The sequence below is a fragment of the Cohnella sp. LGH genome, assembly GCF_017671885.1.
In the GTDB taxonomy this organism is placed as follows: domain Bacteria; phylum Bacillota; class Bacilli; order Paenibacillales; family Paenibacillaceae; genus Cohnella; species Cohnella phaseoli.
The window spans coordinates 5,241,142-5,298,812 of sequence record NZ_CP072117.1; the positions used below are offsets into that span (position 1 = coordinate 5,241,142).

At 54.4% G+C, this 57,671-nt stretch carries 45 protein-coding genes (2 of these 45 only partly in view); 4 read left to right on the plus strand and 41 right to left on the minus strand.

Annotated features, from left to right (window positions below; translation table 11 throughout):
• The 25 genes from J4772_RS22580 to J4772_RS22700 all read right to left on the minus strand — a co-directional run.
• A protein-coding gene (locus J4772_RS22580; RefSeq protein ID WP_209071474.1) for a GNAT family N-acetyltransferase crosses the window boundary here: on the minus strand, positions 1 to 257 show its beginning. 820 nt of this gene lie to the left of the window's left edge; the window shows 257 of its 1,077 coding nt (coding positions 1–257); its start codon is at positions 255 to 257; its stop codon lies off the left edge, out of view.
• Between the two features lie 238 nt (positions 258 to 495).
• Positions 496 to 1,554 (minus strand): ankyrin repeat domain-containing protein, encoded by a 1,059-nt coding sequence (locus tag J4772_RS22585; RefSeq protein ID WP_209071475.1) that lies wholly within the window; start codon positions 1,552 to 1,554, stop codon positions 496 to 498.
• A gap of 68 nt (positions 1,555 to 1,622) precedes the next feature.
• A complete protein-coding gene (locus J4772_RS22590; protein ID WP_209071476.1) occupies positions 1,623 to 2,261 on the minus strand; it encodes a PAQR family membrane homeostasis protein TrhA in 639 nt (212 codons plus the stop codon).
• A 17-nt stretch (positions 2,262 to 2,278) separates the two neighbouring features.
• Positions 2,279 to 3,676, minus strand: coding sequence for a sialate O-acetylesterase (locus J4772_RS22595; protein WP_209071477.1), 1,398 nt, complete (start codon positions 3,674 to 3,676; stop codon positions 2,279 to 2,281).
• A gap of 190 nt (positions 3,677 to 3,866) precedes the next feature.
• On the minus strand, positions 3,867 to 4,853 hold the full coding sequence (locus J4772_RS22600; protein WP_209071478.1) for a Gfo/Idh/MocA family protein: 987 nt from the start codon (positions 4,851 to 4,853) through the stop codon (positions 3,867 to 3,869).
• A gap of 116 nt (positions 4,854 to 4,969) precedes the next feature.
• Positions 4,970 to 5,776, minus strand: a complete 807-nt coding sequence (locus tag J4772_RS22605; RefSeq protein ID WP_209071479.1) for a polysaccharide deacetylase family protein — start codon at positions 5,774 to 5,776, stop codon at positions 4,970 to 4,972.
• A 144-nt stretch (positions 5,777 to 5,920) separates the two neighbouring features.
• Entirely contained in the window at positions 5,921 to 6,784 is an 864-nt protein-coding gene (locus tag J4772_RS22610; RefSeq protein WP_209071480.1) for a DUF72 domain-containing protein, read from the minus strand.
• Positions 6,785 to 7,411: 627 nt separating this feature from the next.
• Positions 7,412 to 8,368, minus strand: a complete 957-nt coding sequence (locus tag J4772_RS22615) for a ribokinase (protein WP_209071481.1) — start codon at positions 8,366 to 8,368, stop codon at positions 7,412 to 7,414.
• Positions 8,356 to 9,348 carry a nucleoside hydrolase gene (locus J4772_RS22620; RefSeq protein ID WP_209071482.1) on the minus strand — a complete coding sequence of 331 codons (993 nt, stop codon included), beginning with the start codon at positions 9,346 to 9,348 and terminating at the stop codon, positions 8,356 to 8,358. The genes J4772_RS22615 and J4772_RS22620 overlap by 13 nt, the downstream gene beginning before the upstream one ends.
• The gene (locus J4772_RS22625; RefSeq protein ID WP_209071483.1) at positions 9,345 to 10,982 is read right to left on the minus strand and encodes a response regulator transcription factor; all 1,638 of its coding nucleotides are present in this window, start codon (positions 10,980 to 10,982) and stop codon (positions 9,345 to 9,347) included. Before J4772_RS22625 ends, J4772_RS22620 begins: the two co-directional genes overlap by 4 nt.
• A complete protein-coding gene (locus J4772_RS22630) occupies positions 10,957 to 12,738 on the minus strand; it encodes a sensor histidine kinase (RefSeq protein WP_209071484.1) in 1,782 nt (593 codons plus the stop codon). The genes J4772_RS22625 and J4772_RS22630 overlap by 26 nt, the downstream gene beginning before the upstream one ends.
• A gap of 72 nt (positions 12,739 to 12,810) precedes the next feature.
• Positions 12,811 to 14,937: a glycosyl hydrolase family 28-related protein gene (locus J4772_RS22635; protein ID WP_209071485.1), complete on the minus strand. Its 2,127-nt coding sequence runs from the start codon at positions 14,935 to 14,937 to the stop codon at positions 12,811 to 12,813.
• 53 nt (positions 14,938 to 14,990) lie between these two features.
• Positions 14,991 to 16,586: a hypothetical protein gene (locus J4772_RS22640; protein ID WP_209071486.1), complete on the minus strand. Its 1,596-nt coding sequence runs from the start codon at positions 16,584 to 16,586 to the stop codon at positions 14,991 to 14,993.
• 33 nt (positions 16,587 to 16,619) lie between these two features.
• On the minus strand, positions 16,620 to 17,498 hold the full coding sequence (locus J4772_RS22645) for a carbohydrate ABC transporter permease (RefSeq protein ID WP_209071487.1): 879 nt from the start codon (positions 17,496 to 17,498) through the stop codon (positions 16,620 to 16,622).
• Positions 17,499 to 17,530: 32 nt separating this feature from the next.
• Entirely contained in the window at positions 17,531 to 18,436 is a 906-nt protein-coding gene (locus J4772_RS22650; protein ID WP_209071488.1) for an ABC transporter permease, read from the minus strand.
• 40 nt (positions 18,437 to 18,476) lie between these two features.
• Complete coding sequence (locus J4772_RS22655) at positions 18,477 to 20,123, minus strand: extracellular solute-binding protein (protein ID WP_209071489.1); 1,647 nt, start codon at positions 20,121 to 20,123, stop codon at positions 18,477 to 18,479.
• A gap of 151 nt (positions 20,124 to 20,274) precedes the next feature.
• Entirely contained in the window at positions 20,275 to 22,056 is a 1,782-nt protein-coding gene (locus J4772_RS22660; RefSeq protein ID WP_209071490.1) for an S-layer homology domain-containing protein, read from the minus strand.
• 23 nt (positions 22,057 to 22,079) lie between these two features.
• Complete coding sequence (locus J4772_RS22665; RefSeq protein WP_209071491.1) at positions 22,080 to 26,072, minus strand: sugar-binding protein; 3,993 nt, start codon at positions 26,070 to 26,072, stop codon at positions 22,080 to 22,082.
• 22 nt (positions 26,073 to 26,094) lie between these two features.
• On the minus strand, positions 26,095 to 27,264 hold the full coding sequence (locus tag J4772_RS22670) for a leucine-rich repeat domain-containing protein (protein ID WP_209071492.1): 1,170 nt from the start codon (positions 27,262 to 27,264) through the stop codon (positions 26,095 to 26,097).
• A 45-nt stretch (positions 27,265 to 27,309) separates the two neighbouring features.
• Positions 27,310 to 28,191: a carbohydrate ABC transporter permease gene (locus J4772_RS22675; protein ID WP_209071493.1), complete on the minus strand. Its 882-nt coding sequence runs from the start codon at positions 28,189 to 28,191 to the stop codon at positions 27,310 to 27,312.
• 21 nt (positions 28,192 to 28,212) lie between these two features.
• Positions 28,213 to 29,115: an ABC transporter permease gene (locus tag J4772_RS22680; RefSeq protein ID WP_371822702.1), complete on the minus strand. Its 903-nt coding sequence runs from the start codon at positions 29,113 to 29,115 to the stop codon at positions 28,213 to 28,215.
• A 281-nt stretch (positions 29,116 to 29,396) separates the two neighbouring features.
• A complete protein-coding gene (locus tag J4772_RS22685) occupies positions 29,397 to 31,100 on the minus strand; it encodes an extracellular solute-binding protein (RefSeq protein WP_209071494.1) in 1,704 nt (567 codons plus the stop codon).
• A gap of 255 nt (positions 31,101 to 31,355) precedes the next feature.
• Positions 31,356 to 32,057, minus strand: a complete 702-nt coding sequence (locus tag J4772_RS22690; protein WP_209071495.1) for a PIG-L deacetylase family protein — start codon at positions 32,055 to 32,057, stop codon at positions 31,356 to 31,358.
• Positions 32,058 to 32,073: 16 nt separating this feature from the next.
• Complete coding sequence (locus tag J4772_RS22695) at positions 32,074 to 33,090, minus strand: zinc-dependent alcohol dehydrogenase (RefSeq protein ID WP_209071496.1); 1,017 nt, start codon at positions 33,088 to 33,090, stop codon at positions 32,074 to 32,076.
• Between the two features lie 36 nt (positions 33,091 to 33,126).
• On the minus strand, positions 33,127 to 34,266 hold the full coding sequence (locus tag J4772_RS22700) for a mandelate racemase/muconate lactonizing enzyme family protein (protein WP_209071497.1): 1,140 nt from the start codon (positions 34,264 to 34,266) through the stop codon (positions 33,127 to 33,129).
• A gap of 190 nt (positions 34,267 to 34,456) precedes the next feature.
• Here J4772_RS22700 and J4772_RS22705 point away from each other — a divergent pair, with 190 nt between their 5' ends.
• Positions 34,457 to 35,116: a GntR family transcriptional regulator gene (locus J4772_RS22705; protein ID WP_209071498.1), complete on the plus strand. Its 660-nt coding sequence runs from the start codon at positions 34,457 to 34,459 to the stop codon at positions 35,114 to 35,116.
• A gap of 404 nt (positions 35,117 to 35,520) precedes the next feature.
• Here the strand turns inward: J4772_RS22705 and J4772_RS22710 are convergent, their stop codons facing one another.
• From J4772_RS22710 to J4772_RS22720, 3 genes are read right to left on the minus strand one after another with little or no spacing between them, the layout of a single operon-like run.
• On the minus strand, positions 35,521 to 36,402 hold the full coding sequence (locus tag J4772_RS22710; protein ID WP_209071499.1) for a fumarylacetoacetate hydrolase family protein: 882 nt from the start codon (positions 36,400 to 36,402) through the stop codon (positions 35,521 to 35,523).
• Between the two features lie 22 nt (positions 36,403 to 36,424).
• Positions 36,425 to 37,201 carry an SDR family NAD(P)-dependent oxidoreductase gene (locus J4772_RS22715; RefSeq protein ID WP_209071500.1) on the minus strand — a complete coding sequence of 259 codons (777 nt, stop codon included), beginning with the start codon at positions 37,199 to 37,201 and terminating at the stop codon, positions 36,425 to 36,427.
• Positions 37,202 to 37,208: 7 nt separating this feature from the next.
• Complete coding sequence (locus J4772_RS22720) at positions 37,209 to 37,979, minus strand: IclR family transcriptional regulator (RefSeq protein ID WP_209071501.1); 771 nt, start codon at positions 37,977 to 37,979, stop codon at positions 37,209 to 37,211.
• A gap of 259 nt (positions 37,980 to 38,238) precedes the next feature.
• Here J4772_RS22720 and J4772_RS22725 point away from each other — a divergent pair, with 259 nt between their 5' ends.
• Positions 38,239 to 38,679 (plus strand): hypothetical protein, encoded by a 441-nt coding sequence (locus J4772_RS22725; RefSeq protein ID WP_247740822.1) that lies wholly within the window; start codon positions 38,239 to 38,241, stop codon positions 38,677 to 38,679.
• Positions 38,676 to 39,752 carry a phosphodiester glycosidase family protein gene (locus J4772_RS22730; protein ID WP_209071502.1) on the plus strand — a complete coding sequence of 359 codons (1,077 nt, stop codon included), beginning with the start codon at positions 38,676 to 38,678 and terminating at the stop codon, positions 39,750 to 39,752. The genes J4772_RS22725 and J4772_RS22730 overlap by 4 nt, the downstream gene beginning before the upstream one ends.
• Before the next feature lie 85 nt (positions 39,753 to 39,837).
• On the opposite strand, the gene J4772_RS22735 is transcribed toward J4772_RS22730, so the two are convergent.
• The 4 genes from J4772_RS22735 to J4772_RS22750 form a co-directional block, all read right to left on the minus strand.
• Entirely contained in the window at positions 39,838 to 40,782 is a 945-nt protein-coding gene (locus tag J4772_RS22735; RefSeq protein ID WP_209071503.1) for an ROK family protein, read from the minus strand.
• Positions 40,783 to 40,784: 2 nt separating this feature from the next.
• Positions 40,785 to 41,987, minus strand: coding sequence for an ROK family transcriptional regulator (locus J4772_RS22740; protein WP_209071504.1), 1,203 nt, complete (start codon positions 41,985 to 41,987; stop codon positions 40,785 to 40,787).
• 250 nt (positions 41,988 to 42,237) lie between these two features.
• Entirely contained in the window at positions 42,238 to 42,456 is a 219-nt protein-coding gene (locus tag J4772_RS22745; protein WP_209071505.1) for a hypothetical protein, read from the minus strand.
• The gene (locus J4772_RS22750) at positions 42,446 to 43,099 is read right to left on the minus strand and encodes a YqaA family protein (protein ID WP_209071506.1); all 654 of its coding nucleotides are present in this window, start codon (positions 43,097 to 43,099) and stop codon (positions 42,446 to 42,448) included. The genes J4772_RS22745 and J4772_RS22750 overlap by 11 nt, the downstream gene beginning before the upstream one ends.
• A 363-nt stretch (positions 43,100 to 43,462) precedes the next feature.
• Here J4772_RS22750 and katA point away from each other — a divergent pair, with 363 nt between their 5' ends.
• Complete coding sequence (gene katA, locus J4772_RS22755) at positions 43,463 to 44,920, plus strand: catalase KatA (RefSeq protein ID WP_116061548.1); 1,458 nt, start codon at positions 43,463 to 43,465, stop codon at positions 44,918 to 44,920.
• A gap of 225 nt (positions 44,921 to 45,145) precedes the next feature.
• Here katA and lspA read toward each other — a convergent pair whose 3' ends face one another.
• The 9 genes from lspA to J4772_RS22800 form a co-directional block, all read right to left on the minus strand.
• Positions 45,146 to 45,595: a signal peptidase II gene (gene lspA, locus J4772_RS22760; protein WP_209071507.1), complete on the minus strand. Its 450-nt coding sequence runs from the start codon at positions 45,593 to 45,595 to the stop codon at positions 45,146 to 45,148.
• A 120-nt stretch (positions 45,596 to 45,715) separates the two neighbouring features.
• Positions 45,716 to 46,318, minus strand: coding sequence for a DUF2087 domain-containing protein (locus J4772_RS22765; protein WP_209071508.1), 603 nt, complete (start codon positions 46,316 to 46,318; stop codon positions 45,716 to 45,718).
• A 204-nt stretch (positions 46,319 to 46,522) separates the two neighbouring features.
• A complete protein-coding gene (locus J4772_RS22770) occupies positions 46,523 to 48,874 on the minus strand; it encodes a carbohydrate-binding domain-containing protein (RefSeq protein ID WP_209071509.1) in 2,352 nt (783 codons plus the stop codon).
• A 367-nt stretch (positions 48,875 to 49,241) separates the two neighbouring features.
• On the minus strand, positions 49,242 to 49,826 hold the full coding sequence (locus J4772_RS22775; RefSeq protein ID WP_209071510.1) for an SLOG family protein: 585 nt from the start codon (positions 49,824 to 49,826) through the stop codon (positions 49,242 to 49,244).
• A gap of 61 nt (positions 49,827 to 49,887) precedes the next feature.
• On the minus strand, positions 49,888 to 52,572 hold the full coding sequence (locus J4772_RS22780; RefSeq protein ID WP_209071511.1) for a hypothetical protein: 2,685 nt from the start codon (positions 52,570 to 52,572) through the stop codon (positions 49,888 to 49,890).
• A 585-nt stretch (positions 52,573 to 53,157) separates the two neighbouring features.
• The gene (locus J4772_RS22785) at positions 53,158 to 54,690 is read right to left on the minus strand and encodes an extracellular solute-binding protein (protein WP_209071512.1); all 1,533 of its coding nucleotides are present in this window, start codon (positions 54,688 to 54,690) and stop codon (positions 53,158 to 53,160) included.
• A gap of 88 nt (positions 54,691 to 54,778) precedes the next feature.
• A complete protein-coding gene (locus J4772_RS22790) occupies positions 54,779 to 55,663 on the minus strand; it encodes a carbohydrate ABC transporter permease (RefSeq protein WP_209071513.1) in 885 nt (294 codons plus the stop codon).
• A gap of 27 nt (positions 55,664 to 55,690) precedes the next feature.
• Positions 55,691 to 56,620 (minus strand): ABC transporter permease, encoded by a 930-nt coding sequence (locus J4772_RS22795; protein ID WP_246016556.1) that lies wholly within the window; start codon positions 56,618 to 56,620, stop codon positions 55,691 to 55,693.
• 205 nt (positions 56,621 to 56,825) lie between these two features.
• On the minus strand, positions 56,826 to 57,671 hold the 3' end of the coding sequence (locus J4772_RS22800; RefSeq protein WP_209071514.1) for a helix-turn-helix domain-containing protein. It continues 1,443 nt past the right edge of the window; only the last 846 of its 2,289 coding nucleotides appear in the window; its start codon lies beyond the right edge, outside the window; its stop codon occupies positions 56,826 to 56,828.

Genomic DNA, 57,671 nt, shown 5'->3' on the forward strand with positions numbered 1-57,671 from the left:
GCATGCGTACACACTGCCCCAACGGAGTAGATGCGCAATCTCGCTTTCCCGATCTGTATAATCGCGGGAACAAAGCCCATAAAAGCGACCAGCCTGTCTTCTTCAAACGCACCGAACGACTGTCCCAGACTTAATGAAAAAACGTTGGGATAGGCTGTCCCCATTGAAATCTGCCGCTCATTGCGGAATACGCTGTCCGCCAGCCGTATTGCCGATTCCTTCTCAACTGCCGTTTGTAGCAATCGAATGTTTGCCATCTTGTTATCTCCCAATTGTGCAAATGTAACATCTGTAAGTTACTTGATTATAGCAATAGAAAGAACGTGAAAGCAATCGGTTTCTATCGATAGGATGACTGCAATCGGCTCGAAACCGGCGCCCTCGCCTCTTTATCATTAACCTGCGGAAATGGTAACGGACTTGTCCCTTGGCAGCGAATGTCCATTACGTTTGATCGTACCCGACTGGAAGGGAAGGGGCCCGGTTCACCCTTGCTCAATAATCGGTCTTGCCCAACGGGAGAGGGTCGGGATTTTGACTAACCCAGATCACAGCCCATTCGCATAAACGGTTCAACTCCTCATCGCCATCGCCATAGCCGCTTCTTCGAACCTTGTCGACCACCAGCCCCGCTTCATCCAGCAACTCGGAAGGCAGCGGATTCCCGGCAGCGAGCACTTCCTTGTATTTATCCAGCATTTTTTTAAAATAGGGCCCCCAGTTTCCGCCGCCGTTGCGGAATATTTCATCACGCACCTTGCCTGCGATCCGGACAACCTCGCCTTGCGCCGTTTGCGCAGAACCGCTTGATGGAACCAGCAAAGCCCACAAATCGCTGAAATTTTCCTTCCAGTTCTGCTTCTGCAACAGGATCGGCGCTTTGCCGTCGTGCATTTGCCGTCTGGCAACAGGTTCTACCGCAAACAGCTCGTACAAGCGATACAACCCTTCTTCCGTCTCCGCAAACCTATCTTTGTTGAAGTTGGCTCTATGGAACTCGAAATTTTCGCCTAAACGCGTCACCGCTGCCCGCATCGTTTCGGTTATCTCCACACCCTTGCTTAACAATAAGTCCGATATTTTCGCGAGGTTGGCAAGGTGGATGTTGCCACCGTTTATAAGGGCTTTATCCAGCGGAGTCATCCTGCCTTCATTCACAGCCCGAATATTGGCGCCATGATTAACTAGCTGTTGCACACAACGAAAGTTGGCAGAACCTGCGGCCATATGCAGCGGCGTATCGCCATATTTGTCCTTTAGTTCAACATCGGCGCCCAGCTTCAAAAACACTTCCACATCTCCGCTCATTCGCATGGAATGTGCATGCAGCGGGGTCCTGCCATAGGCATCGACGGCGTTAATATTGGCCCCTTGCTCTACCAGCCAGCGCACCCATTCATCAGGGATATTGAAGCAACTGAGCGCCGGCTCTTTCATATAGTTGCCGCTGTAAGCATCCAACTCGCATTTTCTGAACACGGCCTTTAAGGCTTCGATATCCTTTTTTTCAATCAAAGCGTCAAAATCCTTGGGTAAAGTTTTTCGTTTGGCCATGTGATCACCTTCAATCCCTTAATAATAGTCGACAGGCGGCAAGGATAGGATCCATGAGGAACAACGGGTTACAGCACGTACAGCAGGATCGCGAAGAAATGAAACACGGACCCCGCGACGACAAACAGATGCCAGACCGCGTGATGATAAGGAAAACCGCGCCACACGTAGAACACGGAGCCGATCGTGTAGAGCAGCCCCCCGATGATCAGCAGTCTGAGCCCTTCGGGAACGAGCAGCGCGTTCAGCGGTTTCCAGGCGAAGACGATCAACCAGCCCATCAGAACGTAGAACAGCGTAGACAGCACCAAGAACTTTTTTGTGAAGAACGCTTTGAACACGACGCCGGCTATCGCCAGCCCCCAGACCACCCCGAACAGCGACCAGCCAAGCGGGCTACGCAGAGTTACCAGCAGAAGCGGCGTATACGTGCCCGCGATGAACAAGTAGATGCAAGAATGGTCGAATGTCTCGAACAGATCCTTGACCTTGCCTTCCGGAAAAGCGTGCACAAGCGTCGAAGCCGTGTATAGCAACAGCATCGTTACGCCGTAGATCGTAAAGCTGACGACGTGCCAAGCCGTGCCTTCCAGACTTGCGAAGACGATCAACAGCACAAGTCCGGCAATGCTGAGCAGCGTTCCGATCCCGTGCGTGATCGCGTTGGCGATCTCTTCTTTTTTCGTATAGACGTGAGTATCCGCCATCGTCGGCACCGCCTTTCTCAGTTGTGAACAGGATAGCGATAAAACGACAACATCGGCATGTAAGTCAAGCTATCGACCGGAAAGAAGGCGGCAGGATTTCTCTCGAATCCGCCATGAAGAAAAGCCTGACCTTCGAGAGGACGCTTCAGTTTAATCCGGATTGCGTTCCTCCCGGAGATCGACCAGGCTTCAATCTCCGCCCGGCCAGCCTCGTCCTCGATCGTAAACACCGGCTGGTTTGGCCCAATCGTCAGCAGATGTCCTCCGACATGGTCGTAGGCAAGCTCGACGGCAGGCTTTCCGTCATCGGAGACGAAATAGCGTGCGTCGGCGATTTCCGGGGCCCGGAAATGGACATCTTTGCCGTAGACGGAAGCCAGCACCGCACGGGCCATGCGCTCGCCGATCAGCAGATTGCCGGCCGGGCTGTTGTGAATCTCGTCGGACAACGGACAATCGATCGCCGGAATAACCGTCACATGCGGAACGTCGCGAGCCGCTTGTCGTTGATGCTCCCGCACGAGCCCCCACGCTTGGTCGTCCTCCTCCTTCGTGTCGATTCGCGTATAACGGTTCAACTGAACGGTGGCGAACGGGAGCTCCGGTTCGCCCAGATCGGCCCGCCACCGCTCGACCATCTGCCGAAAACGCGCTCCGTAAGATTCGTATTCTCCCGGATAACAATCGTTGCACCCTTGATACCAGACGACCCCTTTTACCAAACCGCCCGCCTCACGCACGATGCTCAGCATGTTGCGGTAAAGCCTCCCGTCCTCTCCAGGGTTCCACGCCTTCAGCGGCGAGCCGCCAAGCGCCGTCTGCACGAGGCCGATCGGGTAGCCGGTCTCTTTCTTCAACAGCTTGGCAAAAGCGAGAAAAGGAGAATGGCCCGGGTTTGCCATCTCTCGATTGACGATATGAAGCGTATCGGTCGATTCGTTAAAAGGATGGGTAGCAAGGTCCCACCTGCCGTTGTTACGCAGCAAATGGATGCCAAGCTCCGGCGGATCGTTAACCGGTCCTTTGCCGTAGCCGGCCGCATTGCTCTGACCGGCGATAATCCACAGATCGCCGACGCCGACATGATGAATCATATCGCCGCGAAAGGCCCATTCCATTGCGGGATTGCCGTCGACTTGCAAGCATGTCTCGATCCGGTACAGGCCGCCTGCCGGAACGTTGTTCAAGACGACGCTCCAGCCGCCTTCCTCCGTCATCTCCGCCATCGTCCAATCGACGACCGTCTCCCCGCTCTCTTCGCGAATGACGCGGGCATAAGCCTGAGCCTTGCGAACCGGCTCGTCCATGCGCCACTTGCCGGACAAACCGATAGATGCCGCTCCGTTTCTCTGCTGCACGATCGCCCATTGCTGCGGCCCTTGCTCCACGATAACTCCGATTTGTTTATTTTCCACGATTATTCGCCTCGCTGCGCTAGATTTGCGGACGGTCGCTTGACCAGGTAGAGGCCAAACAGCAGCCCGAGAAACGCGAAACCGGCCATGCCGCGGTACAAAACGGCTCCGCCGAACTCTTCGATCACCCAGCCTCCGGTCTGCGAAGTACAGAATTGAATGCCCGAAGCCGATTAACGGTCGACACGCCTTACTCCTTGTCCGCCGGATATTCGAGTCCCGTCTGCCTGCGGGCTTCGTCCATCAGCTCCATCACCTTAATCGAGCTGTCATAGGAATTGATGTCGGATTCCCGTTTCCCGGCCGCGAGCAAATCCGCAAACTCACGTACCTCGTAATACATCGCGTTATCTTCTTGAGGCTGCGTCAGCTCCTCGATCGAACCGTCGCGATATCGAATGTGCGCATTGTCCGGGCGGCTGATTTTATCGAATACGATCGTGCCGAGCTCCCCTTGAATTTCTGCGCTGGCGTAGGAATCCACAATTTTCGAATAATGGACGACCGCGTCCATTCCCTCGTAGCCGAGCAGCAGGCTGCCTGCTCCGTCCGCGCCTGATTCCAGTATATAGGCGCTAGCCTGAATGCGTTCCGGCGCTCCGAACAGTACTACGAGCGGATAGAGGCAGTAGACGCCCAGATCCATCAGCGAGCCGTTCGACAGGGCCGGGTTAAAGGCGTTCGGCAGTTCTCCGCGTTTGTACAGATCATAGCGCGAAGAGTATTGACAGTAGCTTCCGGAGTACCGGCGCACTTTTCCGATTTTATGCAGATTGTCCCGCAGCGCGCGGAACGTCGGCGTAAACGTCGACTTCATCGCCTCCATCAGCAGCACGCCGTCCCCTTTCGCAGCCTCGACCATGCGGCGCACCTCGCGAGCGTTGGAGGCCAACGGTTTCTCGCACAGCACATGCTTTCCCTTGCTCATGCACATGATGGCTTGATCGGCATGAGCCGCGTTCGGGCTGGCTATGTAGACGGCATCAAGCTCCGCGCTGGAGGCGAACCGTTCCAGATCCGTATACACGTGCGGAATGCCATGCTTGTCCGCGAACGCGCGGCCTTTCTCCTCTGTTCGGGAATAGACCGCAGTCAGCTCAATATCGTTGTTTCTTTTTGCCGCGTCGATGAAATCCTCCGTAATCCAGTTCGTTCCGATGATGCCGAATCTAAGCATAAGTTGCCAATCCTCTCGTCTTTATATAGGTTAAACCAATGAATAGGAAGCTCATTGCATTCCGAAAGCTCCCCTCCGATGCTATCTCCCTCCTGAAACCCGAACAGGTAAAAAGCCTATAATGAGAGCGTCGCTCCCGGTTCAGCCTTCACCGGTTCCCCATCAACGCTGAACCATACTTCGATGGCGGACGGGTTATGTACCAATTTCCGATTTACCGAGAATCGCAGTGCATCCAGCGCCCTGCGATAAGCGATCAACTCTGCCATTGTTGCAGACCAGATAGCAGGATGGCCGCCAAGCCGTTCACCGATTTGATCCATCAGCTCCCAATTGTTGTCATGCTCGAATTCGTAACTATGTCCCCATATGAACAACAGCTCCATCCGACTCTGGTGAGGCTGTGACTGTAAAAAACGTTCAGTCGCTTGAAGCCCCTCTTTATGATGACAGGTCGGATGCCAGCGCAGCGGATCGTCTGGCATCCGAAACTCGCCATGGCTCCCCGTGGTGCGGGCATACTCGATGCCGAGCGACGGCAATATGGCTACGACGCGGTCATTGCTGGTGCCGAAAGGGTAGCTCATGCCACGCACCGGGTATCCGACCAGTTCCTCCAGCGCCGCGCGGTCCGTCATAATTTCGTGTACGATCTGGTCGTCGGGCGATTGATCCAGAAACGGATGGTCAACCGTATGAGCCGATACTTCGTGCCCTCTGAATAGCTCGGCAACCTCTTCTGCGCGAATGTACCCTTCCTTCCCGAAGAAGCCGGAATTCAGGTGAAAGGTTCCTTTCAACCCGTAGCGATTCATCGCCGCGACAAGTCTGCGGTCATACTCCCGCCCATCGTCGAAGCTGAATGTAACCGCCCGGTGCACACCGCCTGGAAAGCGATCAAATTTGATTTTAGCTGTCTCCATTACTAGCGTCCCCCTCCGTTATAAAAAGAAAAATGCTCCTTAATCTGATCCTTATTCGTTGTCTCCCTCGCGTAAATCGGAAGGAACGACAAAAAAACAGCGCGAAAATGGCGTATACTTCGCTGCGCCTTTGTTCCGCCTTAGCTAGAAATTAAACAAATCAAGCTGCTCCGGCTCGCGAACGACCGGAAGCTCGTATACGGCCTGTCCCAGCAAACGCATCATCTGCTTGGCGTTTCCTGCCGCATGCCCGCCAGAGTTATTGTTGAAAATGACACCGACGATACGACTGCCTTCCGCCAACCGTGCAAGGGTTGCGCCCCATTCGTTCAGCTCGCTCTCGTTGTAATCGTATAAATAGCGAACTTCTCGCCAGTTGGCGTTGCCGCTTTGATTCCAGCCTCCAACGTTCCGGCCGTGCATGCGGACAAGCGTCAAATCCGGACAGGTCGCCTCAGGAACGGTCGGAATCGAGCCGCTGCTCGCCTGCGGCTCGTCGCAGACGCTATGAATCCAGCCTTCGTCGCGCATGAACGCAATCGTCTTCTCCTTCATCTCGGGAGCGAACCAGCTCTGATGCCTGAATTCGAGCGCGCAAGGAAAGCCTTCCATTCGCTTCTTCGTCTCGCGCAGCAAACGAACGTTTTCCTTATTGCAGTCGAACCAGGGCGGATATTGGAACAGCGCGGCCGTCAGCTTCCCGGCTTCTCGGAGCGGCGTCAAGCTGTCTCGGAACGCGCCGTACATATCGTTGTCATTGTCGTAATACGGCTTGCCTCTCAAGTGTCCCGTCATCCCCTGGTAAGCTTTGACGACAAAGCCGAAACCCTCCGGGGTCTCCTCCGCGTAACGCGCCATTCTGTCCGGAGGCTGCACCGCATAGAAGGCGCTGTCCATCTCCACAATGGCAAAATGCCTGGCGTAATCCTTAAGCTTGTCCTTCGCCGCCGTTCCGGGCGCGTACAGCGAATCGTGATCCCCCCACCCGGTCAAGCCTATTACGATCATTGTACGTTCCCCTCGCTTTCCTAACCAAGCGGCCATAATTCGAGTCTAAAGCTTCGGAGCGCGTTGTTCAAGTTCATTTGTCGACGGTTCGAATGGGGAAACTCTGGAGAGACAGGAGCCGAGGCAAAAAAATGCCTCCACGCACCCCGAGTTGAGGAGTGAAGGCCACAAAAGTGCCTTGGCGCACCACGAGCCGAGGAGTGAAGGCCACAAAAGTGCCTTGGCGCACCACGAGCCGAGGAATGAAGGCCACAAAAGTGCCTTCACGCACCCCGAGCCGAGGAGTGAAGACCACAAAAGTGCCTTGACGCACCCCGAGCCGAGGAGTGAAGGCCACAAAAGTGCCTTGGCGCACCACGAGCCGAGGAGTGAAGGCCACAAAAGTGCCTTCACGCGCCACGAGTTGGGGAGTGGAGGCAAAAAAAGTGCCTTCACGCGCTCCGAGCTGGGGAGTGAAGGCCACAAAAGTGCCTTCACGCGCCCAGAGCTGGGGAGTGAAGGCCACAAAAGTGCCTTGGCGCACCACGAGCCGGGGAATGGAGGAAAAAAAAGTGCCTTCACGCGCCCCGAGTTGGGGAATGGAGGCAAAAAGTGCCTTGGCGCGCCACGCCGGGCGGCTCCTATCATTTACGATTCGGCGGGTAGCCGGCGCATGACCGCCTCAAAAGTCGGCATGCCTGCCTGTGCGCCGAGCTGGGTCACGGACAGGGAAGCCGCAGCAGCGGCGAAGTGTGCGGCCCGATCGAACGGCCAGCCGTTGGCGAGGCCGAAGCATAACGCGCCGTTAAACGTGTCGCCGGCCCCTGTCGTGTCGGCGACTTCGACGGCAAGGGAAGGGACCGTGCGCAGATGTCCGGCTTCCAAATAAGAGGCGCCGATCGCTCCGCGCGTGACGAGCACCCGATGACCGTATGCCGCCTCCCATTCCAGCAGCGCTGCCTCAAGAAGCTCGTCGGTATCGCAATCGCGGCCGCAGAGCGCTCGAAATTCGCTTTCGTTAGGCGTGAGAATATCGGTCAGGCGCAGCAGCGATTCGGGAATGCCGCTCGCGGGCGCAGGCGCCGGATTCAGCACCGTTCGAACGCCGTGTTGCCTGGCCAGCTCGAATGCGCGGGCGACCGCCTGCCAAGGCAGTTCGAGCTGCGCCAGCACGATTGTCCCGCCGGCGATCATCTCGCCGCAGCTAGCGACGAGCTCAGCCTCCCAGCACGCATTGGCGCCCGGCACGACGGCGATGCAATTGTCGCTCGGGGCGTGATAGATCATCGCCGTTCCGGACGGCGTGGAAGGAACGATGCGAATCGCTTCTGCGGACAGCCCCTCTTGGCGCGCCGCTTCGACAAGACGTACGCCAAACTCGTCGTCCCCGACTGCGCCGACGAGCACGGCATCCGCGCCAAGGCGGGCGAGAGCGACCGCTTGATTCGCCCCTTTGCCACCGGGCAGCAACCGGCTTCCCCGCGCAGTGACCGTCTCCCCCGCTTGCGGCAATCTATCCACGCTAACGACGATATCAATATTCAAGCTTCCAAAAACAACGACTTTACGGCTAAGCGGCTCCACGGTCACCGTTATCGCCTCCATACGAGCAACTCGTCCAAAAGACGCTGCGCCTGAATCGGATCAAGCTTCGGCTTCAAATAAGCGTGAGTGCCGGAATCCGCCTGCCGCCATACGTTCCCGCCGCGCTCATCGATGTCGACTTTCCCTCCGTCTTCTATATCCCAATAAGGTACGAAGCCTCTCACAGCGCACAGCACAGTAATCAAGTCCCAACTACTCCGGTCGGTTTTGCCGTCCAGAAATAGCGCGTAGGCTTGTCTCACCGGATGGTTGACCGGCAATTCCTCGAACATACGCCCTCCCGTCAACAGGCTCTCCCCGATCTCGAAGCCGCAGAACAGAATCGGCGTCGGCCACCGCTCGCACACTTGACTGGCGGAAGCCGGGTCCATCTGAAAGTTCCACTCTTCGCCGGAAGGGTACGCGCCTCCCATCACGACGAGCCGCTCGACTTTCGCCGCGACAAGCGCCTCCCCGGCAAGCGGACTCGCCTCATCCGGCCCCGATTCGAGCAGCAGACGCAAGTTGCGCAGCGGGCCGATGCCGACCACGGTCACGTCGCGATCCGGCTCCGCAGCCAGCAGCTTGCGAAACAGCGCCGTCGCGTCCGGCACGCCGGAGCCGCCGGGGTAACGATTCGGATAATGCTGCGACACATATTTGTTGTATTTCTCGTACGGCTCGCCGACGAGGAACCCTTCGTCTTTCAGTGTGCCGATCGGAAGATTCGGACGCCCGTAATAAGCGCTGATCGCATCGATGCAGCCCGCTCCCCACGGGCTGGACGTATTGTGCATCACGCCGACGATCTCGGCTTCGCCTCTGTCGGCCAACGCATGAAGAACCGCCAGCGCGCCCGCATCGTCGCAATCCGGACCGATGTCGGTATCGAGAATGATTTTGACCGGCTGAGAAGGGGACACCCAACTTGACGCATCCACATTCACATTCGCACTCGCACCCTCACTTACACCTGCATTCGCATTCGCATTCTCATTCATATCCCACTCTTCACCGCTTCCTTGTATTCGCCGGGCGTCATGCCCGCATGCTTCTTGAAAAACCTGCCGAAATACGACATATCCTCGAAGCCGACCATCCGGCCGACATCCTGCGCCTTCATATCCTGCAACGCAAGCAGCCGCTTGGCTGTGGCGAGCTTCATCTCCGCAATGTGATCCGCCAGCGGATAACCTTTGACCGCATGATACGTCCGCGACAAATAATGCGGACTCAAATACACGAGGTCCGCCAGCCGCGGCAGCGATAAGTCTTTGTCGAGATTGTCGGCGATATAGCGGTCGATCTTATCGATAATTTCTCTTTTCTGATCGGTCCGCTCTGCCTCGATCCGGTTAAACAGCGCATCGCCCAAGCGCAAATAGTAGTCGAGCAGATCGTTCCAAGTATCGTGCGCATGGTAGGCCGACAGCAACGCCAGATCGAAGGCTTGTCCGATCGTCTGCGCCAGCTTGCGCTTGTTCATAAACCCCAGAAACATCGCCGATACGGAGCTGAACAGCTCAAGCTGAATGGGATAGCCGACAAATACCGTCCTCTGCCCCCACTCGAACAGCGCCGACAACGTTTTGCCGAAGGCTTCCCGTTCCCGCGTCTCCAACTGCAGCCGCAACCGGCCGACGGCAGTCGCGATATGCTCGTGCTCCCCGCCGCCTCGCTCCTCCTCGCCAACCGCCTCTTTCTCATCCGCGCCGCTTATAATAATTTCTTCATCCAGACCGATTCCTTGCTGCAGCAAACCGCACATCGCGCGGTATTCGCCGGCAAGCGCGCTCCAGGCCACGGCAGGAGGGGACAGCACGATCGACAGCGGCAGCCGGAGCAACTGTCGGATGGACTGCTGTATTTGTTCCAGCGTTTCGCGAATATACAGATGATGCCGCTGCTCGCCTTCCTCATCGCGCAGCGGTTGGATGAGCCACACGAAGCTCTTGCCGTCTTTAACCGCAACAATCCGGCTGAACGACTGCAAATACTCCTCCATAATATTGCAGGCCGCGTACTCCATCAGCAGCCTGTCCTTAGGCGACAGATGCGAAGGCCAACTGTCGATCCGCCCGACAAGCACGACTAGCGGCATGTCGGCTCGCAGCGGAAGGTCGAGCATCTCCAACTGCTCCGGCAACTCTTCCAGCGCAGCGGCGTCTCCGGCCAGCAGCTCGCGCAGATGCGTCTCGACAAGCAACGGCCGGGCGTCCTTGATCTGCTGCCGCGTCCTCTCCATGACGGCCTGTTCGTTGATTTCCTGCTCGATCCGGTCCGTCGCTTGGCGAAACAAGCCGAGGATCGTCTCTCTGTCCGCCGGCTTCAGCAAGTAGTCGAAGGCGCCGTGACGCAAGGCAAACTGCAAATATTCAAAGTCCGCATGTCCGGACAAAAAAATAACCTTGCAGCGCGGCCACAGCTCGCGGATATGAAGAGCCAAGTCCAGGCCGCTCATGCCCGGCATCCGCACGTCGGTGATCAGAATATCGATGCGGCTCTCTTCCGCCAGCCGTCTCGCCTCGCGCGGCGTATAAGCGTAGCGGATGTGCGCCTGCTCCAGCTCGCTTAGAATGTTGCACACTCCGCGTACGATCAACGGCTCGTCATCGACGACCAGAATATGATGCAAGCTGCCACTCCCCCTCTTCTCCCATGTCGACGACGGGCTGCGCCTCTATCCGCAGCGTGATCGCCGTCCCGCCCCCGGCAACCGGATCGATGCGAACGCCGCTGCCGTTACCGTACAGCAACGCCAACCTCCTATGAACGTTAACGATGCCGTGCGTTTCCGTCTCATCGTGCCGAAGCGTCAGCTTTTTCCGGACTTCCGCCAACTTTTCCTCATCGATCCCATTGCCGTTATCCTCCACCGTAATCGTAAGCGCCTCGTGCTCGCAGCGCACACGTACAGAGATTCGTCCGTTCTCCTCCGTATGCTCATGGCCGTGGATGAACGCATTTTCCAGCACCGGCTGGATGATCAACCTCGGCACCTGCCACTCGGACGGATCGCCCTCTACCGTATACTCGCACGAAATACGGTTGCTGAAGCGGATTTCCTGAATGGCGCCGTATACGCGGGCATGATTCAACTCCTGCTCAAGCGGGATAATGTCGGCTTTGTTGTGGGTCAGAAATTTGAAATAGTCTCCGAGATGTCTGGACAATATCCGAATGCCGTCGTAATCCTCCTCGTCGGCCATCAAATAGAGAATGTATAAGCTGTTATACAAAAAATGCGGATTAATTTGCGATTGCAGCTGCTTTAGCTCCGACTTTTGGCTGTAGATCGTCTTTTCGTACACTTCCTGGATCAGTTCGTTCAATTTCGCGACCATCCGGTTAAACTGCGTGTACAGATAGGCAAACTCGTCATGCTCGCGGCGCTCGATCACAATATCGAGCTTGCCCTGCTCCACCTTGCGAAAGCCCGTAACGAGCTTCTTGAGCGGCTGATGAATCAGCCGAAAAATCATCAGCGAAGCAATCAGCACAATGACGATCGATACCGCCGACAAATACCCGTACCAGCGCTTGATTGAATAGACCGGATCGAGCACGATATTTTCCGGCAAAGCCGTCCTCAGACTCCATTGCAGCATGTCGGATCGCTTCGAAAATACGAGATATGGGACGCCGTCGATCATCAGCGCGCCGCTGCCGTCCTGCTCCAGCGACTGAATCCGGTCCGCCGCTTCCACGCCGTCCGCCAGCGCATACAGCGTCGCTTGATTATACTCGTCCGTCAAATAAGTGACACTGTCCTCATAAGATCGGAACACGTCCATTTCCCGGCCGATCTTCTCGCTCGACAGCTCGATGACCAGCAAATATTGCGAACGCGTCGCGCTCGGATACCCAAGCGGAAGCAGCAATCTCCCCTTGTAGTACACCGGGTTGAACAGCCGATTTTGCGCTTTGAGCAGGCTCTCGTACTCTCCCCGATCCATCGTATCGACGTTAAATCTGGATTTGGCCGACAACCGCTTGTCCAGCTTCGGCATCAAGACGAACACATCCTGAATCAGCTTGCTGGACTCGGCCAGCATCACGATTTTGGCTTGCAAATCCTTGAACGCTTTCGTCCGCTCGTAATCGGTCAACGTCGCCGCCCGTATGCTCAAGTCGTTCAGATCGGCATCGTTGATAAAAGTTTGCTGCAACGTCGTGATCCGCTCGATCTCGTTCTCCAGCGACGTCATGACGTAATCCGTTTTTTGCTGCATCGACTTGGCGATTTCCTGTCTGACGACATCCGCTCCCTGCTGATTCATCCAGAGACTGATCACATAGATCGGAATCAGAATGAGAAGGAACGAGCCTACCAACTTCTTGTAAATTCCCCATCTCGGCTGCTTGTCCCTCGGCATCGTTCGCTTCTCCATCCTTCCCTCTCGCATGCTGGCGCCAGATCCGCCTAAACTGTCTAGATCCGTCTAAGGTCCGCCTCAGCAAGCTTACACCAGTTCCGCGTCCGCTTCCCAATCGACGGAAGAATCGGTCGCCATCGCATTCAGTGTATAAGCCATGTCGGTTGTCGTAAAGATGGAAACAACGGAATTATAGTTGGCGGAGCCGTCTTGATAGACGACATGCGCTTTGCAATTGGGCTGACGGTACTTCTCGCTGGCAAAATGGACCGCGCCCCGCTGGTGGGTCGCGATGAGCTGGTTCAGGTTCCCTTTTTCGTAGAACGCTTTGCATCTGCGGAGCTCCTCCAGCTTGTCGGGCCGGTAGTTTTCCGTCGGATACTCTCCCTTGTTCAGCTTCCACGGTCCCCAGTCGAGCGTAAACGTCTGGTTGACCGGCAGCGAAAGATGCATCTCCAGCCGGTGATTGGCACCCCATGTTTTGCCGTCCACGCGCGGCACGTCGAACGTAAACACAACCTTCGCGAACGAAGTGCCGATGACGGTGGTTCCGGCCGACGTATAGGTCGCGCTTGAGCCGCCCGAGCCGAATATTTGCGCCAGCACCGGCTGCAAGGAGATCGACTTCGAGCAGCGCAAATACAGCGACAAGGATGCGCGCTCGCCGGACAGCTTCGTCACGTCCTCGATCACATTAATGAGCGTATGGTACGTCGCTCCCGTGGCCGTCTGACTGTTCGTTAACCGCAGAAAATAGCTTGGATGCCCAGGCACCGCCGTCTGACCGGGAGCAAACGTTTCCTTCGTCACGGCTGCTGAGCCGCCGATGCCGTCGCGGCTCACGTAATAGCGGTCGGCCACTTTGAATATCCCCGAACCGGCGATCGTATAGCTTGCCCCGTTCCCGCGCTGCCAAATGTCGAACCACGTATTCGTACCGTAGTTGACCGCGCGCTCGGCATCGGACAGCAGCGGCGTGCTAGGAGCGGATGCGGCGTACATTTTCGGATTGCCCGTACTGCGAATGTCGATGCCGCTCTGTCCCGCGATCGGGTTCAACAGCAGCAGCGGATATTTCCCGCCCATATAAACATCAACGGAGATGTCCGCGTTGCGAAGCGCGATTTTGTCATTCAGGCATACGAGAAACTTCGTATCGGTGGACACATAATCGTTGGAGACATTATGCAAATTCACGTACATGTCCTTGAGCTTGAGCCCCGTGACATAAAACGGCGATACGGCTGCCGTAGGCTGGTCGCCCATGGCGATGACGGCCTCGCAGCCGCTATAGATCGTTTCCACATACGTCGAATCGACTTCCACATAATTCGTGTTGTCCGCAATATGCACGGCGTACTTGAACCCTTGAAAACCTCCGCCATGAATGACCGATTTCCAGCCGCTCACATAGACGCCCGTCCCGCCCGCAGTCGTACCGCCAATATTGGCGAAGCAGTCTACGACATTTAAGCGGGAATTGCCATTGTCGGATACGCCTGCCGCCGATTTGCCGTTCGCCCTGATAAAGTTTTTGGCAATATCGTTGGCGCTCTCGTACATACAGTCCGTTACGTAGCAGTTCCAGTTGTCCGATTGAAAAAAGATCGCGTAGCCGGCCGCGCTGCCGAAATTTTTGAACACGCACCGGTCGATGCGGGGATTCACCACGAATGTATTCACATAAATGCCGTGCTGCGCATTCGCGCCTCCCGACAAGATCAGATCGCGAACGCCGTAAAATTCATGCTTCGTTTGCGGGTTAACCGGATCGTTGTAGCCGATCCCGTCTTTGCCGAGCTTGACGGCGTGAGCGGTCCCTTCATAGACAAGCTTCGCGCCGCCGCTGCCGCACAGAATAACCGGCCTATTGAAATATAGACCCGAGGAATATCGATAAGTGCCGTTCGGAAAATAGAGCTGCACAGGCGTTCCGTCCGTGTTCGCAATCGCATTGACATAATCGGCGGCATCGGTCAACGCCGCCGTATCGTCCGTGACCCCGTCGCCGACGGCGCCGAAATCTTTGACGCTAATCGTGTCGCTCGAAACAGTCAATGCAGCCGCTTGCTCGCCCCCCTGCGCATAAGCCGTAAGCGGGCTGAACGCTCCGCCAGCGGCAAGCGCGGCCGTGCCTGCAAGCGTATAGGCCAGAAATTGACGTCGGGACACGCTGGCGGATTTCTCAGATTCCTTGTCGTTCATGTTCTCCATGACGCACTACCTCCAAATGGTTATTCGGTCGTGTACGCGCTCAGGCCAATATCTTAAAACAAATGAACGTTGAACTGCCCGTCCCGTTCTTCAACTAGGGCGAATCCGAGCGCCGGAAGCTCGATGGGCGTCCGACGGTCGCCAATCGCCAGCAGCCCGGCGTTCGGGCGCTCCTCCAGGTTCATGACGATAACGCTGTTTCTCTCCGGCAGCGAAACAAGCGCCAGATTGACGCCTTCAATAATACGTGGAAAATCAGCCTTAAACGCTCCGCAAGCTTCAAGCTCGCGCCTTAGCAGCGCAACCTCCGTCTCCGCCGGCAATGTGCCCGCCTCATGCTCCCAGAGCCGCACGTTCTCCGGCAACTGATCCAGATTGCCTTTATTACGCTCCGCCGCTTTGCGATCGACGATAACGGTCTTATATAACGGGAAGCACTTCTCCCATTCGTCGCCAATCCGGTAATCCCCGAAAAACAGCAGCACCTCTCCCGTTGCGTCCGGCTCGTTGCCGCGCACCGGTTTGACCGGCAGTCCGGCGTAATAAGGCAGCAGCGGCGGTTCGACCGGCTCGCCGTATGCGCCGTGCGTGCCTTTGGCCAGGTGTACCGGATAGGCCCGCTCGTACGGGTCGCACCAGTCCGCGATCTGCCGGATGGCCGGATACTGCCGGCTCCAGGCGCTCCAATACGACTCGTCGATCAGCCATGTGCCGCTCATGAAATAGATGTCCGAAATGCCTGCGGATACGGCGATTTTCACCTTGCAGATCAGATTGTTCTCGCTCAGCGAGCGAGGCGGAAACACCGTCGTCTCGCTCACCGCATGCTCGCGGCCGACCAGGTTCAAATGATACTGAATGCCGAGCAGCTCGCTCGCCTTCCCTTCCGGACTGCCGAATTCCCCGTCGCTGAAGTGCAGCTCGCCGACACGAAATTCGACGCCGGGAACCGCTTCCTTAATCTCGCGCATATCGATCCCGTGCCGCTCGTCGCCGAGATGCATGACCATGATGCCCAGCTCGACGCCGGGAACGTTCATTTCCTTCATCATGTCGGTTACTTTGGAGCAGTTGTAGCGCACCCATTCCTTCATTAATGCCGTGTCCGTCTTGTTCTGCAGCGTCTGCACAAGCGCTTCCCGCGTCAACGTCCGCCCGGAGACCTGCCCGAATTCGCTCACGCAAATCTCGCAAAAACAGCCCTGAATCTCGTCTCCCAGCTCGCCCAGCCGCAAGTCGTCGTCCATCATAAACCGCTTAAAGCCCGCATCGCGCAGCGCCACAATCGACTCGACGTTCTCGCGCACCATGACGGGCTCGATGTCGCCGATATAGTATTTCGGCTTACCCGCGCTGTCCTGACGATAACGCCAATGGTCGGGAATTTTCAGCAGCACGTCGGCATCGTCGGGGTTCAAGCTGTTGCCGGGATGACCGACGGGCAATTGAATAATCGCCGCTTCGAAGCCGTGGCTTCTGGCAATTTTTCCGGCCTCGGCAATCGTCTCCAGACTGCTCCACGTCGTGCCGTAAAAATATCCCCACAGCCAGATCGTATCCACGCCCGCTTCCTTCATCATCGCAATGACTCTCGGACCTTGTACTTCGTCCACAAGCAAAGCCGGGTCGATATTATAGTTAAGTTTCATCTTGTGTAAGCCCCTCTCCGTGCTTCCCGGCATTCAGCCCTTCACGCTGCCGAGCACGATCCCTTTAATGAAAAATCTCTGCAAGAACGGATAAACGATTAAAATAGGCAGCGTTCCAAGAAAAATTTGCGCAGTTTTGACGGTCCGCTCCGTAATATCGGCAAGCTGCCGCACATCAACCGTCTGCGTGACGTCAGGCCTGACCACGATCGTCTGCAAGTAGCTTTGCAGCGGGTAATTCTCGTTGCGATTCATATAAATCAGTCCATCGAACCAAGCGTTCCAGTGCCCCACCATCGTAAACAACGTAATCGTGGCCAGCGCGGGCAGCGACAGCGGCAAATAAATTCGCAATAAAATCGTCCAATGCCCGGCGCCGTCCATGACGGACGATTCCTCCAGCTCCTTCGGCAGTCCGCGGAAAAAATGAAGCAGCAGCACCGCATGATAGACCGGCACGGCGGTAGGCAGCACAAGCGCCCACATCGTGTCCAGCAGACCGTAGCTGCGGATGGTCATGTACACCGGGACAAGCCCCCCGCCAATCAGCATCGGTACGATAAAATACCATAAATAAAGCGGACGCTGACGGAAAGCCCTCGGTTCTTTGGACAGCGGATAAGCGACAAGCACCGTCATCAGCATGGCGATCGCCGTTCCAAGCACGAGCCGCTGCAGCGATACGACGAACGCCCGTCCGAATTCCGGCTTGTTTAAAACGTGTTTATAAGCGTCGAAAGTCGCCTCGACCGGCAAAAGCTTGACCGCACCGGCCGAGACCGCACCCGAGCCGCTCAAGGAAATCGCCCATACATGTACGAAGGGCAGGACGCAGATCAGCCCGACCGCAATCATCAAGCTGTAGTTGAAGATCAGAAACAGTCTGCGGGACAACGACTTGTATTCGACCATACAGCCAGAAGCCTCCTTCAGGGCCGTTCCGGCTAAAAAATACGATAATTGGCATATTTGTACGCCAGGCGATAGGACATTGCAATCAAAACAAAGCCGATGACCGATTTAAACAGACCGACAGCCGCAGCAATGCTGTACTGCGTCTCGACGATCCCGACACGGTACACGAGCGTATCGATAATGTCTCCCGATTCGTACACCTGGGGACTGTATAACATAAACACTTGATCGAAACCTGCATTTAGCACATTGCCGAGGCTCAGCACGGCCAGCAGCACAATCGTGGGCGCCATTCCGGGCAAGGTCACATGGAGCGTCTGCCTCCAGCGCCCGGCCCCGTCCACATAGGCGGCTTCATGCAAAGTCGGATCGATCGCCGTCAGCGCCGCCAAATAAACGATCGTGGCGAATCCGAATTCCTTCCACGTATCGGATAGCACAAGCGTATACGGAAACCAGGCGTTCGAGCCCAGAAAAAAAATCGGCTCAATGCCGAACAACCCGAGGAAACGATTTACAATCCCGTCCTGCATCGACAAAATATCCATGAGAATGCCGCCGAGAATGACCCACGATAAAAAATGCGGAAGATAAATCAGCGTCTGTACGCCCTTCTTAATCAGGCCGTTCCTGATTTCGTTGAGCAGCAGCGCAGTGAGAAACGGTACGATCAGGCCGCATAATATTTTCAATACGGCGATCAGCACCGTGTTGTAAATCACCTGGCCGATATCCGGCAGACGCAGCATGTAGGTGAAATTATCCAATCCGACCCATTTCGAGCCGAACCACCCCTTGCTCGGGATAAACTTCTGAAAGGACATCGCGATGCCTGCCAGCGGAATATAATTGAACAGGAAAATAAATACCGCGCCGGGCACCAGCATCGCATGAAGCGCCAGATTCCGTTTCCAGCTTCCGGTTTCCAGCCGCATTGTCTCACCTCGTTCCTTCCATGCGTCCCCCTTCCGGTTGCTAATTGACGGCTTTTACCCACTCGTTGACTTCTTCGGTAATTTTCACGCCGCCAAGTTCGTTCCAATCCTTGACGAACTTGTCGAACTCCTCAATGCCCGACTGACCAAGGACAATCTTGATCGTCATGACCGACTCCATCTTGTTCAGCGTCGCCCATTTCTCCGCCATCGTCGGGGTAGAGCCGCCGAGGAACTCGGTATTTTTCAGCTTATCCTCGTTTAAGTAGCCGTCGATCATTTCCATCCCCGCCCCATCCTTGCCGAAGGAGCGATAGAACCCCCAGCCGTTGCCGGCAATGTCGCCTGTCTCGAACCAATTTTGAATCGCGTCGTAATAAATTTGCTGCTCAAGATCGAGTCCTTGCGGATTTCGGCTCTCCAGCGCGGCTTTAACGGCACGGTGCGCCTTCACGTTTTTGAGCACCGGGAACGCTTTGATCAGCCCGTACGGCCACGTCTCAATATTTTTGTCCACGTTGCGCGACAGCGACACATCGGCATTTTCCCAGTTTTTTTCATTCCAGAAATTCAACAGCTTCACAACCGCCTCGGGATGCTTGTAACCTTTCCTGACGACATAGAAGGAGCTTGCCGATACGCCTACCTGAGCCAACGCCGGCTGGCCGTCCGCCGACGGGATCGGATACGCTCGCCATTCCGCCTGCGGATCGTTCAGCTTGTTATTCTTGAGATTGGCAAGCGGAGCGTACATCGGCCCGTACATCATGCCAACTTTGCCGGAAGCGATCAGCTCGTCGTATTTCGGTCCGTCCTTAACGCCGAATTCCTTATCGAAGTATCCGGCCTTGTACATGTCCGCAAGCTTCAGCAGCGCGCCCTTCATTTCCGGCTGAATGCTGCCGTATACGACCTGGCCGTCCTGCCCCTTCACCCAGGTTCCAGGATAAGCGTGGAAACCGTTGAAGAAGCCGGGAATCTGCGCCTCTTTCACGAGCGCCAGCCCGTAAGTGTCGTCCTTGCCGTTGCCGTCGGGGTCCTGCTCGGTAAACGCCTTCGCAATGGCGATCATGCCGTCCATCGTCGTCGGCTCCGGCAAATTCAGTCGCTTCATCCAATCGTCGCGCACCCACAGCATCGACACTTCGTCCAGGTTGCTGTTCGTCAGCGGGAGCGCATAGAGCTTCCCTCCGAACGCGGACGCCTTCATCGCCAGCCCGCCGTCTTCCTTCAGCAAACTTTTCGTAAAGGGCGATGCGTACTCGTCATACACAGCGGTCAAATCCTCAATCATGTCGGCTTCCACCAAATTTCTCAGCTGCAGCGCATTCACGGCCAGAACGTCCGGTATTTCGCCCGAGGCAATGGCGATATTCGATTTATTCGTGTAGGCTTCGCCGCCCTTGACGACCCAATCGTTCTTGACTTCAACCCCTAATGCGTCGCGATAAGCATCGTACCAGACGTTGTTGTCGATCGAGCGCCCTTCCTCGAATTTCAACGTTTCCGATATTTCCCGGCCCGTCGTCAGCACGATTGGCGGGTCGTATTTGCCTATCGGACCGTTCGTCGGCTTCGCCGTTTCCTCGGCGACCGGATCATCCCCTTTGCCGCTGCAAGCGCCGAGCGCCACAAGCATAAGCGCCAGCGTTGCGGCTCCTGCTGCTTTGATCTTGATGTTAGCCATGACGTTACTCCCATCGTTGTAGAGTACGCTCTACTGCAATTGTAAAAACAACGGCTTGAGCGGACAATCGGATTCTGTTGACGCCGTTAGGACTTTGTTGTCCAACTATAAAGCGCCGTCGCCACAACGGGGTGACGGCGGCGCTTTTTCATTATGATTTGTAAAATTCAAGGAATCTTTGTATAATGGCCGCCATCTGGCTGCGCAATGCGTTGCTTTTCGGTGTCAGATTCGTGCCGGACCCCTGAATAAACCCTTTGGCGTTGGCCCAGCGCATGGCGTCCTTCGCGTAGGCCGACACGGAGTCTGCATCGGCAAATCCGGAGAGATCGGCTCTGGCGGACACGTCATACCCTTTGAAGGCGGCGTACCGGTACAGAATCGTCGCCAATTGCTCGCGGGTAATTGCGTCTTCCGGGCCAAACTTGCCGTTGCCGTATCCGCCCACAATGTTATTTTCGACCGACCAAGCTACCGCATCCGCGTAGTACTTAGCCGTCGCCACGTCGCTGAAAGCGTGAGCTGCGCTCACGGCAGGCGAGCCTTCCAGGCGGTACAAAATCGTCACCAGCATCGCGCGCGCCGTCGTTGCTCCAGGGTCAAAGGCCGTATCGGAGACGCCCTTCATCAGCCCTTTTTCATAGACGTACTTCACCGCGTCGTAGAACCAGTCGGTTTTCTTCACGTCGATAAAATGATCTGTTCCGACCGGGGTGGAAGGCAAGATTTCCTTTTCTTCCTCGGTCGGGAGCTTCGGATCGGTTGTCACCGTGCCGCCACCGCCGGACGAACTGCCGGATGAACCGCCCGTTGAGCTGCCGCTTAGACTCAGCTCCTGCAATGCGCTGGCGTAGTCGGTCTTGTTATCGCCGTTTGTCGCTTCGGAGAACACATAAAGCTTATCGTCCGCACCCAAGCTCACGCCGGATAGGTCAAGCTTAACGCTGCCGCTTGCGCTCTGCGGCTGTGCGATATTTCCATAGTATTTCACAGCACCGCTTAGGTCCATAACTACGGCCGAAATATATTCATTGGCTCCCGTCGCCGCGCCCGTGTAACCGATAGTCATCACTTTGCTCGTCGCGTTATATCCCGTTCTTTCCGCCGTGAACGTTCTGCTGCTATCCCGAACGGTCAGCTTCCATTCCGACGGCGTATCGGCTGAAACCGCCTTTAGTGCGGCGGCGCCTACGGTTCCGCTCAGCTTGCCGCTCTGGGCCGCGGAGGAGAAGAGAACCGAGGACAGCGACAGGTTAAAAGCGGGGCGGGCGCCGTCGGCGTAGGACACGCGGGTATAGCGCTGAACTACCGAGACTACGCCGGCGCTATGAGGCTTGTCCCCGTACGGCGACCGCAGCCACCACCAGCCGGCGCCGCTGCCGACCGCATCGGCGATAAATGCCGCTTCCCGTTCTTGATCGCTGTGAAAATAGGTCGCCGCTTCCTCTCCCGACAGGAAAAACGCCTTTTCCCCAATCAGCTCGCTTGCGCCGTACTCTAAATTCGGACCGTCCGCTTTCGTTGTTGCCTGCATGGCCGACAGCTCTGCAGCCGTAAAGTGCTCCGATCCGGCAAAGCTTCGAGTCCACATCTGCGCGTCGCTGCTTTGCCATTCGTTGGGCTGTGCCTGTCCGTCGTTGTCGTCGCCGTCCCATACGGCTTCAAAGGGCGTGCTTCCCAGCAAATATTTGGAGATCAGGAACGCGCCTCCCTTATGGGTATTGGTTTTGTCGGCATCCAGCACGAGCCAAGGAACCTCATAGGTTCTACCATTCTCCGTATACCGGCCGAAATAAAGGGTGTTTCCGTCGACGATTCCGCCCGTCCCGGCAGTCATCGCCCCGGTTCCCGGTCCCGCCGCCGACGCCGCCGCGGGCAGCAGGGGCATCGTCATGCACAGACTGAGCAAAGCCCCGCATATTCTTTTTTTCATATCGGATCTGCCTCCTTCTTCATTTAGTTGGGAAAACCGATAGTCGGCCATTCGAAAGGATTTCTCACCGGATTTTGCACGCTTTCGGGAGCCAGCAAAATATACTTGTACCGCCACGCCTTCTCAAAATGCACCGTCAATGCGTTTCCGTTCAATGACAGATTATCCCCGTTGATGGCGTCGGTCGCCGCACTTCCCGGCAAAATCAAACCTTCGGGCAGCGTGAAGGTCACATCCCTCGGCTGATCTGTCCGGCTCAGGTTCGCCGCAACCGCCACCACTGCGCCGTCGGAACGCTTATAGTACGACATAGGCGTCTCTTCATTGGAGCCTGCAATGTTGCTGTCGCTGTACAGGATAAACCGCGCGTCGTTCAGATCGTAGTACTTCATCATCTTGGCTCGCAAAAGCCCATCCAGCCTCACCGGAATATCCAGCACCGCGCTTACCGCCGATGCGGTATCCACCTGCGCGTAATTCAGGAAGTTAATAGCCAGTCCCGTCTGTTTCCCCATCGTTGCCCGCAGCAGCTCCGGCGTCACCTCTCTGCGGAAGGTGTTTTCCGACGGATTGGCCTCCGCATTCAAGAATTGCTCCCCCTTCCATATGCTGTCGGCAAATCCCGCAGTCGGCGTCCATGTGCCGACAGGCGTGTGCAGGTCCATATAGAAATCGGGGCGAACGGCCTTCCCCATCGTACGAAGACGTTTCATAAAATTCCTGTACTCGAAGATGGAATAGGAAGGCTGCAAAACTCCGTCGCGATCATAATAACCCGCGCCATGGTGCAGGTTCTGATCCATTGGCGGGATCGCGGTGCTGTCCATGTACAGACCGCCGATGCCGTCTTCCAGGAGCAGTTTGTTAATGCTCCACAGCATGAAATTCTGGTACTGCCCCGCATACGAAATATTCGCCCCGATATGATTCGTATCCGAACGCACCCAGCCGTTAGGCAGGAAAAACGGTTCCGTCACGATTTCATCCTTGTAGGTTTGAAATTCCGGCGTATTGTTCCCCAATTGGAAGCCAATGTACGGGATCACGGGGATGCCCTTCTCATTGGCCGCTGCCGCCAATGCATGGAGGGCGTCTTTTCTTCCTTGCTCCCGCGTCATCGGATAGCCTTGGGATTCCGTCCAGTCCTCGTGAATTTTGAGCAGCTGGTAGTTGTCTTTCTTTAATCGATCCAAAAACCATGGCCAGTCGCGACTGCCGTTAAGATCGGGACCGCCTACGTAGATTCTGCTTTCGGTGGGCCAGGTCTCATTGGGAAGAAGCTGATACTGCCCGGTCAATACTCTCCCCGGTACATTCTCATCTTCCACTTGAAGCTCCCACACGATCGGGTCGCCATTTTCCGCTCTCGCGGTGAAGTTGTTGTAAATAAATCCGGCTCCATAAACAATTTTGGCCTCTTGCATGGACGCATTCATCAAGCCGAAATCAAGGGGGATTTCCGCCATCTCTTCATACTCAATCGGCCATCCGTTGCCGATGCCAACCTTCAGCGAGTGTTCGTCCCATGTTAACCGGACCTCTCGCTCCCAAGAGTAATTCCACTCGCGATCGTAGGTGAACTCCTGAATTTTATGGCGAACCCGGTTCTGATTAAACCCTGTTTCAGTGGCCAGGAAGAATTTGGGGGCGGCCAAACTATAGTAAAGCCCGAAGCTATTGCCGTTGGGGAAGCGGACCGCAACGACCGGCGTCGCCATTTCATTTTGCGGATCGTCCGGATAACCGCCCGACCAGCTATAGTTGGTCCAGTCCTTGGGCGACATTTTAACCGTCAAATCCCCGTGCTCTGCCGTCACATAATCCTTGGCGGGATAGCTCAATTGCCCCTTGTTCTGCGAGAAGGTGTTCATTGACCATAGATCGGCGCCATACGCGCTGCTTCCATAGATGAAGACCTGCTTATTTTCCGCCTGAGGCCGGATGGGAGAAGCCTGAATGGCAAAGGTGAAGACCAGAGGCGTGTCCCGATCAATCTCGATTGCCTTGTCAATCACATTCATTTGCAGCACATGGGCTCCGCCTTGCTTCTTCAGCGCCAGCACATCATCGGGATTGTGGAACGACCAATTTTCCGTCGATTCGGCGACCCACGTCAGTCCCACTTGATCGTTTCCTACAAAAATATGCGGAGTAAAGCTGCCTGCAGCTTCATCGGGGAATTTCCCCGAACGCGCTCCGCTCCAGTAAGGATAGCTGCCCCTTAAAGGAGAATCGGTCGTATCCGCATCGAACAGCGTCGCAGCTTCCGGCTTCATCGGAATGTTCACCTTGAGGTTCTGGAGCTGCACCGGAGTATCGGAATCGGATGCCAACTTCACGTCAAACCGAATAAATCCGTCGTATTCCACCTTGCTGTTCACGCTCAGCTTCAAATCGTCCGATACCGACTCGTTCAAATATTGGACTGCGGTATCCGTCTTTTCTATCCCTATATCGTTGGTTTCGTAAAAATGGAGCTCCCGCGCGTCAGCCTCTCCCTCGATCCGAATAGGCGCAGCCAACAGCTCCTGTCCCTGACTGGTAATCTGGCTCACAAAGGGGGAACCGCCAAAGGCATATTCCCTTCCCCAAACCTCCACTTTATTGCCGACAGTCTTCACGCCGGTCCAAGGCGCGAGCACAATATCCTCCTTACCCAAATCGGAATTCCACCATTCCGGCGTGACCGGCTTTTCCAGAGACACCGCAGGAAGCGGATGGGAATTCCCGCTGCCTTTTAACGTGGCAACAATTTGGTAGCTTCCTGCCGGATGAGCGTTCATATCCATTGATGCCCTGAATACACCGGCGGCATCGGCGTTCACTTCCTGTGCGGAGATGACCGTTCCTTGCTCATTCTTCAATTCAAACAGAGCGCTTGTCGCAGGAAATGCGGTGTTCACATCATTTTTGTCCAGACTAAGCTCCGCCTTCTGTTCGCTCCAGTAAGAACGCACCTTGAGCGGAGGCGGAATATCGACCGGTATTTTTCTGCTGTAGTACACTTTGCCGCTGTCCGCGTCGGTCACGATCAGGATGCACTCCCATTTGCCTTGCTCCAGCGGGCTGTTCAGGCTCAAATCTCCCGAGCCTCCGGCAGCCAATGTTAGCGTCTGTTCCTGAGCGCTCCCCAGCAGCGCGCCGGTGCTGCTGTTCCTCACCTCTTGCACCGCTTTGAACGTCAGATCGCCATAGGTTGCATTAGTCACGCTGGAAACCGTCTGAAACCCGCTCTTCAAATCGGCGGCATGGACGGTCTGACGCAGCGCGCTAGGATTCTGATCGTCCCGGTAAAGCCTGCCAAACGCTGTAAAGTCGTGGAACGTTCCACCGTAGTAGGGCGACCAAGAGCTTTGAATCATGGCAGGAATCGCCATAGGTCCGGAACCGCCCTGATCTCCCGCCGACTGGGATCGGCTAATATTAAAGCCGTATTCCGTTGCCGAGAAGCCGTTCAGTCCGAACAGACTTGCGGGAAGCTCCACTTCCAGATCCCAGTAACCGTTCCCTGTAGTCGCGCGCGCACTCCAGTCCCCGTCGTCCCCCCATGAAGAATCTCTTTCCCGGCCTTCGTATTTGACCCCCATCGCATTAATAACAAACTGATAGTAGGTCTGTTGCACAAGGTCCGGCTGGAAAAAAATCTCGATCGAATCTTCGGTATACACCGGGCCGTCGTGTTCCGTCACCCTGGCGCTCGGCCTATCCTTCTGCATGGAATGAACCGCAACATACAGCTTGTCCTCCGTAAAGAAAACCTTAAAGAAGGTGGGCTCCGGTACTGCCTCCGACTGGGTAAAGGTGACGAAACCCGCGCTTTGCGCCGCCTCGTCCCATTCCGCATCCTCGATGACTCCGTCAATGACGGGAGCTTTATTCGCAACCGTGGGGACATGAATGGCGGTGATCGGCGGGTCGGCTTGAGCTGCCCGCACCGACGGCACCGCATAACCGGAGGTCAACAGGAGCGCGAGCAACAGGACACAGGAAATCGATTTATGAATAGTTCTCCTCATATTTAACACCTTTCCTGTAAGCTTAATTTTTAGAAATCGCTTGAATGGCCGTTCTATCCCCGCCCTGAACGGCTACATAGAACCGCTCGTCCGCTCCGGCCTGTCGTCCGCCGGCGAGAACAACGCGAAAGACGCCCTTGCCGTCGGCCTGCGCTCTGCCCAGTTCCTGTCCCGTTTTGTCGCTTACGGCAATCCTTGCATAGGGCAACACTTTGCCCCGGACTTCCTCTTCTCCTTCGTATACAGGCTCATAGACGTATTCCAGCCGATTTTGGCGGAAGGCATACTCGCCGATATGATCCGCCAGCCCCTGCGGCAGCGTCAGCTCGGAGATTTGATTATTGGCGAAGGCGCGGTCGCCCAGGTCGGTCAAGCTGTCGGGCAAATCCAGCTCGGTCAGCTCATTGCCCCTGAAGGCACAGCTGCCGATCGTCTGCAGCCCTTCCGGCCATGCGACTTGAGATAGCTCGTTCTGCTCAAAGGCGCTGTCCCCGATCGCGATAAGAGTGCTAGGCAATTCCAGAGCGACAAATTGATTGTAGGCAAACGCCGCCGCGCCGATCTGGGTCACATCTGCGGGCCACGCGATTGAAGAAAGCTTATTATCGCTGAAAATCCCTTGCGGGATCTCCCTCATATCCGCCGGCAGCTGCACCTCTTCGATCCGGTTATATTGGAATATCCACCCGCCGTAATTGGCGATCCCTTCCGGCAGGGCTACCGCGCTCAGCTTATTTCCGGAAAAGGCCGATTCTCCGAGAGTATCGAGCCCCTCCTGCAATGAAAGCGCACTCACTTGATTCAAGGCGAATGCCTCCGCGCCGATCTCTTGCAAGTCGGCGGGAAACAGAAGCGATTCAATAGAGTTGTTGTAAAAGGCTCTTTTTTCTATGCGCTCAAGGGTGCTGGGGAAAGTTACGGATTTAATCTTTTTCTCCTGAAAGGCGCCTTCCCCGATCGCTTTCACCGTAATTCCTTGAACGGTTGCAGGTATAACGATATGCTTATATGCCGCGTATTGATCGTTGGCTACCACGTATTCCGTGATAACCCCATCGCTATTAATGACAAACTGCTCGCCCGGCGTTGCGGCGGCAAGCAGTCCCATCGCGGCATTCGCGCCGCCAAACAGCACAACCGCCGCCAGCAACGCCAGCAATCCCCGGGATAAGCGCTTTTTGTTTTTCAACATGCTCCTATTCTCCTTTCTGGTTCAAGCTTCTTACGCAGCCTTCAATTAACCTTTTACGCTCCCAAGGACAATCCCCTTGACGAAGTATTTCTGCAAGAACGGATAAACCAGCAGGATCGGAACGGAAGCAATAATAATCTGCGCCGATCTTGTCGTACGGTCCGAGATGCTTTGGAGAGTTTTCCAGTCATCCGCCTTCAAGTACTTAAAATCAGGCATCGTGATCACCGTACGCAGAAAAGTCTGCAGCGGGTAATTATCCGGCATGTTCATGTAGATCATCCCGTCAAACCAGGAGTTCCAATGGGCGACCACCGTGAACAAAATAAGCGTGGCCAGAGCCGCCATCGAGGTGGGCACATAAATTCTCCACAGCGTCTGCCAATGCCCGGCGCCATCCATGTAGGCCGCTTCCGACATTTCCTTCGGAAGTTGACGGAAAAAGTTCAGCAAAAGAATAATATTGTAGACCTGAAGCGCTCCTGGAAGAACCAACGACCAGATGCTATCGAGCATATCCAGCTGCCTGACCAGCATGTAAGTCGGAATGAGTCCTCCGCCGAACAGCATCGTAAAAAACATAAACCAGACATAGAACGTCCGCGGCCTGAACGCCGTGCTCTCCTTCGCCAGCGGATAGGCGGTAATAATCGTAAGGAACATATTCAGCGGAAGCCCGATGGCGATTCGCTCCAGCGTCACGCCAAACGCTCTCCAGAATTCCTCGCGTTCCAGCACAAAGGTAAACGAGCTCAAAGTAAAGTTTCTGGGCCACAAGGTGACGGTACCCTTAACCACCTCGTTGTTATCGCTGAAGGCTATAGCAAAAATGTGCAGCAGCGGCGCCAAGCACGTCAGCGCGAGAATTCCCAGAACGGTTCCATTTACGATAGGGAAGATATACGACCTGTTTGTCTTTTGGTTCATCGCTAAGCTCCTCCCCCCTTTCTAAAAAATCCGATAATCGGCAAATCGATAAGCGCAATAATAGGAAACGCTGATCAGAATCAAGGACACGACCGATTTGAACAGCCCTACAGCCGTCGCCGGTCCAAACTTGGCATCGATCAGTCCCATCCGGTAGACAAAGGTATCGATAATATCGCCGGTTTCATAAACTCCGGCATGGTAAAGGTTGAAAATCTGATCAAATCCCGCATTCAAAATATTGCCGATGCTGAGAATCGCGAGCATCGCTATAATCATGCTCATTCCCGGCAGAGTAACGGAAAGCATCTGTCTGAACCGTCCCGCTCCGTCCATTTTCGCAGATTCGTACAAGCTGGGATCAATCGAAGTAATAGCCGCCAAATATAGAATGGTCGACCAGCCGAACTCCTTCCAGACATCCGTAAGAATGATCGTTGGCTGAAACCACTTCGGATCGCCTAGGAAGAAAATCGGGTTCATCCCCAAAGACTTGAGCATATTGTTTACGATCCCGGTGGAAGGAGAGAGAATGTCAATTAAAATTCCCGCCAGCAGCACCCAGGATAAGAAGTGAGGCAAATAAACGAGAGTTTGTATCGTCCGTTTATACGCCGTATTGCGAATCTCGTTGAGAAAAATAGCAAATACAATGGGAACGACCAGTCCGAGCAATATTTTGGCGAAGGCGATGATCAAGGTGTTCTGCAGCACACGGTAAACAAAGGGGTTGGATAAAATAAGCTCGAAATTTTTAAGGCCTACCCATTCCTGATTGCCCAGAAGCCCTTTGGCCGGAATAAAATCCTGAAAGGCAATGGAGATGCCCGCCATCGGAATGTAGCTGAATACAATCAGGAGAATCATCGCCGGCAGCAGCATTAGATGTAGGGAAAGGTTTTTCGACTTTTTCATTAAATTCATGTTGATCATCTCCGCTAAACGGGGCCGTCTCGTAAGCTAGTTAGACTGCTGTGAAAGATAATCGATGATAAGGTGACAGGTGTATGTACCTCCCTCCGATGCGATACGCCCCCAAAATCTGAATTGATAAAACGGTAATTTTAGGGGCGTATGAGGCAGTCTCCGGGACATACACCTGCTTTATCTCTCGATCATCACAAGCGGCGCTGCTTACGGGACAGCCCCTTTCTTTGCACCATGCTTTATTCGCGCGTGTTCGTCGTTGCGCTACGTTGAGCGGTTTATTTGGCGTTCTGGTACCACTCGTTTACTTCCTTGGTTACCTCGTCGCCCCCGAGCTTTTTCCATTCGGTTACGAATTTGTCGAACTCCCCGATGTCCTTCTGTCCGATAATAATCTTCACAAAGGTTTCGGATTCGAGAGTTTCCATAGTGGAGCCCTTATCGCTCATCGTCTGTGTCGGAGCGCCGCGATAGGCATTATAGACCCACAAATTGTTGTCAAAGTAATATTCAATATTCGCTTGAGCAATTTCTCCCACGCCGCCGGGACCGAGCATGCGGTAATATCCCCACATCGATTCATCCTTCTGTTCCGTCCACTTTTTCACATTGTCGGAAATCAACTGTTCGACCGCGTTGGCAGGAGCCTCGCCCGTCTTGGCCATTTCGTTCATTCTCTTGTGATAGCCCAGATTCTCTTCCAAGGTCGGCACGGATATAGGGGAAAGCTTCCATAGTTCCTTGCCGTCCGGTGAGGTTCCGTATTTGCCAGGATCTTTCTGTCCAAGAGTTTTAGCCAGGTTCATCATCTTGACCAACGCTTCGGGATGCTCGAAGTTCTTGTCGACCACATAGTAGCCGGCGATTCCCGTATCCGCTTTCGGTTTCGCAATCGTTCCGTCCGCAGCCGGGATCAGATAAGGTCTCCAATCCGCTTCGGGATGGTCGCGGCGGCTGTCCTGCAGCGGATAGATGCCGTTCCACATGAATCCGTACATCATACCGAGCTTTTGCGCAGCAATGTCCTGGGCAATCTTGTCTGCGGGCTTGGCGTAAAATTCGGGGTCAATCTGCCCGTCTTTATACATTGCCGCTAATTTCTCAAGCGAGTTCTTTGTTTCGGGAAGCGTGCTGCCGTTAACGAGCTGTCCGTCCTTTTCCAGCCACGTTCCCGGATAAGCATTGTACCCGTAGAAAAATCCACCAAGGTCCATTACAAAATCTTTACTGATAGACAGTCCGAATGTATCCTTCTTGCCATTACCATCCGGATCGTTATGGGTAAACGCTTGGCTGATCGCGTAGACGTCATCCATCGTTTTCGGAGGGGTCAGGCCTACCTTGTCCAGCCAATCCTGACGAATCCACAAAATACCGCTGGCATTGTCGCTGACCGACCACATCTGCGGAATGGCGTATACCTTTCCGTCGTTCTTCGCCGCCATATAAGGGTCGAAATCATAGCTGGTATAGTTGCTCTTGACTTGATCAATTCCGTATTGTTCGATCATGCCGCCGACGTCCTGCAAAATATCGGCTCTAATAGCGGACTGCAAGCCAGCCGTATCCAGATTCATCACATTGGGAATATCGCCCGATGCCAAAGACAGATTCAGCTTCTGCTTGTATTCTTCGGGGCTCTTGGCGATCCATTTGTATTTGACTTTGATGCCAAGCTCATCCAAGTAGGCCTTCGTCCAGACGTTATCCTCCATCGTGACGCCGTCGGTCAGAGTCGTTTTCTCGAATTGGTCGCTAATCGTGCCGACAAAAGTAATCTCAATCGGCGGATCGTATTTGCCAAGAGGATCTACCGCTTCCGGGGACTGACTCTCCGTCTGGCTCGTTGCCGATGCCGACGCCGGTGCGGATGCCGTAGGGCTCGAATCGGAGGACTCGTTTTTATTGCTGCACGCCGCGATCGTGAACACCATGGCTGCCGCACTGAACATAGTAATCATCTTTTTTACGTTGTTTGCCATAATCGCCCTCCTGGTAATATACCTTCTGAACTTTAATGTAGAGGTGCACTCTCTACTACAATTGTAGAAACAACGACTTGAGCCAACAATCGGACTCTGTTGATATCGCTGGTACTTTGTTGTCCGGTTGGAATAGAAGATGCGCGCTTCGCTGGGCACGGCTAAACAAATAAAGACCGGGGATCGAACTGCATCAAATGCAGTCCGACTCCCGGCCTCTTGCGCGGAATTATAATAGACTATTTACGTTACGGCTTACGGAAGCAAGTGAGGTCCGCCGCTAACCGGGTACATTGGCAAGCTGCGGAAAGCCTCGGCGTATTTCACGCCGATGGCCATGCCGCGCAGCGACGACGCTTTCGCCATGAACTCCACGTATTCCATACCGTACAAGTGTTGGAGCCAGGCGTCCTGGCTTTCGTGACAGCGCAGCATCTTGCATTTGGTCTCAAACGTGTCGGTGATGTCGACGTACACCTCCGGTTCAAAGGAGATCGCGCCGATATTGTCCATGATGAACACATGGGGAACCTTGTCCATATGCGGATACTCCGTCTCGATCAGCCGAACGGTGACCGGGATGCGGCAATCGCTGGCGATCTCGCCGCTAATCCGATGATCCGGATGATAGTCGCTAGCGCCGTGCACGAACATCACATCCGGATTCGCTTGGCGAATCGCGTTGATGAACGCCATCCTCGTCTCCCTGTCGTGAAACAGAAATTCATCGTCGTAACCGAGCCAGATCAAGTCGGCCCCGATGATCGCAGCGGACTTCTCCGCTTCCGTCCGGCGAATGGCAGCGATCTCTTCCTTCGTATGCGTAGGAGAACCGACGTTGCCGTTGGTGGCAACCATGATTGTTACTTTGTCGCCCCTAGCCGCATATTTGGCCAACGTACCCCCGCACAAAATCTCGACATCATCGGGATGCGCCCCAACCGCTAATACTCGCATCGCAATTCCCATCCCCTCATTCGTTGTTCTCTACGACAACCTTAATCCGTTCCTGTCCCCCGGCAAAAGCGCAAGCAATCGCTTGATCCAATTGTTCATAAGGATACCGGTCGGTAATCATCGGTTCCACATTAATCCGCTTGGCGGCAAGCAAATCGACGACACGCGACCATACCTGCGGGGCATTGGCGCTGCCGATACAGGTGATTTCCCGTAAAATGAGATCCATCACGTCGATCTCCACTTTATGCTCAGGCAAGCCGAATAGCAGAATGCGGCCCCGGTTCGCAACGAGCTTCTGGGCGAGTTGAATCGTCTCCGTCTTGCCGACGGCTTCTATGACGACATCATAGCTTTGTTCTTCAACTGCCGACAGCAAGTCCCGTTCCCTAATGTTCACGACTTCATCCGCTCCGTAAGCGCGCGCCAGCTCGAGTCGTTTCCTTCTCGACCCGGCCACCGTAACCTGCGAAGCGCCTTGAAGCTTACACAGCCTGGCGAAAAACAATCCTGTCGGACCGTCGCCGACAATGATCGCCCGTTCTCCGGCACGCAGCTGAATTTTATCCATTCCGCCCAAGCATACGTGAATCGTTTCGCATTGCGACGCCGCATCGTAGCCGACGGATTCGGGCAGCAGATACACATTATTTTCCGAGATTACGACGTATTCCTGCCAGAAGCCCGACCGATTTAATCCGTATTCCCGGTTTTGCGCGCATTGGTGCTTGTTGCCCGTAAGGCATGCGCTGCAGCGGCCGCATCCAATACTAGGATCGAGCGTACAGCGGTCTCCGATACCGACCCTCGTCACGCCCGCGCCCAATTTCACGACTTCTCCGGCCGCTTCGTGTCCAAGCGCATACGGCGGTTCAGCGAAAGAAACTTTACGTTCCATAATGTGCAAATCCGTGGCGCAAATGCCGATTGCCCGGATTTTCACCAGAACATCGAACTCGCGCAGCTCCGGCAGCGGCAGCGACGTCAGCTCGGGTACGAGCGATCCGTTCCATACCCATGCTCTCGTTTCCATTCCCGCACACCCTCTCGAATAGCGTCTACAGTGTTTTTATCTGTCGCAGCGGTATTTTTCAAGCGCTTCTTCATTAATCTCAATGCCAAGTCCCGGTTTGTCGGTAATTTGCGCATAGCCGTCCCGGACAACGATATCGCTTTGCAGCATTTCCTGACGAATCGGCGTTTCGGCGACGCAGTATTCCAGCAAGCTGCCGTTCGGAATCGCCGTGATCAGATGCAGGGATGCCGCGATAACGATGCCGCTGCTCCAAGCGTGCGGAACGCAGGTCAGATGATGGGCATGGGCGAGCTGCGCGATTTTCTTCGCTTCGCTCAAGCCTCCGCAGCGGGTAACGTCGGGCTGAATAATGTCTACGCCGCCTTGCTCGATCAGCTGCCTAAACCCGTAGCGCGTCGTTTCGTTCTCACCGCCGGCGATGCGGATCGTCGTCGTCTCGGCCAGCTTCCGATAGCCGTCGTAGTCGTCGGCGAACAGCGGCTCCTCTATCCAATACGGTTTATATTGCTCCAGCTCTTTAATGAGCGGCATGCGGGATGCGGCGTCAATCGGATGATCGTCGGACGGAATGAAGCCGAGATCGAACAGCAGATCAACGTCAGGCCCTGCCGCTTCGCGCGAGGCTCTGACCAACTCTATAATTTCACGATTGCCCTGCTCGAATCCTCCCCAGCCCAGCTTAATCGCGGTATAGCCCTGCTCGACCCATTTCTTCGTCTCGTCGTAGGCTTCCTCCGGCGTATACGGCATAAGTGTGCTCGCATAGGCCCGCACTTTTCCGCGCTGCGCTCCGCCCAGTAGCTTATAGATCGGCTTATTCAGCGCTTTGCCGACGATATCCCAAAGTGCGATATCAATTCCGCTCATTGCATGGATAACAACGCCGCGTCTTCCATAGAACTGACTGCCAACGTACATTTTTTCCCAAATGCGCTCCATCTCAAATGGATCTTCCCCGATGATCATCTCGCCAAGCCCGCGGCAAATGCGGTGGGAGGATGGCGACTCGATAATCGCTTTCACAACCCATGGCGCCGAATCCACCTCGCCGTAGCCGACAATGCCTTCATCCGTATGAACTTTAATGATAATGCCGTCCTGCGCGCTGTCGTTGTTCAACTGTACATTTTCCTTCTGACGGACAGGGATTGCTTCGACTTTTGTAATTTTCATGAGATTAGCCTCCTGGAGGACATGATTTGAGGAATAGGTTGAACCTGTACCTATACCTAATACCGATACAAGTTCAATATAATTGAACCCATGTAACATTGTCAACAATAGACTGTAGATTATCTTCAATGTACATTTATTAAAAATTAGGTTATGATTTGGAAAGAGAGTCACACGCGAGGAGATGCCCATGACCAAATTTCAGTTCAAGAGCCAAGAAACGATCCCGCTTCGTCAGAAGATCGCGACGGATATTCGCAATGCCATCATTCAAGGCGAGCTTAAACCGGGGGAAAAATTGAAGGAACAAGAAATATCCGCGCAAATGGGAATAAGCCGGGGACCTATACGAGAGGCTTTGCGTGATTTGGAGGCCATGGGGCTTGTGGTGAGCCTGCCTTATAAAGAAACCGTAGTCGCCGATGTACAGGAGCAAGAAATCGTCGATTTACTGCTGCCGATCCGACTTCAACTGGAGCTGTACTCCCTCAAATATAATTTGGCCGACATTAACGACGAGGTTTACCGCAAACTGGAGGAAATAACCGCACGAATGGAGCAGTTGGCCGCTGTCGGAGATATTGCAGGATTGGTAGAAGAGGATATACAATTTCACGAGCTCATTTTATTTTTGTCCAACGACTCTTCGTACGCCGCGCAAATCTGGAACGGTATCGTCAACCGAATCAGGCTGCACTTCATGAAAAATACGAGCCGTTATTCCGATCTCGCCCAAATGACCGCAGAGCACAACCAGCTTATTGAAGCGCTTCGTTCCCAAGATTTCGCCCGCATTAAAGAAGCCTGGGAGAAGCATATTCGCGACGAAGGCAGCTTGCTGTATCTGTAAAATCGGACCGCCCCCCCTTGATTTTGGTCTTTTTGTACGATTTCCCATACAAATGTGCGACGTTCGAGCCCGATTCGAGCTACTTTGTACGATTTTCCATACAAATGTGCGCCGTTTGAGTCCGATTCGAGCTACTTTGTACGATTATTCGGACAAATGTCCGCCGATTCGAGTCTGATTCAGTTACTTTGTAAGATTTTTCGGACAAATGTCCGCCGATTCGTTTGAGTCCGGTTTGAGTTACGGTGTACGATTTTCCATACAAATGTCCACCGTTTCGTTTGACTAACTTTCCCTCGCGGAAGCCTCTTCGTAGGCGTAAACTCATGTGCGCAAATAGGGCTGTCCCATAAGCTGAGTTGCTTATGGACAGCCCTATTTCGCTTATCGTGGAGGTCTGAACTTTACTCTGCCACTAACCGATTAGTTAGCGAGCCCAGCTTTTCTATCTCGATGGTGACGACGTCGCCAGGCTGCAAGTAAACCCGCTGTTCCTTCGGCAGTCCCAGCACAACGCCTTCAGGAGTACCCGTTAAGATGATGTCTCCCGGAACCAAGGTTAAGTGTTGAGAGATATAGCTAACGATTTCATCGCACGGGAAAATCATATCCGCCGTGTTGGAATTCTGGCGAAGTTCGCCGTTAACTCGCGCCTTGATCGCAAGCTCGTTCGGGTTGCCGACTTCATCCGCCGTCACGAGGTAGGGACCGATCGGACTGAACCCGTCCCCGATTTTTCCCAGCATCCACTGAGGGGTACGCAGCTGCAAGTCGCGCGCGGACAAGTCGTTGACGCAGCAATAGCCGAATACGTAGTTAAGCGCTTCTTCGCGAGGAACGTATTTCGCCTGCTTGCCGATGACGATCACGAGCTCCGCCTCGTAGTCGAGTCTGGTCGTCGTGCGCGGAATCGCTATCTCGCTGCCATGAGCCGCAATGGTGTTATGGAATTTGTTAAAAAGGATCGGAAACTCCGGAATGGCGGCTTTCGTCTCTTCCGCATGCTTGCGGTAGTTTAGTCCGACACAAATGATCTTCTTGGGTTCCGTGACGCATGGGCCGAACTGGAGATCGGATTCTTGCAGCCAGGCCGGGCTGTCATCGGATACGGACAAAACTAATTTCTCCAATTCCCCGACGGCCGAGCCTTGTTCGATAACCGACATGATAGAATCGGGAAGTTGAACCCCCGCCCCCTTCGCTGCCTCTTGCACGTCGAGGATGCCTTTTTCAGTTTTCACGCCTAGCGCCAGTTGTCCCAGTTTAACAAATGTAAGTAGTTTCATCGAATGATGACCTCCAACTCTATTATGCGTTTTTGCCGAAGGTGACGCCGCCGTCTATGTACAGCGGAGACCCCATCATAAACTTTGACTCGTCCGACGCCAGGAACAGAGCCGCCTGAGCGACATCCTCGGGTCGTCCTAGATCCCCGCTTAGTTGGCGACTTTTCAAGGCAGCGATAGCGGCCTCCGGGTCATCGTAGGAGGTTTGCAAATAATTTTCCACAAACGGCGTCAAGATTGTTCCCGGAAGCAGCGCGTTAACACGAATATTGTAAGACGCATAATCGACTTGCATGGACTTGGTGAGCGCCAGCACGGCACCTTTCGTCGCCGAATAAGACGCCCGCCGGGCAAGCCCGATTTCGGCAATACAAGAGGACATATTGATGATCGACCCGCTGCGCTGCTCCATCATAAGCGGAAGAATGTGCTTCGAAGGCAAAAAGACGCCGCGGATATTTACGTTTATCACGCGATCCCACGCGTCCGACTCGATCTCGTGCAATGCGCCAACGCCGCTAATGCCGGCGTTGTTAAACAAAACATCGATTCGTCCGAACCGTTCCTTGGCGGCGCTAACCATCCCCATAACCTGGTCTTCCTTGGTCACGTCCGCGCCAATAAATACGGCTTGTCCCCCTGCCGCTTGAATTTCCGCAACCGCAGCTTCGCCCTTGACCTCATCCAGGTCGTTCACGATAACGACGGCGCCTTCCTTCGCGAATAATCGCGCTGCGCTCTGTCCTATGCCGGAACCCGATCCGGTAATCAGAGCGATCTTATTCTCCAATCTTGCCATTTCCCCTTCACTCCTTATCTATTGCTGCTTCAGACAAACTAAGCCTTTGCGCTAACCGTTTAATCTCGACGATCGACTTTTCCTTTCCGTCCTGCCACTTGTGCAAAGGCAAGGAAGCGCTGACTGCGGCAATCGCTTTCCCGTCCGGTCCGAGCACGGGCGCTGCGGTACAGCAAAACCCCATCACCGCTTCCTGCTCTTCCGTCGAGTATCCATGAGCTTTGACCTCGCGCAAGTGAGCGGATAACGTTCCTCGCTGCGTTATTGTGTTTGGCGTCAATACTTCAAACGGTTCCTCGCCCAGCCGCGTTAACCATGCTTCTTCCGATTCTCCTGCAAGCAAGGCTTTGCCAAGCGCGGTCGCATGGGCAGGAAACCGCATGCCGGGCTCGGAGACAAGCCTCACGCGAGACGGGGCCTCGACTTTCTCAAGATAAAGCACGCTGCCCCCATCCAATTTTGCAAGCTGAATCGTTTCATTTAGCAGGTCGCGCGATTTCGCCGCCTCTTCCCGAAATCGCGCCGCCAAATCATACTGGCCCAAGTACGCACTGCCGAGATGCCCTAATGTGGAACCAAGCGCATAGGTACCGTCCTCCCGCTTGCCGATCCATTCCAACTCCTCAAGCGTGGCCAACAAAGTAAACATCGAGCTCTTGTTAATGCCGAGACGAGCGGACAAATCCATTAGCCTCAACTTGTGAGGCTCTCTGGCAATAAGATTGAGGATATAGTGCGCTTTCTCGATCGCCGGCGCCCAGTACTTTTTCTCGTTCATCAAGTGACACCTTCGTTTAGTTCAATATACAAAACCAAGTTTATTACATTAAGTAAACATTACTGCAACCACGGCCATGCCGTCAATATGAAAATGACCCTACCCGTTATCTTCCCGGATTCGCAAAGATTCGCTAAAAAGTATGTTACAATCCCATGACAGGAGCAACTTTACGGCTTGTTTTGCGTTCATTATTCGACAAGAAATTCTGATGTCTGCGGATATCTAGAGACAACAAGAGAGGTGCCAGGAAAAAGAGATGAGAGATTTAGGAGTAGAGACCAACCAAACTGTGCCTGCCAACACTTACAAAGAGAGATCGTCCAAGCGCAAGCATAAGGGCGCAGCGTTCTTCTTCGTCATATTGTGGATCGCCTTGATCGCAGGGGGCGTCTATGGAACGAAATGGTATTCCGACCGGATCCAGCAGCAGGTGTCCGCTAAGCTGGAACACCAGACGGCCGCGCAGATCGCGACGATGCAGCAGGATTATGAAGGACGGATCGCCAAGCTGGAAACCGGTTTTCAAGAGCAAATGAAGCAGTTGGAAAGCCAAGTGCAGACGCTGAACGAACTGCTCACCTTCGCCAAAGACAACGCAGATACGAAAACCGACAACAGCAACAAGCTGTATACGCAGCTGGCAGAAGTGAAAAAGCAGCTGAATGAGCTGAAAAAAAGCTTGGACGTGCTGAAATGAGCGCCTCGTCGATCCGTACTATGAACCGGACGCTGCTCCTGGCGGCCGCTCCTTTCATCGGATTGTTGACGTGGATGCTCGTTGCGAATGTCGAGCTTACGCTTTCGGGCTCCGCCTATCCGGCGCATGAAATGCAACCGATTGATCTGAACGTCGGCTCGAAATCGGTCCGGGGCGGCTTGAGTGCGGCCGAGAGCCTGGCGCAAGGCACCGGGCATTCGATCAAAAAGCAGATTTCGCTTTACAACAAAACGAACGACGATATGAATCAGATCGCCGCCATCGCTTCGAAGCAAGCCGCCAGGCCTCATCAAATTTACGACAAGCGCATTACAAGCAAGCTGGGCAAGCCTTCGAATACGATGAATTCGGACAAGCTTACGGCGCAACTGTTTGATTTGAAAGCCGACAACTTCCGCGGCTACGCGTTGAAAATCAAGCTGAAAAAGGGCGACGCCATGAAGCTTGTGCTTGGCAAGGATGAGAACGGAGGAGCGGAAACGACGCTGGAAGCGGTAAAACGTTATAAAGCCGCCATCGGAATCAATGGCGGCGGTTTTGCGGACGGCGGCGGGAAGCGGTATCCGCTAAGCACGACGATCGTCGACGGCGAGTACGTGAGCGGCTTCCAGCCGACGTTTAAGGATTTGTTTTTTGTCGGCATGAGCGAGAGCAACAAGCTGATCGGCGGCAAATTCACGAGCAAGTCGCAGCTCGACTCCGCAAATCCGAAGTTCGGCGCATCCTTCGTGCCGATTCTGCTGCAGAACGGGCGAATGACGGAAATTCCGCTCAAGTGGCAGACAAGCCCGAAGCGCGCGCCCCGAACCGTTATCGCCAACTACAAGGATGATCAGCTGCTGTTCCTGGTCGTTGACGGCTATAACGAAAAAGGCAGCTCCGGAGCGACGCTAATGGAGATGCAAATTTTGCTGAAGCGCTACGGAGCGATCAACGGCTACAATCTCGACGGCGGCGGCTCCACCTCGCTCGTCTGGAACGGCCGCGTCGTCAACAATCCTTCCGACGGCCAGCTTCGCAAGCTTCCGACGAACTTTTTGTTTTTTAGTTAAGCCAGGTCGTGTATGCATACCACGAGGGGCAGCAGAGGGCGAAAAGGCGGCGAAAGATGCCCCTGAGCGGGTTTGCATACACGCCCTAGGAACGGTTTACAAGAGCCGCGCCGATCGCGCCGGCTTCCTTGCCCAGCGTCGGGCTGACAAAGCGAACGCCGTTCCGCATCGAGGCGAGGCCCCGATCGGCAATCGCTTCATGCATCGGATCCAGCAACGGCGCTCCAATGTTCGCGGCGCCTCCGCCGATGACGATCACTTCCGGATTCATCACATGGATGATGCTGACCATGCCGTTGCCGAGCGCCAGCCCGGCTTCGCGCAGCACCTGAATCGACAGTTGGTCGCCTTCCGCCGCCGCTTCCGCAACATGGCGGGAGGTCAGCGTCTCCTCTCCGGCTTTGGCCAGCAGCAGCCCGGCCTGCTCCGGGTTGTCGGCCGCTCGTTGAGCGGCGCTTCTTGCGATCGCTGTCCCTGATGCATACAGCTCCAGACAGCCGACGTTGCCGCAGGCGCAGCGGGGGCCGTTCATGTCAACGGTTATGTGTCCCAATTCTCCCGCGCTGTTATCTCTCCCCCGAACGAGTTGACCTCCGCTGACGATACCGGCGCCGATACCGGTCGAGACAGTCACGTATACGCAGTTCTTCGTGCCTTGCCCCGCTCCGACAGCCCATTCTCCGTAAGCGGCCGCATTCGCATCGTTTTCCAGATTAACAGGCACGCCAAAATCCTGCTCCAGTCTACGTCCGAGCGGAACGTCGTTCCAGTCCAGATTGGATGCGCGGGTGACGATACCCTCCTCCGCGTTTAACGTTCCAGCCGTCGCCACGCCGATACTAACCAATTGCAGCTCCGGAGTCAGGCTGTCCCTAATCAGGCCGATCATCCGTCCGATAACGGCATCCGCGCCTTCCTTCGCCAGCGTAGCGGTTTCCGCGCGACGAACGACTTCCCCCTGCTCGTTCAGAATAACGGCGAGAATTTTCGTGCCGCCCAGATCGATGCCGACATACACTTTGTTGTTCATGACTAAGAACCTCCACCAGAATTATTCAATAGAGTTGAATGAAAAATCTGCTCCAGCATCAGCGTCGCCGAGCCGAGAAGCGGGCCCTTCTCTCCGAAGGCGGAAGGAAGCAACCGATCCGGCGTAAACTTGAGCGGGAACCTCAGCCGCTCCAGCTCTGAACGCAGCTTCAACGACAGCTTGGGCGAGCGATTCGTCCAGCCTTCGATGACGATCACTTCCGGACTAATAAATTGCACGATGCTCGCCAGCGTCAATCTCGCCGCTTCTGCGACCTGCTCGAAGACCGGCTCCAGCCAAGCTTCCCCGGATTCGTATCTGGCTAACATCTCATCGAAGTCGTGCGGCGGTTTCTGTCCGAGTTTCTCCGCGTACGAGCGGCATCTGTTCAGCAGAAAAGAGCTGGCCAGCAGCGTTTCCACACATCCTCGTTGCCCGCAATTGCACACCTCTCCATTCGGATCGATCGAGATATGGCCGATCTCCCCGGCGGCCCCGCCGAAGCCGGAATGGATCCGGGAATCGATCACGATGCCCGCGCCGATCCCTTCGTTCATCGTCACGTACACGAGATTCCCTCTGCCCTTCCCGGCTCCCGAATAATGCTCTGCGAACGCCGCCGCGTTGGAATCGTTCACGATCTTGATCGGAACGTCGGGAAAAAACGCCGAAACCTGCTTTTTCAACTTGAAATCGTTCAGCTTAAGCGTACTGGAATACAGCACGCTCCCCGCGTTCTCGTCGATGATGCCCGGCGCGGCGATGCCGATTCCTTTAATCAAGCCGGTCTTCAGAGCGTCCGCCCGATTCACGCATTCGTTAAGGGCCGTATGTATTTGCTCCGCGAGCGAATCGTTGCCGATGGCGATTTCGGACTTGAATTCGGCGATGCATTCGCCGTGCAAATTCAACACCGCGCAAATCAAATCCCTGTTGCCAATCGAGATGCCGATTACATAACCGCCGTCCTTGCTGATCTGCAACGAGATCGCCTTGCGCCCGGCTCCTGCGGAAGGCTTGGCGCCGATCTCCTCCACAAGACCCTGCCCGATTAACTCCTCAACCAGCGCCGATACGGTTGCGGGACTCAGCTTCGTAGCCCTCTTCAGCTCGGCGCGGGACATTCTCCCTTCCCGATGCAGCAGATTCAAGATCGTCGCCGTGTTCAGCTCTTTCATTAGCTTGAGGTTGCCTTTCACATGCACGATAACCGAACCTCCCCGCCTCTGATCGATTAGTGTTACGGTCGTATCCTTGACTCAACCTATATTTTAGCATAGGTTTTCAATTAATTCATTCAATGAACGAATTAATTTCACTCACAGTTGCCGTCATCTTGCGCCAAACGCATAAAAGAGGATGTCCCCGTAGCAAACTTTGGAACACCCTCAATAACAAAGGAATAGGACGCTAGGGCGTGAATGCATACTCCAAGGACATACACGCCCTAGGAGATCAAACGCCCGTGCGACGTTTTTGATTGTTTTGCACCTTGTGAATTTGCGTTTTCATCTTTTTCGTATCCGTCGAAAACGCGCCTTTACCGTTAGCGCCAGCTTGGCGTCCCTGCTTCTTGCGTTCAAGAATGCGTTTGATCGCTTCGGCCGGGCTTAGTTTTTTCTCGGCTTCTCCGTGCTGTCCCTCGACGGCCGGATTCGTATTCTTATCTGTCATTTTCACACCTCACGCTCGTATTACTTTCCATTTTATCCGTATTCGGCACGTTTTCTTCAACCTCGGCTTGGACTTCTAAAGCTTTCTTCTTGGCAATTTTCTTCTTGATCAGGAGAAAAACAACGATCAGCGGAATCGCAATCGCGGCGATATAGAGGGAGACATCCTTTACCATGCCTTCTGCTGCGCGGCCGTAGCTATAGAACAGCAAACCGACGGCATAGAACTTGACCGCTCGTCCGAACGCCGCGTACACCAACAACCTCCACAGCGGAAAATTCAAGGCTCCGGACAAGATCGTAAACACCTTGAACGGAATCGGTGTGAAAGAACCAACCAAGATTGCTGCTTCTCCGCTCTTCTGGAACATCCGAGTAGCAGCGTCGACCCATGATTTTTTCAAAAACTTTTGCAATACGGAGTGCCCCAACAGCCTGCCTATCAGATAGCCGATCGGCGTACCCAGCAAACAAGCCACATAGCCGGCCGTCGCAAGCCAAAGGGCGTTGGAGGGCTGAAGCAAACTTAAAGGCACTTGCAGGAAAAAAGCAGGAATCGGAAAAAAGATCGCGTCGGCGAAAGAATGTATAAATAATCCCCAGATGCCAAATTGCATGAGTGTGTCGATTAAATTCTGAAGCATAAACGGCTCCTATCCGAACGATCTCTAGTTATTGGTCGATGCCTTCGGTCCCCCTTAACGATATATAAGCTGAGCAGTACCGGTTCATTGTACCTACACTCCGTCTTACCTCTAGTTCAACCTATATAGAAATACTAAACCTATATTATTATATACTCAATTTGTTCAGGTCGAGTTCCAAATCCGACTAAAGACTAGTTTTTTTCTTTGCAAATTTTACATATAACGGCTAAACGCATACCGTCTCTGTCATAATAAATCGACTTTTAGCGTTATTTAGAATAATTATAAAATAGTATTGATTATTCTTATATAACCGTTATTATTATATTTAGATTAATTCTAAACTAGGAGTGATCGTTGATGAGTACGCCTAACAACAGACTGACGACAAGCTGGGGAGCTCCCGTAGGAGACAATCAGAATTCTCTGACCGCCGGAGCGCGAGGACCGACGCTGATTCAAGACGTACATCTTCTCGAGAAGCTCGCTCATTTCAACAGAGAACGCGTGCCTGAGCGCGTCGTCCATGCCAAAGGCGCCGGGGCGCACGGTTATTTCGAGGTCACGAACGATCTGTCTGCACACACGAAAGCCTCCTTCCTGTCGGAAGTCGGCAAACGCACTCCGATGTTTATCCGCTTCTCCACCGTTGCCGGCGAACTCGGTTCAGCCGATACGGTGCGCGATCCGCGCGGTTTTGCGGTCAAGTTTTATACGGAGGAAGGCAACTACGACCTTGTCGGCAACAATACCCCCGTGTTCTTCATTCGCGACGCGATTAAATTCCCGGACTTTATTCATACGCAGAAACGCCATCCGCAGACTCATCTGAAAAATCCGAACGCCGTATGGGATTTCTGGTCGCTCTCGCCCGAGTCGCTGCACCAGGTCACGATTCTGATGTCCGACCGCGGCATTCCGGCGACCCTCCGGCATATGCACGGCTTCGGCAGCCATACGTTCAAATGGGTCAACGCAGAGGGCGAAGCGGTATGGGTGAAATATCACTTCAAGACGAATCAAGGAATCAAAAACCTGGACGTCGATCTCGCGGCCAAGCTGGCCGGCGAAAATCCCGATTACCACACCGAGGATCTGTTTAACGCCATTGCGGCGGGCGATTTCCCTTCGTGGACGCTCTACGTGCAAATCATGCCGGTTGAGGATGCGAACACGTACCGTTTCGATCCGTTCGATGTGACGAAGGTGTGGTCGCAGAAGGATTATCCGCTGATCGAGGTCGGACAGATGGTGCTGAACCGGAATCCGGAAAATTATTTTGCCGAAGTCGAACAGGCGACGTTCTCTCCGGGTTCGTTCGTGCCGGGTATCGAGGCTTCGCCGGACAAAATGCTGCAAGGCCGCTTGTTCGCCTATTCCGACGCCCATCGCTACCGCGTCGGCCCGAATCATAATACGCTGCCGATCAATCGTCCGCAGTCGGAAGTGAACCACTATCAGCGCGACGGCGCGATGCGTGCGGACGGCAACGGTGGCGGCTCAGTGTACTACGAGCCGAACAGCTTCGGCGGACCGTCGCAATCGCCGCAGCACAAAATCGCCGCCTACGAAGTGTCCGGCAGCGCCGACAGCGTCGCTTACGACCACGACGACCACTACACGCAAGCGGGCGATCTGTACCGTCTGATGAGCGAAGAAGAACGAGCACGCCTCGTCCGCAACATCGTCGGCGCGATGAAGCCGGTCGAGAAGGATGAGATTAAGCTGCGCCAGATCGCCCACTTCTACAAGGCCGATCCGGAGTACGGAGAGCGCGTTGCCGAAGGGCTGGGATTGGCGGCTTCTCACGGCGTCTAATCAGGCGTCGTTAAAGAGGCTGTCCCAGAAGTAAAAAAAGTCGTACAAAAAGATAATCGATAGAGAATATTATCGTGTATATATCTCCTTCCGATGCTATACGATCCTGAAACCTGATTGGGTAAACCCGTTAAGAGGTGGTTTCAGAACCGTACGAGGCAGTCTCCAGGAGATATATGCACTTTTTTCTTGATCGATTATCTTGTACGACCTTACTTCTATACGTTATTGCCTAAGAGCTTTCCTGTTTCTTAGCGCTTGCACAATCAAACTTAGGATAATTAGAACCACTCCGGCTTCAATCGCATGGTCCGCGACGTTAAGAATACCGCCCGAACGGACGATAAAATCGGTCACCTGGCCGAACAGCAGCCGATCAATTCCGTTGCCGATCGCTCCTCCCGCAAGAAACCCCAATGCGCAATCGAACAGAACTCCCTTCTCTTCGCTGCGCTTGCGGTAATACAGCACGCCTAGCACGAACAAGACGGCAATTACACCGAAGAGTCTGCCATAGCCTTGAAGCAAGCTTCCGGCCATGCCGCTGTTTTCGAAGCGAGACAGCTCCACGCTCCCCAGCATCATCGTCTCCCGGACGTCTAGATGAACTCTAATCCACATTTTACTGAGCTGATCGGCTGCCGTGACAAGTATTGCAATGATGTAAAACGGCATCTCTGGCCCTCTCCCCGTTTACGGCGATTGCCGTTTTCCCCAGTATAGCCTACTTCGACAAGAGAGGGCCACTTCATCGTTTCTTTCCTAACTTCCCAACAACGCATCGTCCGTTCAGTTTTAGGACAGACGCTGCCACTTGGCCCACATTTCGGGCGGATTCATTTCGTATACGCCGTCTTCACGGTACATGAACTGGTGCATGATGAATTCCCTGCGAATTGTCGCGAAATCTTCGTGATACGACTTAATAAATTCGTTAATCTCCTTCTCCGCGTATTTCTGGCCCTGCTCCAGGCTTGAGACGATATGCTCCAGCACGATCAGCTTCTTCTTAAGCTGCGCGGGCACGTGCTTTAACCGGCCTTCTTTGGTGAAAAAATTGCCGATAACCGACTCTCGCGTCTTCTCCAACGTTCCTTCCATATCCTCTTCCTCCTTGTTGTCCGCGCCCCGATAAATCAGCCGCAGAGCCGCTTCCGCATTGCCCTTCAGAAAATAATCGTTCAGGGAGAAATAAATCGTGTTTTTGTCGCGGCGTTCGTTGATCAGGCTCGCCTCCCGCAGCTTCGCCGCATGATGCGTAATCGTCGCGGGCGTCACCGTCAGCTTCTCCGCCAACGTCTGTCCGTTCAGCTCCCCGCCTGCGAGCAGGATCAATATTCGGATTCGGGTCGGGTCGGCCAGCGCTTTATGGTAGGCGACGACTTTATCCAATTGCATATTACCTGCCCCCTCCCCCACTAAATTTAAAAAATATCTAATTAGATAATCATTAAATTAAATTGTATAAGGAACGACATTTAGTGTCAACCTTAGATTTAAGACTTCGGTCCACTAAAGCACAATCTATTTGCCTGGACAGCGGAGTAGCAGGCTTTAACCTTAACCCGACAACGTTGCCCCCCCTTCGTCGCCGTTGATTCCTTATTTCTGATTCAATTCCAATGTTTTGGAGAACCTCACATTGTCCATATACATTTTACCGGAATAATCGCTCTCAACATCCGCCACGACGATCGTAATATCGCGAAGCAAGGTATCCTCGGCAATGACCTTATTGTCGGCGATGTTGGTCATGTCGAAGGACACAAGACAATGATAGAGACCGTCGGACGTCTTGCTTTGCTGGGATAAGGCGCTTAGCGAAATATCGAAGCTTGTGGCCGCCTGAGCCCAGTACCCGAGACTTGGAGGCGCGAATGCCAGATGAATGGATAGCGTTCCTTGGTTCGCGCGAACCGGATCCAAATAGAGGTCAAACAGCAAATACCGATTATCGCCCCGAGTCGCGTTGATCTCGCCTATCATGATGCGCGGCGCGGACGCCCAACCGTCAGAAGGCTTCACATCCGGATACGCGACATCCCAGGAGATCGCCTTCGATCCGTTCGCCGGCCGGACCGTCAGCGCATTCTTGGCTCCCGAGGCGTCGTCCCAAGTCCAACCTTGGCGAGTCGAATCCTCGAACGTGGACGGAAGCGCCGGCGTCCCTAAGGGATCGTGTTCGATCAACTGCTCGACGATCTCCCGCCCCCCGGACACGGTTACGTTGTCCAAAGCGACCCATTCCGCGTCCTCCGCGCCAACGAATAGAACGATGTTGGTCATGACGCTGTCCGTGCTATCTTCGCCGATGGCCGCTAGATTGGGCGCGTCGTCTTTCGTGATCGTAATCGTCGCTTTGAAGGCGCCGTCGTCTTGCTCCTTGAAATCGGCCGGGTTCGCCAGAACCGCGCGATTCGGATTCAACCACCCGTGGGAAGCGCTTTGCGGAATCGCGGCGATCGCCACCGTTGTCGGCTCTGGAACGAAGACGTCAAGCGTTAACCGCTGAGCGCCCAGAATTTCAGGACGAGCGGCGGAACCATCCCCGGACAGCCGCACATTGGCCCAGTAGTTGTCTTCCGACACGTCGCTGCTCGCTTCTATGCCCGACAGCATCAATCGCCCGTTATCGTTGGAGACTTTTACGCTCTTCACCGGGCTATCCCCGTTCAAGCCGAAGCCTTGCGCGGTCTCGCCGTCGAAGTCCCAGACGACCGTCGAGAATTCCTCGCGCGGGGTTCTGTCGATCGGCTCGTAAGGAATACCCTTGATTTTCGCCCGAATGTATTCTCCCGACACGCTCAACTCCGGAATTGACCACAGCTTGTCGGTCCCAGGGTTCAGAATCGTAGCCTCGCTCTTGCCGAGCACGAACGGCGTAAACGCCGCAGACGTCTCGTTCTTGTTCGTCAACGACCAATTCACCCAACTGATATTATGCTCGTTCAGGAAGTTCAGCCAGATTTCCGCCTCGGCCAAATACGGACCGTTGTTGCCGCTCGCCTCGCTCGTCCCCCACTCGGTGGCGAAGATCGCGACGCCATTCTCCAGCGCGTAACGGGCGTTGCTCATGACGTTCTGCCGATCCGAGCTGTTATCGGCCGACAGATGCGTGCCCGAATAGAAATGCACCGTGTACATCGTATTCGGGTCCGCTTCGCCCGTGTTCGGATTCTCTACCGGATTGTCCGCTGCAAGATCGGGACGTTGGCTCCAGTTCGGACTTCCCACAATAATGATATTTTCGTTGCCTTTCTCCCGCAGCATCCCTACGATTGGTTCGGCATAATCTTTGATTTTCTGCCAGCCGGCAACATCGTTCGTCACACCCGGCGCGTTGCTGTTCGGCTCGTTGGCCAATTCGTAAATCAGATGCTTATTGTTCGGGTAGAGACCGGAAATTTCCTCAAAGAAGTCCATGGCTCCCGCATACACCTCGGCATTCGGGTCTCCCGGATCGTGTACATGCCAGTCGACAATGACGTACATATCGTTGGCGATAGCGTAATCGATGCCGTCGATGACTCTTTGTTTGATAACGGTCGGGTTGGATGCATAACCGTTCTCGCCAACGTACATCGCAAGTCGAATGACGTTAGCCCCCCAATCGCCCGCGAGCGCCGCGAACGCGTTGTCGTTAATAATCTCGGGAAACCACTGCAGCCCATGCGTGCTCATTCCCCGCAGTTGGATCGGTTGCCCGTTCTCCGCAGCCAGCGTTGCCATCCCGTTCTGCTCGACGATTCGCAGCGCTCCCGCAGCGGACGGCTTCCGCACACTGCCGAGCAAATCTACCGTTTCCTCCGATACGCCGGACGAAACTCCTCCCGTTGCTTCGCCCTCGGCTTCCGTTCCTCCCTCCACAGAGGCATACCAAAATGAATAAAGCGCAATCAACAGCGATCCTACCAAAGCCCCTGCAAGAAGACGTTTCCTTTTGCTCCCCTTCACGGTTGAATCCTCCCTGAATGATAAAATGAGACAAACTGAAGCATACCTAGGGCGTGTATGCAAACCCGCTCAGAGGTATCTTTCAAAATTCGGCAAAATCTACTATCCTCGGAGTAGGCATACACGCCCTACCAAACACAGACACTAATGCAATCTCCCCCGCATTTTGCACGCTAATTTGAACCGCTTTTCTTCCTCCCTTCTCGGATGCGCCACGAATTCGGAAAACGTTTTCTAAACTATGCAAAAAAAGATGTTTTCCTCCTCGTCGCGAGAGTCTCTCTAGAGCGCTTCTCTTTAACATACCTGTTGCGTCGAATATGGAAAACATTACCTATAATATAAAACATAATTTTCATTTTGACAATCACTGGTTTTGACGAGATTCGTCGTCGTAGCCGAAATCGCCGTAAGCTTCTTCATTCGCGGCATTCTGGATTTCCTCCGCCCCGATCGCGATGTACCCGTAGCCGTCCTCCGCATTTTTGCGCAGCGCCTTCGTCTTCATATATTTGGGACTCGCTTCTCCGTTTTCGTCGTCGTAGACAAGCAGAATGCCGTCCGTCTTGCGCAGCAGCAGGTCGTCACGGGCCTGGAACTGCCAAGCTCCGCTGAACGGCTGTTTACTGACGGAGCCGTAATAATCAATGCGGTTCACAATGCTGCGGTAATACTCCTGCTTGTCTTCCTTCCACTTCTCCTCTTGTCCGGCGAACGCGGTCAGAATCGAGATTTTCAGGTCCGGATATTGCGCCTTCAGCTCCAGCGCCGTCTCGCAGGCCCACAGGTCGACGCCGTACTGGCCGGGGGTAATGATCCATTCCAGCCCCTCCTCCAGCAGAGGAACCAGCTTGGCCTCGATCGCTCGACGAATATAGGGAATTCCCTTATGCTTCTGGTCGAAAATGCCCAACTCGTGCGCGCGGTATCCGGTAATCAACAGGTTTTTCATTCGATCTCCTTGGCGATGCAGTCGTTGCAATCAGTGTAGCAGATTTTGCTCCCGACCGCCTCTATACGACCGTAACCGACACTGTAAAATTCACTCCCGCGCCGGACGTCTTCATGATCCTCAGTATGTGTGTGACAGGGTCGAACGTGTAATCCGTGCCCGGGGTCAATGTCGCGCCATTGATTTTAACGCTCGCCAGATTCGAAGCTCCCGTGTACACATCCAGCTCCTCGAAGGATCGATTGAAGCCCATCGTCAGCGTGCGGGCTCCGGCGTTCCAACCGATAGAAGCCACCTTGATATCCTGATAGTCGTGCCGCGTATCCGTCCCGATCAGCAGCGGGTAAACGCCTCCGTACCTTTGCTCGAGGTCGTCGAACAGAAGCTCGCCCCACGCCTGCGCCTCGCCCATCCCCGCGTAACCAAGCTCGTTCCGAATGACGAGCGCGTCGTTCGTATCCCACTGCGGAAGCTGAAGGAAATGGCTCAATGCATTCAATGCCTTCGGACTTTGCTTGTCGCTGTAGGCCAAGTAGGTTTTGGTCGTATAGTAGCCCTTGTTGTTGTTGACGTTGATATCTTGTAAATGGGTTTCGTACTCCAGCGCTTTCGGATCGCTTGGTCCCTTAAACTTCCGGATGCCGTATATCGCGTTGCCGAGCCCGTCGTTATCCCCCGCAAAAAAGCCGGTCGCCGCCGAAGGAAGCTTGTCGTATACATATTGCGCCAGCTGTGCATAGGTTTTCCCGGACACCGTCGTCGTGGAATCGACATCGGCCATCACCGACAAAGCGTACAAAATCGGCCCGAGCTCTCCGTAAAACAAAGACCCGTTCGTCACGTCTGAGAACGACGACCAAGCGTGATTCGGATAATCGTTCATATTTTTGTAGAGGATGGCCAACGCGTCGTTCAGGATGGCTCTTGCATCGGTATCCGCCGGATGATCGGCGCTCCAAGCGGCCAGTCCCATGACCGGATAGCCGTAATTCATCAACCTGCCGAACAAGTAGTTGTCGTACTTGGAAGAATTGTAGACTGTCGGCTCATAGCTGTCCGCCGTCCCTCCGAGCATATGAGCGCCGAATCGGATCTTTTCCAAATACTCGCTCCACTTCGTACCCTGCGTCAACGTCCCGCTATATTTGAAGTAAGAGCTGCCGTTCGACTGCAGAATGCCCTCAAACCGGCTCGAATTGTTCTTGGCGAGATCCTCTCCTCTGACGAAGCCTTGGCCGTCGTCGTAGAGCAGCCAAGCCTGGCTCCCCCATTGCTTCACGGAGTCGAAAAAGGTCGGAGTTCCGATGCCGTCGTCATTCACCGCTTTCACGATCAGCCTTGGATTCGTTACCGAGCCGCTCGTCGGCACGATCGAGCCTTCCACTTCGGCTACGCCCCCGTGAATCGTCACTTTGAAGGAGACGCGCACCCGATTTTCTTCCTTGGAAAATTCCACGATCATCGCATTGGTTGCCGGATCGAAGGTGACCGACCTCGTCGTCGGAGCCGTCAGTTCGATCGGCGTCAGCCCGTCGTAGCCGTAAGCGAACCGAAGCGCTCCGAGCGGATTGGCCCCATACGTGCTCTCCTTGAACGTAATTCTCGGAACGCTCAGATCGCCCATGACGAGATAGATGCCGTTATCGAATTTGAACTGTGGGTCCACGAAGACGCTCTGCCCCTGTCCGTATCGAAAATCCGCCCAACGATGCGTCGCCAGCCCTCTCGGCATGCTCTCTTTTACAAAATCGGCCAGATTTTGCGTCGTTGCGAGCGCATAGGTTTCGGGCAGCTTCTTCAACGCCAGCAGCATCTCCGCGGAATCGGTGCTCCACCGCATGCTGCTCTCGATGTACCCTCTCGTCTCCGTGTTGCGGTAATCCCCCAATTGCGAATCGAAGTAGATCCGTTGGCCTCTTTCTTGCGGCTTGACCAGATAGCTGGAGACGTTCCGCACGTCGATTGCGTTGGACCTTGCAATCGTATTGCCGGCGGCGTCGCACACATCGACGATATAGACGTAAGACTTCTCGGCCTCCAGCGAGCTTGTATAAGTAAGCGCATTCAAATTTGTGATCGTGGCGTCCAGGTAATAAGGATGCATCTGCGGCAGGTATTGAAAGTTTTTGCTCCAGTCTCCCCCGGAGTACGTTCGCAATTGCGGATAGGTTTTCGGAAATTTGTAAATCTTGTACGAGCCGAACCCGCTTCCCGAATATTTGGCCCAGCTCAATGCGACTTGATTGGAAGACGGAGCGCCTGCGGTCAAAGAAAATGAAGGGTAAGGCACGATGTTGACGTCGAACCAAATCCCGAGATTGTTCAGGAACGTTCCGTCCTCCTTAACCGGGCGCAAGTATACACGGCTTGTGCCGATCTCCTCCTGTCCCGTGAAGCTGAACCCGAATCTGCCCGTGCCTCCCGTCGCAATCCCCGAATAGTTTGGAGCTGCGGGACGGCTGTATTTCAACCATTTGTCGTACCCGGTAAAAATCGAGCCCGTTTCCTGCGAATACGAGCTATCGGTATTAGCCAATACCACTTCGTGTGTCGGCCAGCCGAACAGCCACGTATCGCTGCCCGTGTTTTTCAAGTCGACCCAGAAGTTACCCGTCTCGCCGGGATGCACGGTTATGGAGGATGCGCTTTCCCCCAAGTATTGAGCGCTGAAGCCCGCATAGACCGGAGCGCTGGCCAGGAAGACGGAAAGCAGGCTTGCCGCGAAGACAATCGACTTCTTTTTCATGTGTAAACGCCTCCAAATTGGGGATTAAAATCGAATGGGGAAGAGGGGCTGTCCCATGTCAAGTTGCTTAAGATAATCGATAAAAAAGAAGGTGTATATACCTCCCGTAGACCTATGCTTGACCCACAACACTTCCAGATAATTCCCAGAAGTTATTCGTAAAATTATCGGAGACGCTTTAGTGACATAGAATTCCTGACCTTGGTTGATTTATACGATTTTTCCTACAAACGTTCGTCGTTTGAGTCTGATCCGAGTTGCTTTGTGCGGTTTTTCCTACAAAAGTCCGCATTTAAGCCTGGTTCGAGCTGCGTTGTACGAATTTCCGACTAACTTCCCTGCGTAAGCTCATGTGTGCAAATAGATCCGTCGTAAAAGTTTAATATCCAATAAATTGTAAACGTTGTGGGTCATGATTAGCCCGTAGACTGCCTCATACGCTCCTGAAATCACCCTGTGACGGGTTTACCTATTCAGATTTCAGGAGCGTATAGCATCGGAGGGAGGTATATATACCTTGCACCATTATCATCGATTATCTTTCTAAGCTACTTGACATGCTTATGGGAAAGCCCCGCCTATCGATTACTTCGAAGCGGCCAAGAAAGCGTCCGCCTGCTTCTGGAACTCGGCGATCACTTTGTCCAAACCGGCTTTCTTCAGCTCCGCGCCATACTCGGGAACCGCGGTTTCCGGGTCCAGCACGCCAGCCGTAATGCCGTACTTGTACTTGTTCTCGATCGTGCTCATCGCGGCCAGCTCAGTTTTGACCGGCGTCTGGTCGAAGTTAAAGCCCATAATTGGACTGAACAGCTTCGTATTCTTATCGAAATCTTGCAGCTGCTGCATGAAATCGGGCGCGTCGGATGCTTTCGGCTTCAGGAACTTCGGATTTTGCCACATCCACTCCGGTGGAGCATAACCGATCTTGGCGGCATCCGCGCCTTCCGGAACTACAATCGCCCCGTCCTTGACGTCGTAATGCGTTCCCTTGATCCCGTTCGTCATCATATCGTAGTTGTCTTCGCTCTGCTGTATCCAGTTCAGGAACAGAATCGCCCGGTCGATATTTTTGGAGGTCGCCGCGACGCTCTGGAAGTTCCAAGTCGTCGTAGGCATATAGGGTTCCGTCGTTAGCGGAATGCTCACGAACTCGACCTGCGCGCCGTTCACCGCGATATTGCGGGCATAGTTATTGTACTCGTATACGTCTCCTCCGCCGATGGCGGCTTTGCCGGAATTAAAATCCGCGCGGATGTCGCGCCCGACCATCACGTCCTTATCGATATACCCCTTCTCGTAGAGCATCCGGCTAAATCGCGCGTCCTCCATCGTTTGGGGACGATCGTACTTTGCTTCTGCCTTCAGCGTTGCGTAGTTGAACACAATGCCGTCGGTGGCGGTGCTTTGCACCGGCTCTCCCCGCAGAAACCCGGCCGGAGGCTCGTTGAATACGATCATCTCCGGATTGTTCGTCTTGACGGCTTCGGCGTACGCGAGCAGGTCGTCCATCGTCTTCACTTCGGACAAGGCGTATTTCTCGCGCAGATCTTTGCGCAGCGTCGCCGTATAATACCCTTTCGTCGTGCCCAGAGCGCCGGCCGGAACGCCGTATTTCTTGCCGTTCACCGTGACCGGAGGCCAGTATTTCTCGTCCAGCGCCGCAATGATGGCCTGTCCGTTCTTGGCAAGCGCCTCGTCGAGCGGCGCGATCGAGTTCGACTTGACGAACGTGCCCAGAAGGTTCGGATCGGTCCACATGATGTCTACCTGATCGCCGGTAGCCAGCATGATCGGCAGCTTCTGGAAATAATCTCCCCACGGGATATACTGGTATTTTAATTTTACGTTAACTCCGTCTTCCGCCAATTTCTTCTCCAATGCCGCTGTAACCGCATCCTGATCCGGCTGCGGATCGCCCGGATAGACGATATTCAAGGTCACGACCGGCAGCGCCTCCGAGCTTGGCGCCGACTCGCTTGCCTGGGCCGACGGCGCGACGGTTCCGCTAGGAGACGCCGTGCCCTCCTTATTGGATGAACCGCACGCGCTTACCAATGCGGCCAGCAGTACGCTGGACAGAACGACTCCAGACCATTTTCCGAACGAAATACGCATACAACGTCCTCCTCTTATTGAACAACCTCTTTAAGCAACATTCCATGAACAAGGGTTGCGAATTTCACGGTAGACCCCGCGGATTTCGCTATCCCTTAACGCCTCCCACCGTCAGCCCTTTAACGAAATAGCGCTGCAGGAACGGGTAGAGCAAAATAATCGGCCCGATCGTCAACACCGTCGTCGCCATTTTCACGCCTTCCTTGGGGATGGCTGCTGCGGCGATCGACGAGTTCGAAGAGCTTGACGCCGCGTACGTAATATTGGAGGTGATAGCCCGAATCAGCAATTGCAGCGGATACAACTCCCTGTCGCTGACGAGCATGAGCCCAAGCCACCAGTCGTTCCAGTAGCTGATCGCATAGAACAGACAGATCGTGGCGATTCCAGGCAGCGCCAGGGGCAGCGCGATCCGGAACAACAGTTGGACTTCGTTGGCTCCGTCGATTTTGGCGGCTTCGAAAATCGAGTTGTCAATCGTCGAGATGAAGCTCCTCATGATCAGCAAGTTAAACGCATTAATGGCATACGGCAAAATCAAAGCAAGCAAATGATCGTACAAGTGCAAATACTTCGTCGTGACGATGTACCACGGAACGAGGCCGCCGTTGAACAGCATCGTGAAATAGACGAGAAACGAGATCGGTCCCGCCATCTTCCATTCCTTCCGGGATAAAGCGAACGCCATCATCGTCGTCAGCAGCATGCTGAACAAAGTGCCGGCCACGGTGACGATTGTCGTCACTTGGTACGCATCCAAAATAGCGGACCCTCTGCCCAGCACGAACCTGTATGCTTCCAGCGTCAATTCGTGGGGGAACAGATCGAATCCGTTCGCCCGAAGATAGCGCTCGTCGGTCAGCGACGTAGAGACGATGGTCATGAACGGGATAATCGCGACGATGACGAACAAGAGCAAATAAACGTAGGCGAATCCCGAAACGATTTTGTCGCCGGGCGATCGGTGCTTCATCGGTTGACTCCTTTCCGGATTCTTGTTCTAGAACAGCGCGGAATCCTTGTCGCGCCTTCGTACGGCAGCGTTGACCGCGAAGACGAGAACGAAGCCGACGACCGATTGCAGCAAGCCTGTCGCTGACGACATCCCGACGTCGTTCAAAGTGCGCAGCGCGCGATACACGTAAGTATCGATAACATCGGTCGTCGAGAACAGCAAGCTGTTATCGCCTACGAGTCCGTAAATCATGCCGAAATCTCCGTAGAAAATCCGACCGACCGCAAGCAGCAGCAAAATGATGATCGTCTTGGAAATGCCGGGCACGGTAATATGCCACATTTGCCTTAGCTTGCTCGCGCCGTCCAAAGCCGCCGATTCGTATTGCTCCTGGTCGATTCCCGCGATGGCCGCAAGATAGATGATGCTGTTGAACCCGACCGTCTTCCAGGAATACAGCACGACCAGAATGCCCGGCCACAATTCGGCGCGATTGTACCAGCCTACCGGATCGATTCCCAAGCCCTTCAGCCAACCGTTCAGGATGCCGTAGTCCGTGTTCAGGAAGTTGTAAGCGAACACGGCGACGATAATCCAGGAAATGAAATTCGGCAAAATAATAAGCGATTGGGAAATCTTCTTGAATAAAGCAAAGCGGATCTCGTTCACCAGAAGCGCGGTCAGTACGGCCAGGAACGTTCCGATCCCGATAAACAAGGCGTTCAGAAACAACGTATTGAAGATCGCTTTCAGCACCGAGGCCGTGTCGACCGTCAGAAACCTGAAATTGTCCAAGCCGTTAAACGGACTTCCGAAGATGCCAAGGTCCATCCGGTACTCCTTAAACGCCACGACGACCCCGGCCATCGGCCAATAACAGAAGAGCAGGAAATAAACAAGTCCGGGCAAAGCCAATACGTACAAAAAACGGTTTTTGACGAGATCGGCCGATATAAAGCGTGCGGCTCTCCTCAAGATGCTCACCCCCTTCTCCTTGCCTCGCCTCTCGGCTTACGGTCTCCAATTTAGCGCTTACATCGGTGGACCGACAAGTTTGAATAAGCAACTTTGCTTTTATTCGCTGAGGTTCAAGCCTTTGAAAAAGCGCCTGCGGCGCGTATCGCAGTTTTTCAAACGTTCGCGACGCTGAATGCTAACGGACCGGATGCGGCGCCGCGCCTTATATCTGCTTCCGATACTCGGTTGGAGCCAAGCCCGTATGCTTCTTGTACCAGGTGACGAAGTACGAGGCGTTGAGAAAGCCAACCTTCTCCCCCACTTCCTTCGCCGTCAGCTTCGAATCCGCCAATAATTCGTTCGCCTTGCGAATCCGCATCTCGGTCACGTATTCCAGGAACGTCCGATTAAACAGCTCCTTAAACAGTCTGCCGAAATAAATTCCGTTGTAATGGAACCGTTCCGCCACCAGCTCGATCGAGAGTTCGGGATTGCCGTACTGCTCCTCCAGGAACGAGGCGATATCTTCGGCGAGCCCCGACTTCGGATGCTTCTTGCTCGTCATCGCCGCCCGGATCGCCGTCCTCGCGTACTGTGCAAACCATTCCTCGATCCGCTGCAAGGACTCTATCTTCTCCAGTTCCTCCAGCGCTCCGAGGTAACTGCCCGAAGCCGTCGAAGCGGTCGAGTTCGAAGCGGCCGCGGAGAGCAGCGAGAACAGCAGGTACCGCACGGCGGACCGGATCATCGGATAGGGAGCGCGCCTAAGCTCGCGGAAAAAATCCGCCGCGGCCGCTTCCGCTTTCTCTTCCTTCCCGGTTTTTATCGTCTCCTGCAGCGCCTTCTGCTTGGCGTGCGGGTATTCGAAATCGGCGATAATATCGGACACAATCTCCTCATAGAAGAGAATTTTCCCTTCCCCGTGGACAAGCCGGTACAAGGCGGTTTCCTTCGCGCTCAAATAAGCGTCGCCGAGCTCGTGTCCGCTGCGAACCGGCTGGCCGATGGCGATCGTCAGCGTCACGCCGTAATCCTGCGCCACTTCTCGCTGCAAGTCGCTCAGCGCTTC

What these genes read in the sequence shown, in the direction of transcription:
- J4772_RS22585 (WP_209071475.1), bottom strand. Translation starts at nt 1,554, where the DNA reads ATGGCCAAACGAAAAACTTTACCCAAGGATTTTGACGCTTTGATTGAA.
- J4772_RS22590 (WP_209071476.1), bottom strand. Translation starts at nt 2,261, where the DNA reads ATGGCGGATACTCACGTCTATACGAAAAAAGAAGAGATCGCCAACGCG.
- J4772_RS22600 (WP_209071478.1), bottom strand. Translation starts at nt 4,853, where the DNA reads ATGCTTAGATTCGGCATCATCGGAACGAACTGGATTACGGAGGATTTC.
- J4772_RS22605 (WP_209071479.1), bottom strand. Translation starts at nt 5,776, where the DNA reads ATGGAGACAGCTAAAATCAAATTTGATCGCTTTCCAGGCGGTGTGCAC.
- J4772_RS22610 (WP_209071480.1), bottom strand. Translation starts at nt 6,784, where the DNA reads ATGATCGTAATAGGCTTGACCGGGTGGGGGGATCACGATTCGCTGTAC.
- J4772_RS22615 (WP_209071481.1), bottom strand. Translation starts at nt 8,368, where the DNA reads ATGGAGGCGATAACGGTGACCGTGGAGCCGCTTAGCCGTAAAGTCGTT.
- J4772_RS22620 (WP_209071482.1), bottom strand. Translation starts at nt 9,348, where the DNA reads ATGAATGAGAATGCGAATGCGAATGCAGGTGTAAGTGAGGGTGCGAGT.
- J4772_RS22630 (WP_209071484.1), bottom strand. Translation starts at nt 12,738, where the DNA reads ATGGAGAAGCGAACGATGCCGAGGGACAAGCAGCCGAGATGGGGAATT.
- J4772_RS22635 (WP_209071485.1), bottom strand. Translation starts at nt 14,937, where the DNA reads ATGGAGAACATGAACGACAAGGAATCTGAGAAATCCGCCAGCGTGTCC.
- J4772_RS22640 (WP_209071486.1), bottom strand. Translation starts at nt 16,586, where the DNA reads ATGAAACTTAACTATAATATCGACCCGGCTTTGCTTGTGGACGAAGTA.
- J4772_RS22645 (WP_209071487.1), bottom strand. Translation starts at nt 17,498, where the DNA reads ATGGTCGAATACAAGTCGTTGTCCCGCAGACTGTTTCTGATCTTCAAC.
- J4772_RS22650 (WP_209071488.1), bottom strand. Translation starts at nt 18,436, where the DNA reads ATGCGGCTGGAAACCGGAAGCTGGAAACGGAATCTGGCGCTTCATGCG.
- J4772_RS22655 (WP_209071489.1), bottom strand. Translation starts at nt 20,123, where the DNA reads ATGGCTAACATCAAGATCAAAGCAGCAGGAGCCGCAACGCTGGCGCTT.
- J4772_RS22660 (WP_209071490.1), bottom strand. Translation starts at nt 22,056, where the DNA reads ATGAAAAAAAGAATATGCGGGGCTTTGCTCAGTCTGTGCATGACGATG.
- J4772_RS22665 (WP_209071491.1), bottom strand. Translation starts at nt 26,072, where the DNA reads ATGAGGAGAACTATTCATAAATCGATTTCCTGTGTCCTGTTGCTCGCG.
- J4772_RS22670 (WP_209071492.1), bottom strand. Translation starts at nt 27,264, where the DNA reads ATGTTGAAAAACAAAAAGCGCTTATCCCGGGGATTGCTGGCGTTGCTG.
- J4772_RS22675 (WP_209071493.1), bottom strand. Translation starts at nt 28,191, where the DNA reads ATGAACCAAAAGACAAACAGGTCGTATATCTTCCCTATCGTAAATGGA.
- J4772_RS22680 (WP_371822702.1), bottom strand. Translation starts at nt 29,115, where the DNA reads ATGAATTTAATGAAAAAGTCGAAAAACCTTTCCCTACATCTAATGCTG.
- J4772_RS22685 (WP_209071494.1), bottom strand. Translation starts at nt 31,100, where the DNA reads ATGGCAAACAACGTAAAAAAGATGATTACTATGTTCAGTGCGGCAGCC.
- J4772_RS22690 (WP_209071495.1), bottom strand. Translation starts at nt 32,057, where the DNA reads ATGCGAGTATTAGCGGTTGGGGCGCATCCCGATGATGTCGAGATTTTG.
- J4772_RS22695 (WP_209071496.1), bottom strand. Translation starts at nt 33,090, where the DNA reads ATGGAAACGAGAGCATGGGTATGGAACGGATCGCTCGTACCCGAGCTG.
- J4772_RS22700 (WP_209071497.1), bottom strand. Translation starts at nt 34,266, where the DNA reads ATGAAAATTACAAAAGTCGAAGCAATCCCTGTCCGTCAGAAGGAAAAT.
- J4772_RS22705 (WP_209071498.1), top strand. Translation starts at nt 34,457, where the DNA reads ATGACCAAATTTCAGTTCAAGAGCCAAGAAACGATCCCGCTTCGTCAG.
- J4772_RS22710 (WP_209071499.1), bottom strand. Translation starts at nt 36,402, where the DNA reads ATGAAACTACTTACATTTGTTAAACTGGGACAACTGGCGCTAGGCGTG.
- J4772_RS22715 (WP_209071500.1), bottom strand. Translation starts at nt 37,201, where the DNA reads ATGGCAAGATTGGAGAATAAGATCGCTCTGATTACCGGATCGGGTTCC.
- J4772_RS22720 (WP_209071501.1), bottom strand. Translation starts at nt 37,979, where the DNA reads ATGAACGAGAAAAAGTACTGGGCGCCGGCGATCGAGAAAGCGCACTAT.
- J4772_RS22725 (WP_247740822.1), top strand. Translation starts at nt 38,239, where the DNA reads ATGAGAGATTTAGGAGTAGAGACCAACCAAACTGTGCCTGCCAACACT.
- J4772_RS22730 (WP_209071502.1), top strand. Translation starts at nt 38,676, where the DNA reads ATGAGCGCCTCGTCGATCCGTACTATGAACCGGACGCTGCTCCTGGCG.
- J4772_RS22735 (WP_209071503.1), bottom strand. Translation starts at nt 40,782, where the DNA reads ATGAACAACAAAGTGTATGTCGGCATCGATCTGGGCGGCACGAAAATT.
- J4772_RS22745 (WP_209071505.1), bottom strand. Translation starts at nt 42,456, where the DNA reads ATGACAGATAAGAATACGAATCCGGCCGTCGAGGGACAGCACGGAGAA.
- J4772_RS22750 (WP_209071506.1), bottom strand. Translation starts at nt 43,099, where the DNA reads ATGCTTCAGAATTTAATCGACACACTCATGCAATTTGGCATCTGGGGA.
- katA (WP_116061548.1), top strand. Translation starts at nt 43,463, where the DNA reads ATGAGTACGCCTAACAACAGACTGACGACAAGCTGGGGAGCTCCCGTA.
- lspA (WP_209071507.1), bottom strand. Translation starts at nt 45,595, where the DNA reads ATGCCGTTTTACATCATTGCAATACTTGTCACGGCAGCCGATCAGCTC.
- J4772_RS22765 (WP_209071508.1), bottom strand. Translation starts at nt 46,318, where the DNA reads ATGCAATTGGATAAAGTCGTCGCCTACCATAAAGCGCTGGCCGACCCG.
- J4772_RS22775 (WP_209071510.1), bottom strand. Translation starts at nt 49,826, where the DNA reads ATGAAAAACCTGTTGATTACCGGATACCGCGCGCACGAGTTGGGCATT.
- J4772_RS22780 (WP_209071511.1), bottom strand. Translation starts at nt 52,572, where the DNA reads ATGAAAAAGAAGTCGATTGTCTTCGCGGCAAGCCTGCTTTCCGTCTTC.
- J4772_RS22785 (WP_209071512.1), bottom strand. Translation starts at nt 54,690, where the DNA reads ATGCGTATTTCGTTCGGAAAATGGTCTGGAGTCGTTCTGTCCAGCGTA.
- J4772_RS22790 (WP_209071513.1), bottom strand. Translation starts at nt 55,663, where the DNA reads ATGAAGCACCGATCGCCCGGCGACAAAATCGTTTCGGGATTCGCCTAC.